The organism is Lelliottia sp. EB106-05-01-XG201, assembly GCF_058791735.1.
Window position 1 is genome coordinate 3,158,265 of the sequence record NZ_JBYTDV010000001.1, and the last position, 57,032, is coordinate 3,215,296.

Genomic DNA, 57,032 nt, shown 5'->3' on the forward strand with positions numbered 1-57,032 from the left:
ACGGTCGTGCGAAATGATGATCATGGTGCTGTCGCGATCGTTCAGCGTCTGCTCCAGCCAGCGGATGGTGTCGATGTCCAGGTTGTTCGTCGGTTCATCGAGCAGCAGAATGTCCGGGTTGGAGAACAGGGCCTGCGCCAGAAGGACACGCAGCTTCCAGCCAGGTGCGACTTCGCTCATCAGGCCGTAATGTTGTTCAACAGGTATGCCGACGCCGAGCAGCAGCTCACCGGCACGGGATTCGGCAGAGTAGCCGTCCATTTCGCCGTACAGCACTTCCAGATCGGCGACTTTATAGCCGTCCTCTTCGCTCATTTCAGCCAGCGCATAAATGCGATCGCGCTCTTGCTTCACTTCCCACAGTTCCCCGTGTCCCATGATCACGGTGTCGAGCACGGTAAACTCTTCGAAGGCGAACTGATCCTGACGCAGCTTACCGAGGCGCTCGTTCGGATCGAGCGACACGTTGCCGAGCGTCGGCTCTAAGTCGCCGCCGAGAATCTTCATAAAGGTGGATTTTCCGCTACCGTTGGCACCAATCAGGCCGTAACGGTTGCCGCCGCCAAATTTGACGGAAATGTTTTCGAACAGCGGCTTACTGCCAAACTGCATAGTGACGTTGCTGGTAACTAACACGGGGAGATTCCTGCGAAAAAGTGTGATAAACACGGCATTATGCCACAATTCCGAAATGAGATCCCGTGTGGCAACGAACCACTAAACTTTAACAAAATCGAAAAAAATGTGATTTCGTACACATCTGAATTCCATGCGCGAGGGAATGCACATATAATGCGCTCCCATCAATGATTCAGACTCATCAACTAATCGCCAGAGTGGCAAAGATACCTCGCATAACATGAATATGAAATTATCAACGCTTTTTGCGGCGGCGTTAGCCGTAGTAGGTTTTTGCAATACCGCTTCTGCGGTGACTTATCCGCTGCCGACAGACGGTAGCCGTCTGGTGGGTCAAAACCAGGTGGTTATTGTTCCGGAAGGCAACTCCCAGCCGCTGGAATATTATGCCGCTGAATACCAGTTGGGCCTGTCCAACATGCTGGAAGCGAACCCGGGCGTTGACCCGTATCTGCCAAAAGCCGGGACCGTGCTGAACATTCCTCAGCAGCTGATCCTGCCGGACACCGTCCATGAAGGTATCGTGATCAACAGCGCCGAAATGCGTCTGTATTACTACCCGAAAGGCACCAACACCGTCATCGTTCTGCCGATTGGTATCGGTCAGCTGGGTAAAGACACCCCGCTGAACTGGACCACCAAAGTAGAGCGTAAGAAAGCGGGTCCAACCTGGACGCCAACCGCCAAAATGCACGCAGAATACATCGCTGCCGGTGAACCGCTGCCAGCCGTTGTGCCAGCCGGCCCGGACAACCCTATGGGTCTGTACGCGCTGTACATCGGTCGTCTGTATGCGATCCACGGGACCAACGCCAACTTCGGTATCGGACTGCGCGTGAGCCACGGCTGTGTGCGTCTGCGTAACGACGATATCAAGTTCCTGTTCGAGAACGTGCCGGTCGGTACCCGCGTCCAGTTCATCAATGAGCCGGTCAAAGCGACCTCCGAGCCAGATGGCAGCCGCTACATCGAAGTACACAACCCGCTGTCCACCAGCGAAGACCAGATCAACAACAACGAGATCGTGCCGATCACCCTGAAGAGCAACATTCAGGCGGTCACCGGCCAGGCCGATGTTGAATCGACCGTTGTGGATCAGGCAGTGCAGAACCGTTCCGGTATGCCGGTACGTTTGAATTGATTTAAGTTGTCGCAAACAAAAAAGCGGGCTCATCAGCCCGCTTTTTTATTACCCGTTATTCACGATAACGATGCCGCCGTGATCGTAGCGATAGTGGCAGTGCGCGTACTCCAGCGGCGTGCCATCCTCAAGATAGATCACCTGCTCCACCTCCAGCACCGGGTCGGTTTGTTCGCAGACCAGATGCTGCATATCCAGCGCATTCGGTTTTAGCGCCCGCACCACGCGATACGATCCCATAATTTTCAGCCCCAGCGTCTCCTGCACATACTGGAACACCGAGCTTTCGAGATGGGTTTTATTGAGTCCCGGCACCAGATTCAGCGGCATGACCGTGGAATCCAGCGACATCGGCTCACCGTTGAGGGAGCGCAGGCGGATAAAATCATAGATCGGCGTATCGGCATTAATCATCAGGGACGACTGCTCTTTCTCATTCGGGAAGCGCAGCTCGAAATGAACGACTTTGCTGCTCACCGTCCCGAGATGTTCCCAGGTTTTGGTCGCACCGAAGTAGTCGCTGCCGGAGAGATCCCACTGGGAGAGCTGCAGGAAGTTCTTACGGATAAAGGTCCCCTGCCCCTGGCGCGTGTAGACCAGCCCTTCAACGATCAGCTGGCGCATCGCCTGCTGGATGGTCATCCTGCTGGTGCTGAACTCCGCCGCCAGCGCAAACTGGTCTGGCAGCGGTTCATTGGCGGCATACTGCTGGCTGATAATGCGTTTCTTAATTTCCCGCGCGATGGTGATGTACTTCGCCGCCATGCCTTTTCCTTTTGATTAATCCGCTATCACACTGTTTTTCAACGCCACCCTCTCAGCAATCTTGAGGAAAGGCAGGTAGAAGAATACACCAAATACGATGATTGCCAACTGAACCACCACCGCCCGCCAGTCCCCCGCCGTCGCCAGCCAGGCGCTGAGTATCGGCGGCGTGGTCCATGGGATCATCACCACGCAGCGCGACATCAGCCCGAGCGTGGTACAGAGCCAGGCGAAGTAAATCCCGATCGCCGGAAGCAACACAAACGGGATCATCAGCGGCAGGTTAAAAACAATCGGCAGACCGAAAATCACCGGCTCGTTGATGTTAAACAGCCCCGGCGCCAGCGACAGCCGCGCCACCTGTTTGGCCGATTTCTGGCGCGAGAAGATGAAGATAGCGATCAGCAGCGAGATGGTGCTGCCCGTCCCGCCAATCATCCCGAAGGTCGGGACAAAAATATTGTTGATGATATGCGGGATCGGCTGCCCGTTGGCGAAGGCCAGCATGTTCTCATTGGTGTTGATTAACAGGAAAGGTTCCAGAATCACGCTGTTCACCACCGACTGGTGAATACCGAGCGTAAACAGGAAATTCCCGAAGCTGTAGATAAAAATGGTGCCGGGCAGACTGGTGTTAATCAGTCGCAGCGGCTGCTGGATGAAATGGGTGATCAGGTGGATCAGATCCGTGTGCAGCGCGTTCGCCAGCAGCGCCGCCACAACGGCGAAGAGCGAAAGCGTGATGATGGTCGGGATCAGCGCCGTAAAGGATTTACTCACCGCAGGCGGGACGTTCTCACCGAGCGAAATGTGCAATGCTTTCAGGCGCGAAATCGCGATAAAGACTTCGGTAGAGATCAGGCCGATCAGCACCCCGGCAAAAATCCCCGTCGAGCCAATATTGCCGAAGGTCAGCACCTGGGTGACGTTCACCGCAGTCTGGCTGCCGACGGGCACTAATTGCAACTGCATCGGCATCATAATGATAAAACTGCTGACGGCGATAACCACTGCCGAAACCGGGTTGTCGAAATCTTTGTTGCGCGCCAGCGACCAGGCAATCATCGGGGCCAGCAACAGCGCCGCGATGTTCAGCGTGCCGTTGATGATCGCCTCGCCCCACACTTTGAACTGGGCGAGGGTTTCACCCTCCAGCACCCATGGAAACACCACGTTATTCACCAGTACCGCAAGACCGGCCAGGATGAAGATCGGCATCACCGTGGCGAAGGCATCGCGCAGGGAGCGTAAGTGAACCTGGTTGGCCAGGCGCGCGGAGAACTCAACAAATCTGTCGACAAACGACTGCATCGCAGGTGTAATTTTTGTATCAGACATAGCGGATATTTCCCATCAATCAGTCACAAAAACCGGTCCGGCAGCGTACGACTTACAGCTCGCTTCCGTTGCTATGAATAGCCTGTTTTAACCACGCGTAGCTCTTTTTCGGCACGCGTTTCATATCTTTAAGATCGTGGTTCTCGCGGTTGACGTACACCACGCCGTAGCGTTTACGCATGTCGCCCTGCGAGCTGAGAATGTCGATCAAACCCCAGCCGAGATAGCCGATCACCTGCGCACCGTCTTCGAAGATCGCCGCTTTCATCGCCTCGAAATGCTTGCGGTGATAGTCGATGCGGTAGTCATCTTCGACCGGATTCACCCCGTCCCAGGACTCAATCACCCCGATGCCGTTTTCAATCGGGAACACCGGCATCCGCCAGTCGTTGTAGTAGCGGGTGATGATGGTGCGGAAACCGAGCGGGTCGATCTGCCAGTTCCATTCGGTGGCTTTCAGGAACGGGTTGTTTTTCTCGCCGTGGGCCAGGTAGTAGTTCACCGGCGTGCCTTCCGGGATCGGGTCGCTGTCGAGGGTTTTACTCGCGTAGTAGCTGAACGCCATGAAATCATTTTTGGTACGCGCCAGCAGGGCCAAATCTTCCGCGCGATAGATATCGCCGAAGCCTTGCTGCTCAACCACCGCCATCACCGCCGGGCTGTAGCCTTGCCCCGCAAAGACGCGCAGCAGGTTCTGGTTGAGGAATTCGTCGTACTGCTGGGCGCAGAAGATATCGCGCGGTTTGCAGGTCGCCGGGTAGATCAGCTGATGCGCCAGCATGCCGCCCATCATCTGGCCCGGTTTGGCCTGATGCAGATACTCCGTCAGCGCCATGTGCGCCACCATCGTATGGTGCTGAATTTCGTACAGTTCACGCAGGGTTTGCTCGCCCTTCATGTAGCCTGACACCCGGAACGCTTCCGGCATGTGGAATATGTTCTGCTCGTTGAAGGTCAGCCAGTACTTCACGCGGTCGCCGTAGCAGTCGATCATCTTTTTGCCGTAACGCACAAACGCGTCCAGCACCCGACGGTCGTTAAAGCCGTTGTACTCCTGGGCCAGCGCCAGCGGCATGTCGAAGTGATACAGGCAGACCATCGGCTCGATACCGCGCGCGATGAGATCGTTGATGAAGCGATCGTAGAACGCGATGCCCTCTTCGTTGAATTCGCCATCGCCTTGCGGGCAGACGCGGCTCCAGGAGATCTGGAAGCGGTAGCAGTTCATGCCCAGATCCTGCATCAGGTCGAAATCTTCTTTGTAGCGATGATAGGAGTCGGTCGCGACTTTCCAGTCCGAGGCGTTTTCACCGGCTTCGCGGATGTCGTATACCGACATCCCTTTTCCGCCCTCGTTCCACGCCCCCTCGGTCTGCATGCTGGACACCGAGTTACCCCATAAAAAGTTAGCTGGCAGTGATTGCTTCATGGTCTCTCCCTATATGACTAGTCATTTAAATTTCATGACTAGTCATATAGCCAAAGATGAAAAATCAAGCAAAGGGGAGGATCGTTTTTTGTGAGCGGGATAGAAATAAAAAAGCCGGATGGCGCTTCGCTTATCCGGCCAACTGTCGCGGGTTTTGTAGGCCGGATAAGCGAAGCGCCATCCGGCAATGAAGGTTAACCCTTCAGCTGGTTCCGGCGATACTCGCCCTGACGCTCCAGCATCCAGCCCGGATATTCCCGCGGCAGCGCGCTGACGGCGTCGAGCTGTTGCAGTTCATCGTCGCTCAGGCGAATTGCGGTCGCGGCGATATTGTCATCCAGCTGGTCAACGCGTTTGGCCCCTATGATCACGCTGCTCACCACCTTCTGATGCAGCAGCCACGCCAGCGCGATCTGTGCCACCGACACGCCTTTGCTCTCAGCAATGGTGCGCATCACATCGACACAGTCGAACGCGCGATCTTTTTCCACCGGCGGGAAGTCAAACTCCTGACGACGACTGCCTGCTTCGCTCTGCCCGTCGCGGCTATACTTCCCGCTCAGCAGACCGCCAGCCAGCGGGCTCCAGACCATCAGCCCGACGCCTTCGCTTTGCATCATCGGTACCAGCTCACGCTCCAGATCGCGCCCGGCGATGGTGTAGTACGCCTGAAGCGAGGCAAACCGCGCCAGCCCGAGGCGCTCGGAGATCCCCAGCGCTTTGGTGATTTGCCACGCCGCCCAGTTCGACACGCCGATGTAGCGCACATGACCGTGCTGCACCAGATTATCCAGGGCGTAGAGCGTCTCTTCGATCGGCGTTGCCGGGTCGAAACCGTGCAGCTGATAGAGATCGATATGATCGAGCTGCATGCGGCGCAGGCTCTCTTTGACGCTATTGATGATGTGATAGCGCGAGCTGCCGCGCGAGTTGACGCCTGCCGTGCCGGTTTCGCCGAAGACTTTGGTGGCAACGACCACATTTTCACGCGGGATCTTGAGATTTTTCAGCGCCTGGCCGGTGATCTCCTCCGAACGCCCCTCCGAGTAGACGTTGGCGGTGTCGATAAAGTTAATTCCGGCATCCAGCGCGCGGCCTACCAGCTTTTCCGCCTCGCTCTGCTGGAGCTGACCAATTTTACCCCACATGCCGCCTTCGCCCCCGAAGGTCATGGTGCCGAGGCAGAGTTCAGAAACAAACAGACCGGTATTGCCCAGTTTTTGATAACGCATATGACGTTCCTCACAGTGTTCGTTTGATGGGTGCCGAATAGTTATACTCCGCCCCTGCAAAACGCGAATGTGGCGTTCCTGTCTGTTTCTTGCCCAATCCTCTGAACGTTATCCGCGCGGGGCGTCGCCAAACACCGAATAATCCGGCAAATTCACCTGCTGATACGGCTCCCAGCCCCCGCCGAGGGCCTTGTAGAGCGCCACCAGATCCAGCGCACTTTGCACCTGGGCCTGTGCGCGCTGCTGTTGCGCCTGAGCCAGCTGGCGCTGGGCATCCAGCACGTCGATAAAGCTGGCGATCCCCTGGCGATAGCTGTCGCTCGCCAGATCGAAGGCGTTTTGCAGCGCATCGATGGTTTTGCCTAAACCCGCTTCACGCTGCTGATCCGTGCGATAGCTGACCAGCGCGTTTTCCACATCGCCCAGCGCGGTGAGTACCGTCTGGCGATAGTCCAGCACCGCGGCCCCCTGCTGCGCGCGCGCCACTTTGACGCTGGAGACCAGCCGTCCGCCCTGGAAAATCGGGATCGAAACCTGCGGGCCGACGCTGTAAAAATGGCTACTCCAGTCCGTAAGCCAGTTGGTTTCGCTGTTGCGCAGGCCAAACTGCCCGGAGAGCGACACGCTCGGGAACAGCTCGGCGACGGAAACGCCGATTTGCGCCGTCGCCGCGTGAAGATTGGCTTCCGCCTCGCGCACGTCCGGGCGTCGGCGGGCCAGGGTTGACGGGATGCCCGTCGGCACAATCTCAGGCAACGCCGGGAGCGGTTGAACGGAACGCAGCTCGCCATCCAGCGCACCCGGCGGTTTGCCGAGTAAAATTGCCAGGCCGTTCATCGCCTGACGCTCCTGCGCCTGATATTGCGGGAGCTGGGCTTCCAGATTGCCCAGCTGCGCGCGGGCGTTTTCCACGTCCATCTGCGGCGAGAGCCCGCCGCGCTGGCGGCTCTCGGTCAGATCGAGGGTTTGCTGCGCGCTCTCAATTTGCGTATTGAGCGTCGCCATTACGCTTTGCGCGCCGCGCAGCTGCAGCCAGGCGCGCGCCACTTCGGCTTCCAGGGAGACCAGCGCGTCATTACGCTGCTCAATCGCCGCCCGCTGCTGCGCCTCTGCGCCTTCCACCTGACGGCGCACTTTGCCCCACAGGTCGAGCTCCCACTGGGCGTCAAAGCTGCCCTGATAGAGGTTCACCGGCTGAGTGAGCGGGCCCAGCGCGCCTTTCAGATCCGGGTCGACGTTATCTATCTGGTCGTAAACCCCGTGGGATTTCAGCTCGCCTTCCAGACCCAGCTGCTGGCGCGTGGCCTGCAAATTGCCGTTCACCGAGGGATAAAAGGCCCCACCCGCCTGGGTAATCTGCTCGCGCGCCCCGGCGATACGCAGAACCGTCTGTTGCAGCGAGAGGTTTCCGGCAATCGCCCGGTCAATCAGACTGTCGAGCTGTGGGGAGCCAAAGGTCTTCCACCAGCGCGGATTCACCGCCGTGCTCTCGGCTTTCGATTTCACCTCCGCATCGCCCGGATCGTTCCACTTCGCAGGCGTATACGGCGCGGGCGGCTGGTAGTCCGGCCCCACGGCGCATCCGGCTAACAGCAACACTAAAAATAGGGGGGACAAACGTGTGTAGATCATCAATGTGCTCCTGCACTGCCTTCGCTTTTCACCGGCGAGAGCAACAAACAAAACGGGATAAGCAGTAATGCGACCGCGCTCAGGATCGTGAAAACGTCCACGTAGGCCAGAAAGCGCGACTGTTCGATCATGGTCTGGTACATGCGCCCGGTGGCGATATCCAGCGGATTGCCGACCTGGGTGGTGAAGTTCTGGATCGCCTGCGCCGACTCCCGCAGCGCCAGCTGGAACTGCTCGTTAAACGGCGAGGCGTGATAGGCCAGATGCGCGCTGTGCGTCTGGGCGCGTTCCGTGATGGCGGCGGTCGAAAGCGAAATCCCGATCGACCCGGCGACGTTACGGAACATGGTGAAGAGCGCGGCGGCGTCGCCGTTGAGCTGTCTGGGTATCGAAATAAAGGCGATAGTGGTGAGCGGAACAAACAGGAACCCCAGCCCGAACGACTGAGCGCTACGAAATAGCACCAGCGTCTCGAAATCGATATCCGGCGTCAGAGTTCGCGACCAGAAGAACGACACCGCCAGACAGGCGAAACCAAAGGCGATGATCCACCGCGTTTGCACGATGGGCATCAGTTTCAGCACCAGCGGGATGGTCAGGACAATCAGCACCGCGCCGGGCGAGAGCACCATCCCGGACCAGGTGGCGGTGTAGCCCAAATCCTGCTGGGCCAGCTGCGGGATCACCACCGAACTGCCGTACAAAATCATCGCCATGCCGCCCATCAGCAGACAGGCCACGGCAAAGTTTTTGTCCTTCATGCAGCGCAAATCCACCACCGGTTTTTTGGCGTAAAGGAGCCAGTAAATCGCGCCGATGATGCCAATAAGCGTCAGTACCGCGAAGGTGCGGATAAAGTTCGAGTAGAACCAGTCGTCATCTTCGCCGCGATCGAGCATCACCTGCAGACAGCCGAGCCCAAGGGCGATCAGGCCAATCCCCGTCCAGTCGATGGAGAGTTTCTCTTCGGATTTGCGCTCCCACGGCGGATCTTCCAGCAGCTGATAAATCGCCAGCACCGTCATGATGCCAACCGGGATATTGATAAAGAAGACCCAGCGCCAGGAGTAGTTATCGGTGATCCAGCCGCCGAGCGTTGGCCCCAGCACCGGGGCAACGATGATCGCGATCGACGACAGGCCAAAGGCTTTGCCGCGATCTTCGGGCTTGAAGTAGTCAAGCAGCACCGACTGCTGCGTTGGCTGAAGCCCGCCGCCAAAAAAGCCCTGCATGATGCGAAACAGAATGATTTGCCACAGCTCCGTGGCTATCCCGCACAGGAAGGAGCAGATAGTGAACATCACGATGCAGATCAGGAAGAACTGCTTGCGGCCAAACACCCGGCTGAGAAACGCCGAGATGGGCAGCACGATGCCGTTGGCGACCAGATAGCTGGTGAGCACCCAGGTCGATTCATCGTAGCTGGCCGAGAGCGAACCGGCCACGTGCGGGAGCGCCACGTTGACGATGGTGGTGTCGAGGATCTCCATAAACACCGCCAGCGTGACGACAATCGCCACCGCCCAGGGATTACTGGCGGGCCGCCAGTTTTCGTGGCTGTGGTCCGTCATTCCAGTGTGACCTTCGGCGCAACGGAGAGCCCCAGCGGCAGCGGCATGTTCGGGTCCAGTCCTTTGTCGATGACGATTTTGACCGGAACGCGCTGCACGATTTTGACAAAGTTGCCGGTGGCGTTTTCCGCCGGGAAGGCCGAGAAGCGCGAGCCGCTGCCCTGCTGGATACTGTCGATGTGGCCTTCGAGTTTCATGTCCGGCCAGGCATCGACGGTGATCGCCACTTTATTGCCGGGGCGCATGCGCTCAAGCTGCGACTCTTTGAAGTTGGCCACCACCCAGATGTCCGGCGAGACCAGCGAAAACAGCGCCGTTCCGGCCTGCACCAGGGTGCCCGTCTGAACGTTACGCTTGGTGACAAACCCGTCGAACGGGGCGCGCACTTCGGTATAGGAGAGATTCAGGTTGGCGGTTTCGAGCTGGGCTTTCGCCTGATCGACCTGACGTTCACGCGCTTCGACGTTGGTCTCCTGCTGGCGGATCTGGAGCTGAACCTGCTCCGCCACTTCCAGCTGAGCCTGCGCACTGGCAAGCCCGGCCTGGGCGCTGCGCAGCTGAGCATTAGCGGAATCAATACTTTGTTGGGTGGTGGCGCGGGGATCGACACCGCGCTGGCGGCGGTACTCGGCCTGCGCATTCGCCATATCCGCCTGCGCTTTCAGGACCTGAGCTTTGGCTTCATCGCGCTGCGCGGGATATTGCACCTTCGACAGCGCCAGCTGGGCCTGCGCCTGATGCAGCTGCGCTACGGCCAGGCCCAACTGCGCCTGAGCCTGATCGCGCTGAGCGGTGGTATCACGCGGATCGATGACAACCAGCAGATCGCCCTTCTTGACCCGCTGGTTATCGCGCACCCGCAGATCCGTGACGTAGCCTGCCGCTTTCGGGGCAATGGTCACCACGTTGGCATCGGTAAAGGCGTCATCTGTCGTCTCTTCGTTGCGGGTGAGAAACCACCACACCAGCGCCGCGACGACCATCACCACCACCACGATCCCAAGAATGATTAACGGTTTTTTTCCGGGACCTTTGCGCTCTGGTTTTTCGTTTTGTTCTGAGGTTTCGTTTTCGTCTGCCATATGCCAACAACGTTCCTGTCAGTGAACGGCATCACATTTATGCCGTTCACTAAAGTTAGGACGTTGCTATACATTTGCCAGGAAAAGCTGACAATTAGCGCACTATATGAGAAGGAATAATCCGAAACCGACGGCGGCCGCCCAGACCAGCATTGGCAGGGACCAGAGGTGGAATCGCCACCAGATCCGACGGTTGTTTGCCATGCGCAGAGCGATCAGATTGGCGAGCGATCCCGGCAGTAAGCCGAATCCGCCCACGTTCACAGCCCAGGCCAGCAGCGCCGTTGGCGGGACGTAGTTGATCAGCAGGATAGTCGACGGGACGTTGCTGATAAATTGCGACAGGCCAATTGCCGTCAGCCACAGGCCGAGCGGTGACAGTCCGCTGACGCTGTGCAGGGAATTCTGCAGGGCGGGAAGTTGAATCAGCAGATGCACGTCGATAAACATCGCCATGAATACCAGCAGCAGCGTCCAGTCAACGCTGATCAGCACCCGCCGCGCCAGAATTAAAAAACCACCCGCCACCAACAGAGCGCCCCACAGCGCCAGCTTCAGTTCCAGCGCCGTCAGGAAAACGATATACAGGGCCAGACAGCCCCACACCAGCCGCGGATTCCATGACGAGGCCTGGGTTCCGCTGTGGTAGTTGAGCGCTTTATTCGGAAAGGCGAACCAGCACACCGCCAGCAGGGAGAGCATCATCACCAGCGCCAGAGGCGCCATTTGCCAGGTGAACGCCGTGAACGACAGCCCGGAGCGCCCCCAGAGGAGTATGTTTTGCGGGTTGCCGATCGGCGTCAGCAGCGATCCGGCGTTAACCGCCAGCGCTTCGAAGATAATCAGTCGGTTGACCGGGATCTCACAAAGTTTGCGCAGCGTCAGAGTCAAAGGCACGACGATAAACAGCGCCACGTCGTTGGTCAGAAAGGTGGAGAGCAGCGCGGCGGCCAGCACCATAAACAGCGACAGCTTTCGCTCGGTGGCAAAGCGGCGCACCATTTTGCGCCCGATGACGTCGAAATAGCCGCTCTGCTCCACCCCTTTGGTAAGCATCATCAGCCCGCTGAGGGTAATGATGGTGTGCCAGTCGATAGCCGCCGGCCAGGCGGCGGGCGCAAAGGGCACGAAAAAGCTCAGCCCGACGCCAATCAGTAACAGAAGATGGAAAAAGCGATCGCGGGCGAGCGCCCGCAGGCCCGGTATGTTCATTCAGCAGCCGATCCGAATTTGAGCGTGAACTCGCGGAATTTCTCCAGCGTCTCTTCGCTGACGTGGTGTTCAATTCCTTCCGAATCGCGGCGAGCGATGTCTTCGCTCACGCCCAGCACCAGCAGAAAGTTTTCGACGATCTGATGGCGCTCGCGACTCTCCTGCGCCAGTTTTTCGCCTTCCGGCGTCAGGAACACCCCCCGCCACGGGATCATTTCAATCAGCCCGACCGAGGCCAGGCGTTTTAACATTTTGGCAACCGTGGGCTGCGACACACCCAGGCGGGCAGCCATGTCCACCTGACGCGCTTCCCCGACCTCGCGAAAGAGATCGGAAATCAGCTCAACGTAGTCATCAATCAGCTCGCGACGGTGCGCCTCACGCACCTGACGAAACCCTTCAACATGCTCTTCAACATTCACCAGTTGCGTCTTTTTTTTTGTAGTTGGCTTACCTGCGCGACGGTTCATTGCACTTCCTCAGTGGGTTGACGCCCCTGGCGTCCTGTAACGAGAGCGCACAGTGTAAACCATCCCTCTACAAGCACAAAAAATTAACGAATTAGCCATAGCTATACAATATAGCCTGTGCTATATCTGTATGTAATGCAGTCACCCTTCACGGATCGAAGGGATCCGAAATCAGGAGGTCACATGAACGAATTCAAGAGGTGTATGAAAGTGTTTAGCCACTCCCCCTTTAAAGTACGCTTAATGCTGCTGAACATGCTGTGCGATATGATCAACGGCAAACCACAGCAGAACGACAAGCCATCCCACTAAGCGGCGTCGCGGTACGCCGCTTTCATTTTTTCGTCACAATTCCCGCGCAAACTGCTCTGTTAGCCCCCAATTCCCGATCTTTTTTACGGATTTGTAATCCCTCTCGCAAAACATCTTCTTAGCAACTGTTGACCTGAATGCCGACTGGCTCTATCTTCTTGCAGCCCTGCACCATTTGCGGCTCGCTGAAGCGGACCCTCATTCCCTCTCCACGCACTGTCAGGCAGGCTTTGACCCTCGACGCCAGGGTGAGCACATGGCGTTTTCACGATAGTGACCTATGAATTTAACCCTGAAAGAAACATTAATTACCCGCAGTCGGGCCTTAAGCCCGTGGACGGGATTCTACTTTCTGCAATCGCTGCTCATTAACTTTGCGCTGGGCTATCCCTTTAGTCTGCTCTACGCCGTGGCCTTTACCTGTCTGCTGCATTTGATGTGGCGCAGCGCGCCGCGTGCACAAAAAGTGGTGGTCGGGGTCTGCTCTGTCGTGGCGGCGATGTACTACCCCTTTGGTCAGGCCTATGGCGCGCCCAACTTCAACACCCTGCTGGCGCTGCACTCCACCAATATGGAAGAGTCCACGGAGATCCTGACGATCTTCCCGTGGTACAGCTATGTCATCGGCCTGTTTATTTTTGCGCTCGGCGTAATTGCCGTGCGTCGTAAGCCGCAAGAGAAAAAGCCGTGGGGCATGATTGAAAACCTGTGCCTGGTCATCGGTGTGGCGACATTCTTTGTCGCGCCAGTGCAAAACCTGGCGTGGGGCGGCGTGTTCAAGCTGAAAGATACCGGCTATCCGGTGTTCCGCTTCGTCAAAGATATTGTGGTCAACAATAAAGAAGTGCTCGACGAGCAGACGCGTATGGCTGAGCTTTCGAATATGAAAGACACCTGGAACGTGCTGGCCGTGAAACCGAAATATCACACCTACGTGGTGGTGATTGGCGAGAGCGCGCGTCGCGATGCGCTGGGCGCATTTGGCGGTCACTGGAATAACACGCCGTTTGCCAGCTCGGTGAATGGCACCCTGTTTACGGATTACGTGGCGGCAAGCGGCTCGACGCAGAAATCGCTCGGCCTGACCCTCAGCCGCGTCGTGGACGGTAAACCGCAGTATCAGGATAACTTTGTCACTCTGGCTAACCGCGCCGGTTTTCAGACCTGGTGGTTCTCGAACCAGGGACAAATCGGCGAGTACGATACGGCCATCGCCAGTATCGCCAAGCGTGCGGACGAAGCGCAGTTCCTGAAAAACGGGGATTTTGAGGCGGATAAAAATACCAAAGACGAAGCGTTACTGAAGATGACGTCGCAGGTATTTGCCAGCCAGCGCACCCAGCCGCAGCTGATTGTCCTGCATCTGATGGGTTCTCACCCGCAGGCCTGCGATCGGACTCAGGGGAAATACGCGGAGTTTGTGCAGTCGAAAGAGACCTCCTGCTATCTCTATACCATGACCCAGACCGACGATCTGCTGAACAAGCTCTATACCCAGCTGCGTAATACCGGCGATAGCTTCTCGATGGTCTACTTCTCGGATCACGGTCTGGCATTCAAAGAGCGCGGCAAAGAGGTGCAGTACCTGGCCCACGACGATAAGTTCCAGCAGAACTTCCAGGTGCCGTTTATGGTGCTGTCGAGCGATGATAAAACCCATCGCATCATCAAAGCGCGCCGTTCCGCGAATGATTTCCTGAGCTTCTTCTCCCAGTGGACGGGGATTTCTGCCAAAGAGATCGCTAACAGCTACCCGTTCATGTCCAACAAGAAAGCGCCGCCGGTCTACATTACTAACTTCAAGCTACAGAAAGTGGAGTATACCCATTTGGGTACAGATCTTTTTGAGGTGAAAAGCAGATAGGTAAGGTGCGGCCTGATGCCCTCTCCCACGGGGAGAGGGTAAAAACATAAAAAAAAATCCGCCACATTGGGCGGATTTTTTACTGGCTCACCGAAGTGATTAGAAGCGGTAACCCACGCCTGCGATCCAGGTGCCAACGTCAACGTTGCGGATACGGCTCTGCTCATAGGAGAAGTCCAGAGCAACGTTTTCGATTGGGTTGAACTGCATACCTGCGCCGTAAGAGAAACCGTAGTCGCTGGTAGATGCAGTGCGGTTCAGACCCTGGTTTTCAGTCTGCTGGAATTTACCGTAGCCAACACCTACAACACCGTAGATGCTTGCCCAGTCGTTCAGGCGGTAAGCAGGACCAGCGGTCACACCGTAGTACTGAGCTTTGTTATAAGCGCCATCTTCAGTACGATCTTTCTCGGTGTAAGTGAAAGAACCGATCACGCCCAGCGGGTTGTTGTCCTGCTCGTAGCGGTACTTCAGGTTGAAACCGTTAGCTTTGTTCACTACGCCCTGCATATCGCTCTGAGCGTAACCACCGGTAACAGTGGAAGTAGCAGCTACAGCGGTACCTGCGGAAACAGCCAGAACAGCGGCCAGTGCTGAAAGACATGCAATTTTTTTCATAACCACCTCAAATGTGCTTCAAGTAAATCCGTAAGTTTTAAATATATCAAAAAATCTTGTGAAACTCTTTGTGATTCGTATTGTCTAACCCAGCCTTTGATGTAACAGAACATTTCAAAGCGCAGCTATCTCATTCAAAAAACGCGGAATTTCTACATTAATACGCTGATTCTGCGCGCCAATGGCGTTACATTCATCCAGATTAATCCTAATCTGTTAGCTGAATAAACCATCAATAAAGAGTCATTTTACGGATTTTCTGGCTTTTTTTTTCAACAAAGTCTCAACCGCTCGTCGTTTATTTCAATTACACTGCGAACCTTACGCCATTTGACAAAAATTGACAGGAGAAAGGATGCCGGGGATGTCTCGCAAGGCGCCAGTCTGGTTGCCCATCGTCGTAATACTCATCGCTATGTTGTCCATTCAGAGTGGCGCATCACTGGCTAAATCCCTCTTTCCGCTGGTCGGCGCGCCCGGTGTGACTGCCCTGCGTATCGCGCTGGGCACCCTGATTCTGGTGGTCATCTTTAAACCGTGGCGTCTGAGATTCAAAAATGAGCAACGCCTGCCGCTGCTTTTTTACGGGCTGTCACTGGGTGGGATGAACTATCTCTTTTATCTGTCGATTCAGACTGTGCCGCTGGGCATTGCCGTCGCGCTGGAGTTCACCGGCCCGCTGGCCGTGGCCCTTTTCTCTTCTCGTCGTCCCGTGGATTTTGTCTGGGTGGTGCTGGCCGTTCTCGGTCTGTGGTTCCTGCTGCCGCTGGGGCAGAACATCTCTCACGTCGATTTAACCGGTGCCGCGCTGGCGCTGGGCGCTGGAGCCTGCTGGGCAGTATACATCCTCACCGGGCAGCGTGCGGGAGAAGAGCACGGCCCGGCCACCGTGGCGCTCGGCTCGCTGATTGCAGCCATCATCTTTGTGCCAATCGGCATGGCACAAGCCACTGAATCCATCTGGCAGTGGTCCATTTTGCCGATTGGTCTGGCGGTTGCGGTACTCTCCACCGCGCTGCCCTACTCCCTCGAAATGATCGCCCTGACGCGATTGCCGACCCGTATCTTCGGCACCCTGATGAGTATGGAACCGGCGCTCGCCGCCATGTCCGGCATGGTTTTCCTCGGCGAAAGCCTGACCTTAACTCAGACGCTGGCGCTGTGCTCCATTATTGCCGCGTCGATGGGATCGACCCTCACCATGCGGCCTGAAACCAAAATCAAGAAAGTCGACGTCAATTAATGCTCTCTATTCTGCATGGTTTATTCAGCCATGCAGAATAGAGGCCAACTTGTCCATATTGTTATTTTCTTACATTTTTTGTCATCGATGTGAAATATCCCCTCACGCTGATAAAAAGATGAAGTAATTAAGACTCATCCGCATAAAATAAATGACAAACCTTTAATATCAGTCAGTTACTCAAACCCACTCCATTGCACTATTAAACCGATAGGCACAGCCATTCCGGCAGATTATAAAAGCGGTGCTATACTTATTTCCGGTAATTACCTGGAACATAAAACATCAAGAGGATATGAGATTATGAGTACCGCTAAACTGGTTAAAACGAAAGCGTCTAATCTGCTTTATACCCGTAACGATGTCTCGGATAGCGATAAGAAAGCAACGATTGAGCTGCTGAATCGCCAGGTGATCCAGTTCATTGACCTGTCATTGATCACTAAACAGGCCCACTGGAATATGCGCGGCGCAAACTTTATTGCCGTTCATGAAATGCTGGATGGATTCCGAACCGCGTTAGTGACTCACCTGGACACCATGGCAGAACGTGCCGTGCAGCTGGGCGGCGTTGCACTGGGTACCACGCAGGTGATTAACAGCAAAACCCCGCTGAAAAGCTACCCGCTGGACATTCATACCGTGCAGGATCACCTGAAAGAGCTGGCGGATCGTTATGCGGTTGTCGCCAACGACGTTCGTAAAGCGATCGGTGAAACCAAAGACGAAGACACCGCAGATATCTTAACCGCGGCTTCCCGCGACCTGGATCAATTCCTGTGGTTTATCGAATCTAACATCGAATAATCCATACGAATTATCTATAAAACCCTCGCCACCCGGCGGGGGTTTTGCACGTTTATGGTGCACGCTTTTGCTCTCCCCTCCCGCAAAAGTAAATTAGTTGTAATAATCACCTCACAAAATCGTTAACGAAAGATTGTTTTATCGCCGTTATTTGCGCTTAATAGCCACCCGTCGGCTGTGCAAACCCGACTGCACCAAAACAGCGCTCCATTATGGTGCATTAAAAGGGGTTTGCATCGTTTATTGTGCAACACATGACATCATCCTCTTTGCAAAACAATGAGTTGCAATGTTGGCACGATTTTTTCATGTAGCCGTTTGTTCTCGCAGGGGATCGCCCCGTGGATATAAAAGGAAATGCTATGAAGTCTGTATTAAAAGTTTCACTGGCTGCACTTACCCTGGCTTTTGCCATGTCCTCTCACGCTGCAGATAAAAAACTGATTGTCGCGACCGACACCGCGTTCGTCCCGTTTGAATTCAAACAGGGCGACCAGTACGTTGGTTTTGACGTGGATCTGTGGGCGGCTATCGCGAAGGAACTGAAACTGGACTACACCCTGAAGCCTATGGACTTCAGCGGCATTGTCCCGGCACTGCAAACCAAAAACGTTGACGTGGCGCTGGCGGGTATCACTATCACTGACGCACGTAAAAAAGCGATCGACTTCTCCGATGGCTACTACAAAAGCGGCCTGCTGGTGATGGTGAAAGCGGACAACAACGACGTAAAAAGCGTGAAAGATCTCGACGGTAAAGTGGTTGCAGTGAAAAGCGGCACCGGCTCTGTTGATTACGCCAAAGCAAACATCAAAACCAAAGACCTGCGTCAGTTCCCGAACATCGACAACGCTTACATGGAACTGGGCACCAACCGCGCTGACGCGGTACTGCACGACACACCAAACATCCTGTACTTCATCAAAACTGCGGGCAACGGCAAGTTCAAAGCCGTGGGCGACTCTTTAGAAGCGCAGCAGTACGGTATCGCCTTCCCGAAAGGCAGCGACGATCTGCGTACCAAAGTGAACGGCGCGCTGAAAACCCTGCGTGAGAACGGCACGTACAACGAAATCTACAAAAAATGGTTCGGCACTGAGCCAAAATAATTATTCTTAAAACAAGAAGTACGCTCAGGGGCGACCTTTCGCCCCTGCACTTTTAGAACCACGGTAACAGGAAATTATCATGCAGTTTGACTGGAGCGCCATCTGGCCTGCCATTCCTCTCTTGCTTGAAGGCGCCAAAATGACCCTGTGGATTTCGGTCCTCGGTCTGGTTGGCGGGTTGTTTATCGGCCTCGTGGCTGGTTTCGCTCGCACCTACGGCGGCTGGATTGCTAACCACATCGCACTGGTTTTCATCGAAGTGATCCGCGGGACGCCTATCGTCGTGCAGGTCATGTTCATCTACTTTGCCCTGCCAATGGCCTTCACCGATCTGCGCATTGACCCGTTCAGTGCCGCCGTGGTGACCATTATGATCAACTCCGGCGCCTACATTGCGGAAATCACGCGCGGCGCGGTGCTGTCGATTCATAAAGGCTTTAGCGAAGCGGGTCTGGCGCTGGGTCTGTCTCGTCGTGAGACCATCCGCCACGTGATCCTGCCGCTGGCGCTGCGCCGCATGCTGCCACCGCTCGGTAACCAGTGGATTATCAGTATCAAGGATACCTCGCTGTTTATCGTTATCGGCGTGGCCGAATTGACCCGTCAGGGCCAGGAGATCATTGCCGGTAACTTCCGCGCACTGGAAATCTGGAGTGCCGTGGCGGTGGTTTATCTGATTATTACGCTGCTGCTGAGCTTTGTTCTGCGTCGCCTTGAAAGAAGGATGAAAATCCTGTGATTGAATTTAAAAACGTCTCCAAGCACTTTGGTCCAACCCAGGTGCTGCACAATATCGATCTGGATATCAAACAGGGCGAAGTGGTTGTGATTATCGGGCCGTCAGGCTCGGGTAAATCAACCCTGCTGCGCTGCATCAACAAGCTCGAAGAGATCACCAGCGGCGATCTGATCGTCGATGGCCTGAAGGTCAATGACCCGAAAGTGGACGAGCGCCTGATTCGTCAGGAAGCGGGCATGGTGTTCCAGCAGTTTTATCTCTTCCCGCACCTGACGGCGCTGGAAAACGTGATGTTCGGTCCTCTGCGCGTGCGCGGAGCCAACAAAGCGGCGGCTGAGAAGCTGGCGAAAGAGCTGCTGGCGAAAGTCGGCCTTGCCGAGCGTTCTCACCACTACCCGTCTGAGCTGTCCGGCGGCCAGCAGCAGCGCGTGGCTATCGCCCGCGCGCTGGCAGTGAAACCGAAAATGATGCTGTTCGATGAGCCTACCTCCGCGCTCGACCCGGAACTGCGCCACGAAGTATTAAAGGTTATGCAGGACCTGGCGGAAGAAGGGATGACGATGGTCATCGTGACCCACGAAATCGGCTTTGCCGAGAAAGTGGCCTCCCGACTGATCTTCATCGACAAAGGGCGTATTGCGGAAGATGGTAATCCGCAGGAGCTGATTGCGAACCCACCAAGCCAGCGCTTGCAGGAGTTCTTGCAGCACGTCTCCTGATCATCGCTTTGCTTGCTACCTGCCGGGCCTCTCAATGGCCCGGCTTTTTTATGCCGGATTGTTCCCAAAAACTTCCCTCCCCCGCCTGCCATCTATACTTATCATTTTGCTGAACATTTTCTTCACCGGAGGAAGCCGTGCCGTGGATCCTGCTGCTTTTGCTTTGCCTGTTCGGTGCGCCCGCCCAGGCAGTCACCATCCCTGGCGTCACCACCAACGCGTCCTCCTCTCAGCCGCCAGCCACCGCGCCGGAACCTGACGTTGAGCAAAAGAAAGCGGCCTATGGCGCGCTGGCGGATGTGCTGGAGAATGATACCTCGCGCAAAGAGCTGATCGATCAGCTACGAACCGTAGCCAAAACACCGCCGCAGGAGCCGGTCCCGAGTATTACGCCGCCGGAAGTGACCAGCGACAAAACCGTGCTGGAGAACGTCACGGACGTCAGCCGTCACTACGGCGAAGCCCTCTCCGCCCGCTTCGCGCAGCTCTACCGCAATCTGATTGGCTCCCCGCACAAAGCCTTTAATCCGCAAACCTTTGGCAATGCCGCCAGCCACTTCCTGATGCTGGCGGGGGCGATCTTCGCTTTTTACTGGCTGGCGCGGCTGTGTGCCTGGCCGCTGTATCGCAAGATGGGGGAGTGGGGGCGCAGAAAAAATCGGGAAAAAAGCAGCTGGCTGCATCTGCCGCTGATGATTGCAGGCGCCTTTGTGATTGATTTACTCCTGCTGGCGCTGACGCTGTTTGTCGGTCAGCTCCTGAGTGACAACCTGAATGCCGGAAGTAAAACTATCGCCTTCCAGCAAAGCCTGTTCCTCAACGCCTTCGCGCTGATCGAGTTTTTCAAAGCCCTTTTACGTCTGATCTTTAGCCCACGCGTGCCGGATTTGCGTCCGTTTTCGGTCAATGATCAGAGCGCAAAATACTGGGCGCTGCGCCTCAGCATTCTGAGCGGGTTGATTGGCTACGGCCTGCTGGTCGCGGTACCGATTATCTCGAATCAGGTCAACGTGCAGATCGGCGCACTCGCCAACGTGCTGATTATGCTCTGTATTACCGTCTGGGCGCTGTATCTGATTTTCCACAATAAGAAAGCCATCACCGCCGGGCTGCTGCATCTGGCCGACCGCTCCCTCTCCTTCTTTAGTTTGTTTATCCGCGCCTTCGCGCTGGTGTGGCACTGGCTCGCCAGCGCCTATTTTATCGTGCTGTGCTTCTTCTCCCTGTTCGATCCGGGTAACAGCCTGAAGTTTATGATGGGCGCCACTTTTCACAGTCTGGCGATCATTGGGATCGCGGCTTTTATCTCCGGCCTGCTCTCGCGCTGGATTTCAAAAACCATCACCCTCTCGCCGCAGGTGCAACGCAATTATCCTGAGCTGCAAAAACGGGTGAACGGCTGGATCTCCGCCTCGCTGAAAGTGGCGCGCATCCTGACCGTCTGTATCGCCATCATGCTGCTCCTCAGCGCCTGGAGCCTGTTTGATTTCTGGAACTGGATGCACAACGGCGCTGGCGAGAAGACGGTAGATATTCTGATCCGCATCGCGCTGATCCTGTTCTTCTCGGCCATCGGCTGGACGCTACTCGCCAGCCTCATCGAAAACCGCCTGGTCTCCGATATTCACGGACGCCCGCTTCCCAGCGCTCGCGCCCGCACGCTGTTAACCCTGTTTCGCAACGCGCTGGCAGTCATTATCAGTACCATCACCATCATGATTGTGCTCTCGGAAATCGGCGTGAATATCGCCCCGCTGCTGGCGGGTGCCGGTGCCCTGGGTCTGGCCATCTCCTTCGGGTCGCAAACCCTGGTGAAAGATATTATTACCGGGATCTTTATTCAGTTTGAGAACGGGATGAATACGGGCGATCTGGTGACGATTGGGCCGTTAACCGGCACGGTCGAACGGATGTCGATTCGGTCGGTCGGCGTGCGCCAGGATACGGGCGCGTATCACATCATCCCGTGGTCATCGATTACGACCTTTGCGAACTTCGTGCGCGGGATTGGTTCAGTAGTGGCGAATTATGACGTGGATCGTCATGAGGATGCGGATAAAGCGAAACAGGCGCTGAGAGCGGCGGTTGAGGAGCTGATGGAGATGGAGGATATTCGCGGGCTGGTGATCGGTGAACCGTCGTTTGCCGGGATTGTCGGGCTGACGAATACCGCCTTTACCCTGCGCGTGTCGTTCACCACGCAGCCGCTCAAGCAGTGGACGGTGCGATTTGCGCTCGACAGCATGGTGAAAAAACATTTCGATCTCGCCGATGTACGGCCGCCGGTGCAAACCTACCAGGTGCTGCCTGCGCCGGGGTCACCACCGCCGCTGCAAGAACCTACGCTGTAAGCCCGGTAAGCGCAGCGCCACCGGGCAAAACGTATCAGAACGGACGGCGGCGTTTCGCATCATCCATAAAGGACCACGCGATAAAGCGGCTCTGTTTCTGCCCCTGAGCCATCTCTTTTTTCACCACTTTCACTGCGCCGACGTTCGTCAGTGCGCGGTAAAGTGGCGGCAAATTATCACCGCGAGAGACCAGGGTCGTAAACCACTTCACCTGACGGCCAAACTGCTGGCTTTCCGCGATCATCTTCTCGATGAAAGCCACTTCGCCGCCTTCGCACCACAGTTCGTGCTGCTGACCGCCAAAATTGAGCGCGCCATCTTCTGCCTGACCCAGGTTACGGCGCTTGCGCTCGCTCCCCGCGCGGGCAGTGGCTGCCGAATCATGGAACGGCGGATTACACATCGTGGCATCGTAGTTTTCATTCTTATGAATGATGCCGTTGAAAATCAGGGAGGCATCTTTCTGACGACGCAGACGGATGGCGCGGGTTAGCCCCTCGTTGCCGTTGATAATCGCCTGCGCGCTGGCGAAAGCTTCCGGGCCCGTTTCGCTGCCGGTAAAGCGCCAGCCATATTCATGTGCGCCAATCAGGGGATAAATCAGGTTCGCGCCGGTGCCGATATCCAGCACCGTGGCCTGTTTCGGGATCTCTCCGCCATTGCTTTCCGCCAGCAAATCAGCCAGATGGTGGATATAATCCGCACGCCCCGGCACCGGTGGACAGAGAAAACCTTCCGGAATGTCCCAGTGCGCCACGCCATAAAAATGGGCCAAAAGCGCCTTGTTCAGCGCTTTTACCGCCAGCGGATCGGCAAAATTAACTGAGGGTTCACCCGCGGGGGTCTGCACGATAAATTCCTGCAGTTGCGGGCAGCTTTGACACAGGGCATTCATGTCGTAGCGGCTACGGTGGCGGTTACGCGGGTGTAATCCCGGCTTTTGGGCAGTCATGGCATTCTCCTTTTCACAGCGGCGTAAGATACCCTCTGGGGGCCCAACGGTAAATAACTCTCTTACCGCCACAACAAATCACTAAAAATCAGCAACCTGTATGTCTATGATCTGTCAATCATTTGTCAGTTTATATCGTTCAAAAAATAAGCAGATCACCATCAAATTTTTGCGCTAAATCACACTCTCTAACCTTCTAAACTTAATCTGAATCACCCATTGTCATTCAGACTCAGAGGATGTGATTATGAAAAAATACCTGACTCTCATCGTTGTCGCTGGTGCCCTTGCCGCTGCATCGTTTCCCGCATGGTCCGTTCAGTCCCTGACGGCCGAAAACGACACCAGCCAGCTTCGCCCTGCCGGAACCGTCTCCGCCACCGGGGCCGCTAATCTGGACGACCTCCAGCATAAGCTGGCAGAAAAAGCCCGTGAACAAGGGGCAAAAGGGTTCGTTGTTGAATCCGCGAGCGGCGACAATCATATGTTTGGCACAGCCACCATCTACAAATAGTTCCCCGCACACCCGCTGCATCTGCCCAACAGGTGCAGTGCTTTATCCCCCCCCCCCCTCTTCTTGACTGTGCGTTTTTTAACCCCATATTCATACTATGTGCTTCTACTTATCAGGAGACGGATATGGCATCCGGTTGGGCGAATGACGATGCAGTGAACAAACAGATCAACAGTACGATTGAAGATGCTGTTGCGCGCGTTCGCAGCGATTTACCGCAGGGTGAAAGTTTGGTCGAGTGCGAAGAGTGTGGCGAGCCTATCCCTGAGGCGCGACGTAAAGCCATGCCAGGCGTGCGGCTTTGCATCGCCTGTCAGCAGAATAAAGATTCAAAAAATACTTCACACTCAGGATATAATCGCAGAGGTTCTAAAGACAGCCAGCTACGTTGACTCTTCTTTACCTAAACCGAAGCGGCAAGCAGTTAGCTTTACGCTCACGCTTTTTTCAACATCGCGTGGCAAAACGTGCCCTCTTCACCTCGTCTGTAAAGCGAAGCGACAAGAACTGTAAAACGGCTCTCTGAATTTATTAATAATCAATAAGTTATTTGTCATTCAATTTTTTTGAGCAATGCTGTCAATTCTCTTCGATTTTATCTTTCGCGAAAAACCGTGATACTTATCACATCGACGGAACATCGTCCCCTTAACAGAATAACCTGCGAGAGATTAACTATGAAAACCATCAAATATGCTGTTGCCGCTGTTGCCCTGTCTGCTCTGTCATTTGGCGCATTCGCTGCGGAATCTGTGACTTCTGCTCAGGCGCAGAACATGAATAAAATCGGTGTGGTGAGTGCAGAAGGCGCGACCACGCTGGACGGTCTGGAAGCAAAACTGGCTGAGAAAGCGTCAGCTGCGGGTGCAAGCGGATACACCATCACCTCTGCTAACACCAACAACAAACTTAGCGGTACTGCGGTTATCTACAAATAACCCAACGGTTTATGCTCCATCGCTCGCTACACCCTCTGGCGAGTTGCTCCAACTCTCATTGACCCTGTTGTTGTTACCCTTTGTTTGCCCGTCCTCACCGGACGGGCTTTTTTTATCTAAAAATACTGCGCCACGCGCGCCAGCCCCGCCTCAACGGAATCCGTCTCCCCTGTCGCCATCAGGCAGCACGCCATCTGTAGCTTCAGTGAATGCGGTACCGGCTCGACACCAGCCAGACAGCGCTCGGTCCAGCGGGCCGTGGTTTCAGCATCTTTCGCCGTCGGGAGCACCACTTCGCCCTGCGGATCTTCACCGCGCTCGAGCACCACACGTGTGCCCTGCTTGTCGATCAGCGTCATCTGCGGGCAGCGCTGCGGATTGGCGTAGGCTTCGCCTTCGGTGCCGTGCATCAGCAGCCCTTTACCGCCAATATCGGCGAAGAAGCCCGCCACACGGGTGACATACTCCGGGTGCGAAACGCTGGATAGTCGCAGAGCAGCATCTTCCGCAAACGGCGTCGCCAGTTTTGCCAGAGTATGCGCACTGTTACGCACGCCCATCCGCCAGCGCATATCCAGCTGTTTTTCGAGCGGCGGACAGAGTGCGCTGACCGGAATATAGACCGGGTGATGACCTTCGAGTTTGGCCTGTGCCTGACCGGCATGGAGAGTGGGCGCAATGCCCATTAATTCAAATATGGTTTCTGTCAGTACGCGCGTCGGATCGGCGCTGACGCCGTGCACCACCACCGGAAAGCCCAGCTTGTTGAGCAGTACCGCCAGCAGCGGCGTGAGGTTCGCCTGTTTGCGCGCTCCGTTATAGGTCGGGATCACAATCGGCATCGGCTTCGCGACGGGCGGCGTCAGTTGCAGGGTTTGCGCCTGCATCGCCTCGTAAAACCCGCGCATCTCCGCTTCGCCTTCGCCTTTAATGCGCAGGGCAATTAAGATGCCACCCATCTCCAGCTCCGGCACATCGCCGTTCAGCATGTGGGTGTACAGCGCGCGGGCGGTTTCCTGATCCAGATCGCGGGCGTGATTTTTCCCGCGGCCTACCTCTTTGATAATTTTGCGATAATCCACGACATTTCTCCTGACAACATCATAGACACACTATAGCCCTGATAAAGCCATCAACGATAGTGTTGCTTATTTTCTGCCGGGACTACGGCGTCTCGCGCCGGGCGCTTTTTTCCGCGCCGCCACCACTTTCGTCGGGCGCTTTGTCACTTCCGGCACGTCGGGCTGCTCGATCGGGAATACCGGCAGCGCGTTGAGCAGCCGTTGGCCGTAGTTTTTGGTCAGCAGACGTCGATCATAAATGACGATTTCGCCCCAGCAACCGTGGCTACGGATCAGTCGCCCCACCTGCTGAATCAGGTTGAAGGACGCCGCGGGCAGGCTTTGTACTTCGAACGGATAGCGGTTGAGGCTTTTGAGCCACTCGCCTTCGGTGATCACCACCGGGCTGTCGATCGGCGGGAAGGCGATTTTATGGATGTGCACCTGTGTCAGATAATCGCCCTTCAGATCCAGACCTTCTGCAAAAGACTGCAAGCCGATTAGCACGCTGCGCTCGCCACCGTCGATGCGCTTGCGATGGGTTTCCACCAGTCGGTAGCGCGGCTGATCGCCCTGCACCAGCAGTAACAGACGAAGGTCAGTGACATAGGTTAAAAACAGCTGCATCGCGCGGTTGCTGGCGAACAGCACCAGCATGCCGGGATATTTTTTGCTCTCGACCTGCTCGCGGAAATAGGCAGCCATTTCGGCAATGTGCTGCTCTTCGTGCTCCATCAGCGGCTCGTGCTGCATTTTTGGGATCACCAGTTTGCCCTGCTCGCAGTGGTTAAACGGCGAATCCAGTGAGACAAAGCGATCGCCCGCTTTCTCTTTCAGGCCGCTCATCTCCTGCAAACGCGAGAAGCTGTTCAGGGAACGCAACGTCGCGGAGGTGACGACCACGTGCGGCACGCTGCGCCAGATGAGCTTCTCCAGCTGATCGCTGACGCGAATGCCCACGCAGTGGAAGTAGAGATGAATTTGTCCGTCTTTGGCGTCCCGCGTCGCCCATTTGGTGACCGGCGCGCCAGAGGCCTGAGCCATCGACGCCAGCCGCCACAGCTTGCTTTGGCTCTCAAACATGCTCAGGGCGCGGTTCATCTGCAGCAGCACGCGATGCACGCGCACCACGTCATGGGTGCCGGTTTTTTCGCTGAGATCGTTGAGGAACATCTCCGCCAGCCCGCGCAGTTTTTCCAGATGCTTCGCCAGCTGTTTGCAGATCTCCATGATCTCCTCCGGCAGTTCGCCCATCGCAAAACGATGTTCGGCCTCCTGAGTCGCAGGCAGATAGAGATCGAGAATGGTGTTCAGCGAGGCGATTAACGCGTAAATCTCTTCGCAATGGGCACTCAGCCGCTCAGGCACCGCCAGCGGCGGCGTGGTTTTGGGGCGGAACTGTTCCATGCAGGTGGCAATCAGCTTGCAGAAGAGATCGAGCTGCAGACGAAACCACGGGGCGGTGATCTCTGCGCTCATTTCTAAGGCATCGCGCGCCACGTCCGGCAGGTGGTGTCCTTCATCGAGGACCAGCAGCAGGTTTTTCGGATCCGGCAGGACCGATTCGCTCTCGAGCGCCGCCATCACCAGCGCGTGGTTAGCCACCACCACTTCCGCTTCCTGAATTTCACGACGCGCAGCGAAGAACGGACATTCGCGGTAGTAATGGCAGTTGCGGTTCAGACAGCTGGCTTTATCGGTGCTCAGACGTCGCCACAGGTCATCGCTGACGGCTTTATCCGTGTGATCGCGCAGGCCGTCCCACTTATAGCCGTCGAGATCGACTTTGAGCTTCGCGCACAGCTCCTGCTCGGCTTTGTTGTTTGGCGTGAGGTCATCGTCGAGGAACGCCAGCAGATCCTGCTGGGTCGCTTCGGTGCTGGCAAGCCCCGCCAGATTGCGCGGGCAGACGTAACGTCCGCGTCCAAACGCGGCGGTGAAGCGCAACTCAGGGATGATTTTGCGCAGTAGCGGCAGGTCTTTGCTGTAGATCTGATCCTGCAATGCTACGTTGGCGGTGCTGACCACCAGCGTTTTTTGCTCTTCACGAGCAATCGCAATGCCGGGAATTAAATAGGAGAGGGTTTTCCCGACGCCGGTCGGGGCTTCAATCGCCAGATGCCGTCCGTCGTCCCCGGCGAGCGTCTTCGCCACATCGGCAATCATCTGCCGCTGCGGGGCTCGGGGAATAAAGTCGGGGATCTGCTGTTGCAACGCCTTATACCAGGCGGCAATTTGCGCTTTGAGCGCAGCGGTTAAAGCCATCGGGGAACCTGAAATACTGTATAAACAGCCACTATTGTGGCACGTTCGCGGGGTTGTCGCAAAAAAATCGGCAACTTTACGCTAACTTGAGAATCCAGAGCATTCAAATAACCCACATTCTATATTCTGCACTAATTCATTCGCTGTACATCATCATGCAAGTGAATATTTTCCCTTTTAAATCAGACCATTAAATAATATCTGCATGTGACGTAAATCACGGTGGATCTCAAAACCTTCAGCGTAGAATTCGTGCTTCAATGCGGAAGGATTGCCGTCGTTCTGGGCAATCCGCAACACGGATTTTATCAAAAGGAATTGACCATGAGCGGAAAACCCGCCGCCCGTCAGGGCGATATGACCGCCATCGGCGGCCCGATTGTGCAGGGCAGCCTTGGGGTGATGATTGGCGCACCGACAGGCGTAGCCTGTTCGGTGTGTCCGGGCGGCGTGGTGTCCGGCAGCCCGGTGAACCCGCTGCTCGGGGCCAAAGTCCTGCCCGGTGAAACGGACCTCGCACTCCCCGGCCCGCTGTCCTTTGTTCTGTCCCGCACCTACAGCAGCTACCGCACCAGAACCCCGGCACCAGAGGGCGTTTTCGGTCCCGGCTGGAAAGCGCCCTCTGATATCCACCTGCAACTTCGCGACAAGGAACTCATCCTCAACGACAACGGCGGGCGCAGCATTCACTTTGACCTGCTTCTGCCGGGCGAGGTGGCGTTCAGCCGCACCGAGTCCTTCTGGCTGGCACGCGGCGGCGTGCTGAACCTGAATGAGGTCCATCCCCTGCATCGTCTCTGGCAGGCCCTGCCGGAGGATGTCCGCCTCAGCCCCAACATTTACCTGGCCACCAACAGCCTGCAGGGCCCGTGGTGGCTGCTCGGGTGGGCGGAGCGCGTGCCGTCTGTGGATGAACTCCTTCCCGCGCCGCTGCCGCCGTACCGGGTGCTGACCGGGCTGGTGGATAATTTTGGTCGCACGCTGACGTTTCACCGCGCCCCTTCAGGTGAGTTTGCCGGGAGCATCACCGGAGTGACCGACGGCGCAGGCCGCCGCTTCCGGCTGGTGCTGACCACCACAGCCAGCGGTGTCCGTCTTTCCGAAGTCTGGCTCACGCACGACCCGGGGTACCCGGAGAACCTGCCCGATATGCCACTCGCGCGCTATGACTACTCCCCGCGCGGCGAGCTGACTGCAGTGTCTGACCGCAGCGGCACGCAGGTTCGTCAGTTTACGTATGACGACAGGCATCCGGGCCGGATGGTGGCCCATCAGTATACGGGCAGGCCGCAGACGACCTATCGCTACGATGCCACCGGGCGGGTGACGGAGCAGCACAACCCGGCCGGCCAGAGCTACCGATACCAGTATGAAAAACACCACACGGTGATTACCGACAGCCTGAACCGTCGCGAGGTGCTGCACACCGAAGGCGAAGGCGGTCTGAAGCGGGTGGTGAAAAAGGAGTTCGCCGACGGCAGCATCACACAGAGTGAATTCGACAACGCGGGCCGCCTGGTGGCACAGACCGACGCGGCAGGCCGCAGGACAGAATACCGGCTCAGTCCCGGCTCGGGTCTGCTGGCAGCAACGGTCACGCCGGAAGGCAGGCTGACGGAGTTTTACTATAACAGCCAGCGTCAGCTGACCGCCACGGTGTATCCGGACGGGCTGAAAAGCCGGCAGGAGTACGACGACGCCGGACGGCTGACCGCCGACACCTCACGCCAGGGCGACGTGACGCGCTATGAGTATGATGACCCGTGCAGCGAATACCCGTCGGCCACTGAAGACCCCACCGGCAGCCGGAAGCAGATGACCTGGAGCCGCTACGGGCAGCTGCTTTCTTATACTGACTGTTCGGGATATGAAACCCGCTATGAATATGACCGCTTCGGCCGGCTGACCGCCGTTCACCGTGAGGAAGGATTAAGCCAGTACCGGGCATACGATGCGCGCGGCAGACTGGTCAGCCAGACAGATGCCACAGGCCGGCAGACCCGCTACGAATACAACGTCGCAGGCGACCTGACGGCGGTGATATCCCCTGATGGTCAGCGCAGCGAAACCGGCTTCGACAACCGGGGAAATATCGTCCTCGCAGCGCAGGGCACCCTCACCCGGCGGATGGCGTACGACGCCGCGGGTCGCGTGACCACCCTGACCAATGAGAACGGCAGCCACACTGAATTCGCTTACGATGCGCTGGACCGCCTGACGCAGGAGACCGGTTTTGACGGACGCATCAGACGCTACCGGTACAACGCCAGCGGACAGTTGATTCAAAGCGAAGACGAAAGCCTGACTATCGTCTGGCAGTACGACGACGCCGGACGCCTGCTCAGCCGAACGGTGAACGGCGAACCCGCAGAAAAGTGGCAGTATGACGCGCGCGGCTGGCTGACGGATACCAGCCATCTCAGCGGCGGCCACCGCGTTGCGGTGCATTACACCCATGACAACACGGGGCGCGTCACCGGTGAGCGCCAGACGGTGCACAGCGCGGAAACGCACGCCCTGCTGTGGCAGCATGAAACAAAACACGACTACCGCACCGGACTGGTGAACCGGGTGCAGCACGACCGGTTGCCGCCGGTGGAGTGGCTGACGTATGGCTCCGGTTACCTGGCGGGGATGAAGCTCGGCGACATGCCGCTCATCGAGTACACCCGCGACCGCCTGCACCGTGAAACGCAGCGCCGCTTCGGTGGCTACGCACTGGAAACGGCCTACGCCGCAGGCGGTCAGCTACAGAGCCACCATCTGAACATCCCGCAGCTCAGCCGGGACTACACCTGGAATGCGGACGGACAGCTCACCCACATCCACGGCCCGCATGACCAGCGCGACTACGGGTATGAGAACGGGCGTCTGTTCAGCACACACATACAGTCCGCGCACCACGACCTGTCGCAACAGACCCCGACTGACCCGGCGGGGAACCGCACAGCGGCACAGGAAACTCTGCCGGACGTGTGGCGGGATAACCGCATCACTCAGGACGCAGAGCATTTTTATCATTACGACGTCCACGGGAGCCTGACAGAAAAAGACGAGCGCCGTATCCATCAGGACGGGAGCATCACTCATCACTACGGGTACGATAACCAGCACCGGCTGACACACTACCAAAAGAGGCAGAACGGTCACCTGCTGACCGAGAGCCGCTACGCGTATGACCCGCTCGGGCGCCGTATCTGCAAACAGGTCTGGCACGGCCAGATATACGACGGTATCTGGTATCTCCCGACCGACCCCGCTGAATCCGTGTGGTACGGCTGGGACGGCGACCGGCTGACCACCACCCAGACCGACACCACCCGCATCCAGACTGTGTATCAACCGGGCACCTTCGCGCCGTTAATCCGCATCGAAACGGCCACCGGTGAGCTGACCAGAGCCATTCGCCGCACTCTGGCAGAAAAACTGCAGCAGGACGCGGACATGGTGTTTGTGCCGGAACTGGTCACGATGCTGGATAATCTGGAATGCGAACTGCAGACCGGCCAACTCAGCGACCACAGCCGCCAGTGGCTGACCCGGTGCGGCCTGACGCCGGAGCAGATGAAAAATCAGATGGAGCCGGAATACACCCCGGCCCGGAAAATCCACCTGTACCACTGCGATCATCGGGGGCTGCCGCTGGCCTTAGTGAGCGAAGACGGGAGTCTCGCGTGGCAGGCCGATTTTGATGAATGGGGAAACCTGCTGCACGAAGAGAACCCGGAAAGTCTGCAACAGCTTATTCGCCTGCCGGGGCAGCAGTACGATGTTGAGACGGGGCTGTATTATAACCGGCACCGGTATTATGACCCGAGGCAGGGAAGGTATAATACTCAGGACCCTATTGGGCTTGCAGGGGACTGGAATGCATATGTTTATCCATTAGATCCTACAATTTACATAGATCCTCTAGGATTAAAAGAATGTACGGGCAGTGCGCGAGTATTACAAGGAAATTCAAGACTAGTTGGGAAAGGTGGTGGGTATAATACCAACCCATCAGATCTAGATAAATACGGAGTAACTACAGATTCTTCAGCAATTATACCATCCCAATGGGGATTTAAAGACAAACCCACTGCCAGAGATAAAATAAACAGTATTAGCGGTAGATTAAAAGACGACGAAACTCAATTATTTAGCTGCATCAGAGATATCCTTGATGATTATGCATTACGCAAGAAAAAAGTAGACCCCCAGAAAAAACTGATGGATAAAAATCCCGGGAAATTAATCCTTGAAATACCAGGCCTGGACAAGGACATGGGAGTTCAGGATGTAATAATTACTATACCCGATAGTATGGATTGTCCAAGTGGTACCCAATAATGAAATACTTATTATTTATTTTATGCCTGATTTTTTTGCCTCAGTATGTTTTAGCTTCAAACGCTGAAGTACAGGGCGTACATAGAGTTTTTTCTGTGTCAGAACACAATCCTTATATTATACAGAGGATTATGACAATAACTGGAAGACAGGAATATGTTTTCGTATGTATGGATTATAATAAATCAGAAATCTATACGGGAGAATATGGTGCATTTTCAGGTTTTTATCAATGCAAACTATTGAGCATGGAGGATGGGGTTGATGTTTTTCAACCTGTTATGGATTGGGGAGTAACCGAAACACGAGCAAGGTTTTCTTTGTCTCAAATAATCGGTGGATGTAAAGATCATCCGCTGTATGGACACAGAAGAGAGTTCCTTGTCAGAGGTATGAAAATAAGGATTAATATTTATGACTTCTCCCCTATGAAATCGCCAGAATCATTTTGGAAGGTTTATAATTTTAAACTACAACTAGATATTACAAATTATCCTCACGCGACTTCTGCTTTTTCAGGATATGCGTCAGAAATGTGTTTATCTGATAGTGAAAAAACAGACCAATTCGGAAATTTGATAGATGATGCACGAATAATAACGGAGAATACATACTAATTAACGTGTTAATGAAACTCGTACCAAGTCTAGAAAAAATCCGGATTCAGAAAACTGAATCCGGATTTATAGCACTCCGCGCAAAACTCTAACACTCAGTATCAGGCCGGGCTTCCAGATTACTGCGCTGAAGCAGGTTTACGCGGGCGGCGTCGGCGTTGGCCTTCACCTGCGGGTTTCGCTTCCCCGCTGCGCCATGGGTTTTCCCCGGCGGGTTTGGCATCACCGGTGCGACGCGGCGGTTTGCCTGCGGCTTTCGGTGCGCCACCTTCTGAACGGCGCGGCTGTTGGCTACGACCGCCAGCGCCCTGTCCACGACCACCGCCGCCGCCACGCTGCTGGCGACCGTTCTGGATCGGCTCCGCTTTGATGGAAGCATCCACTTCATAGCCTTCGAGGGCGATGCGCGGGATCTCTTTTTTCAGCAGACGTTCGATGTCGTGCAGCAGTTTGTGTTCATCGACGCAAACCAGAGAGAGCGCTTCACCGGTGGCCGCCGCACGGCCAGTACGACCGATACGGTGAACGTAATCTTCCGGGACGTTCGGCAGCTCGTAGTTCACCACGTGCGGCAGCTCTTCAATGTCGAGACCGCGCGCGGCGATATCCGTCGCCACCAGCACGCGAATGTCGCCCGATTTGAAATCAGCCAGCGCACGGGTACGTGCACCCTGGCTCTTGTTGCCGTGGATGGCTGCACTGCGGATGCCATCTTTGTTCAGCTGTTCTGCCAGGTGGTTAGCACCGTGTTTGGTGCGGGTAAAGACCAGCACCTGCTGCCAGTTGCCTTCGCCAATCATCTGGGAGAGCAGTTCCCGCTTACGCTTCTTATCAACGAAGTGAACGTGCTGGGTAATTTGCTCAGAGGCGGTGTTGCGACGCGCCACTTCGATTTCCAGCGGGTTACGCAGCAGTTTTTCCGCCAGGCCTTTGATCTCATCAGAGAAGGTGGCGGAGAACAGCAGATTCTGACGACGCGCAGGCAGTTTTGCCAGCACGCGGCGAATATCATGGATAAAGCCCATGTCCAGCATACGGTCCGCTTCATCCAGCACCAGGATTTCAACCTGATCCAGTTTGACCGCATTCTGATGTTCCAGATCCAGCAGACGGCCCGGCGTGGCGACTAAAACGTCAACGCCGCTGCGCAGTTTCATCATCTGTGGGTTAATGCTCACGCCGCCGAAAACCACCAGCGAGCGGATGTCGAGATAACGGCTGTATTCACGCACGTTCTCGCCGATCTGCGCGGCAAGTTCACGGGTGGGGGTCAGGATCAGCGCGCGTACCGGGCGACGGCCTTTGGCGTGCGGCTCTTTCTGAACCAGACGCTGCAGCAGCGGCAGCGTGAAGCCTGCGGTTTTACCGGTGCCGGTCTGGGCACTGGCCATCAGGTCACGGCCTTCCAGCACCGCAGGGATCGCCTGCTGCTGGATTGGGGTTGGCTCAACGTAGCCCTGCTCTGCAACAGCGCGCAGAATTTCAGGGTTCAGGCCAAGGGTATCAAAAGACATAAAAACTCCGAACCGCCCCGACCGTCACAGGTGTAGTTTTCAGGGAGATAAGACGAAACGAGTAGGACAAAAACCACAATGTCGCGAAGCAGCGGAGTGTAGCAGGTTTTGTGACATGGCGCATAAAATATCCCTCTGCGATTCATCAGCGAAATATTGCTCCACCCCGACTGGACAAGGTGAAAATTTAAACATAATCTTAATCAATCGATTGATTAATTTTTAATGACGCCATGAATCCAACTCCGACGACCACTAAAGGTGAACAGGCGAAAAGCCAGCTGATTGCCGCCGCACTGGCCCAGTTCGGCGAGTATGGCCTGCACGCCACCACCCGGGATATCGCCGCGCAGGCCGGGCAGAACATCGCCGCCATCACCTACTATTTTGGCTCTAAGGAAGATTTGTATCTCGCCTGCGCCCAGTGGATCGCCGATTTCATCGGCAATCGTTTTCACGATCAGGTAGCCGCCGCCACCGCGCTGCTGAGCGAGCCGTCACCGGATCGCGCCGCCATCCGCCAGCTTATCCTGAACGCCTGCAACAACATGATCGCCCTGCTCACCCACGACGATACGCTGAACCTGAGTAAGTTTATCTCACGCGAGCAACTCTCGCCGACCGCCGCCTATCAGCGGGTCCACGATCAGGTGATTGCCCCGATGCACACCCATCTGACGCACCTGATTGCGGCCTACACCGGGCGCGACGCGAACGACACACAGACCATTTTGCATACCCATGCGCTGCTCGGCGAAGTGCTTGCTTTTCGCCTGGGCCGGGAGACCATCCTGCTGCGCACGGGCTGGACACAATTCGATGAGGAAAAATCCGCGCAGATTAGTCAGGTCATCACCTGTCATCTTGACCTGATCCTGCAAGGTTTAACGCAAAGGAGCCTGGAGTCATGAAAAAACCTGTCGTCGCCATCCTGGCGGTGGTTGTTGTGCTGGCAGCCGGGATCGGCGGCTGGCTGTGGTATCAGAGCCAGCAGGATCGCGGCCTGACGCTCTACGGTAACGTGGATATCCGCACGCTGAATATGAGCTTCCGCGTCGGCGGGCGGCTGGAGTCCCTTACCGTGGACGAAGGCGATACGATCAACGCCGGTCAGACCTTAGGCCAGTTGGATCAAGCCCCGTATAAAAATGCGCTGATGCAGGCCAAAGCCAGCGTGTCGGTTGCTCAGGCGCAGTATGACCTGATGCTGGCGGGCTATCGCGATGAGGAAGTGGCGCAGGCCGCCGCCGCGGTGAAACAGGCGCAGGCTGCATTTGATTACGCGCAGAACTTCTACAACCGCCAGCAGGGGCTGTGGAAAAGTCGCACCATCTCGGCGAACGACCTGGAAAACGCCCGCTCCTCGCGCGATCAGGCTCAGGCAACGCTGAAATCAGCCCAGGATAAGTTAAGCCAGTACCGCACCGGGAACCGTCCGCAGGATATCGCCCAGGCGAAAGCGAATCTTGAACAGGCTCAGGCGCAGCTGGCGCAGGCCGAACTGGATCTGCACGACACCACGCTGGTCGCCCCGTCCAATGGCACGCTGATGACCCGCGCCGTCGAGCCCGGCAGCATGTTGAGCGCAGGCAGCACCGTGCTGACGCTCTCCCTCACCCGTCCGGTGTGGGTGCGCGCTTACATTGATGAACCGAATCTGAATCAGGCCCAGCCGGGACGCGAACTGCTGCTCTACACCGACGGGCGGCCAGATAAGCCGTACCACGGGAAAGTCGGGTTTGTCTCCCCGACCGCCGAGTTCACGCCAAAAACCGTTGAAACGCCGGATCTGCGCACCGACCTCGTCTATCGCCTGCGCATTATCGTCACCGACGCCGACGACGCGCTGCGTCAGGGGATGCCGATTACCGTGAAATTCAACGATGGGGACCGACATGAATGATGCGGTTATCCAGCTCAACAATCTGGTGAAACGCTTTGCGGGCATGGATAAACCCGCCGTCGCACCGCTGAACTGTACATTGCAAAAAGGCTACGTCACCGGCCTGGTCGGCCCGGATGGCGCGGGTAAAACCACGCTGATGCGCATGCTCGCCGGGTTGCTGAAACCTGATGAAGGCACGGCCAGCGTGCTGGGGCTTGATCCCATCAAAAACGACAGCGAGCTGCACGCCATGCTCGGCTACATGCCGCAGAAGTTTGGCCTGTACGATGATTTGACGGTGATGGAAAATCTGACGCTTTACGCCGATCTGCGCAGCGTCACCGGTGAAGTCCGCGAGAAAACCTTTGCCCGGCTGCTGGAATTTACCTCGCTCGGGCCGTTCACCGACCGGCTGGCGGGTAAGCTCTCCGGCGGGATGAAGCAAAAGCTGGGCCTGGCCTGCACGCTGGTCGGCGAGCCGAAAGTGCTGCTGCTCGATGAGCCCGGCGTCGGCGTCGACCCGATCTCTCGCCGCGAACTGTGGCAGATGGTCCACGAGCTGGCCGGGGACGGAATGCTGATCCTCTGGAGCACCTCCTATCTCGACGAGGCCGAACAGTGTCGGGATGTGCTGCTGATGAACGAAGGTGAGCTGCTCTATCAGGGCGAACCGACGGCGCTGACGCAGCAGATGGCCGGGCGCTGTTTCCTGCTGCACAGCCCGGACGAGACCAACCGCAAGCTGTTGCAGCGGGTGCTGAAACTCCCGCAGGTCAGCGACGGGATGATTCAGGGGCGCTCGGTGCGCGTGATCCTCAAAAAAGAGGCCACCGCGGAAGACATTCGCCAGGCGCAGGGCATGCCGCAGATTGAGATCGACGAGACCGCCCCGCGCTTCGAAGATGCCTTTATCGACCTGCTCGGCGGGGCGAGTACCTCCGAATCGCCGCTGGGCGCGATTTTGCATACCGTAGAAGGCACGCCCGGTGAAACAGTAATCGAGGCCAAATCCTTAACCAAAAAGTTCGGGGATTTTGCGGCGACGGATAACGTCAATTTTGCGGTGAAGCGCGGAGAGATTTTCGGTCTGCTGGGGCCGAACGGCGCCGGGAAATCGACCACCTTTAAAATGATGTGCGGCCTGCTGGTGCCGACATCTGGCAAAGCGCTGGTACTGGATATGGATCTGAAAGTCAGCTCCGGCAAGGCGCGCCAGCATCTGGGCTACATGGCGCAGAAGTTTTCCCTCTACAGCAACCTGACCGTCGAGCAGAATCTGCGCTTTTTCTCCGGCGTCTACGGCCTGCGCGGGCGGGCACAAAGCGAGAAAATCGCCCGCATGAGCGATGCTTTTGGCCTGACGCATATCGCCTCGCACGCCACCGACGAACTGCCGCTCGGTTTTAAACAGCGCCTGGCCCTGGCCTGCTCACTGATGCACGAGCCAGATATTCTGTTTCTCGATGAACCGACTTCCGGCGTCGATCCCCTCACCCGCCGGGAGTTTTGGCTGCACATCAATAGCATGGTCGAGAAAGGCGTCACGGTGATGGTCACCACCCACTTTATGGATGAAGCGGAGTATTGCGACCGCATCGGGCTGGTCTATCGCGGGAAGCTCATCGCCCACGGCACGCCGGACGATTTAAAAGCCCAGGCCGCCGACGAGGAGCAGCCCGATCCGACCATGGAGCAGGCGTTTATCACCCTGATTAACGACTGGGATAAGGAGCACGCCCATGAGCATTAAGGCGATTTCCTGGCGGCGAGTGCGCGCCCTGTGCATCAAAGAGACGCGGCAGATCGTGCGCGACCCGAGCAGCTGGCTGATTGCGGTAGTCATTCCCCTGCTGCTGCTGTTTATCTTCGGCTATGGGATTAACCTCGACTCCAGCAAGCTGCGGGTGGGGATTTTACTGGAGCAGCAGAGCGAGGAAGCGCTCGATTTCACCCACGCCATGACCGGCTCGCCCTACATTGACGCCACGATCAGCGATAACCGCCAGGAGCTGATTCAGAAGATGCAGGCCGGGAAGATTCGCGGCCTGGTGGTGATCCCCGTTGATTTCGCCGCCAATATGGCGCGCGCCAGTACCGATGCGCCGATTCAGGTGATCACCGACGGCAGCGAGCCGAACACCGCGAACTTTGTGCAGGGCTACGTCGAGGGGATCTGGCAGCTGTGGCAGATGCAGCGGGCGGAAGACAGAGGCGAAGAATTTGAGCCGCTGATCGACGTGCAAACCCGCTACTGGTTTAACCCCGCCGCCATCAGCCAGCACTTTATCATTCCCGGCGCGATAACCATTATCATGACCGTAATTGGGGCGATCCTCACCTCGCTGGTGATCGCCCGCGAATGGGAGCGCGGCACCATGGAAGCGCTGCTCTCCACGGAAGTGACGCGCGTCGAGCTGCTGCTGTGCAAACTCATCCCCTACTACTTCCTCGGGATGCTGGCGATGCTGCTCTGCATGCTGGTGTCGGTGTTTATTCTTGGTGTGCCCTATCGCGGCTCGCTGATTTTGCTGTTTTTCATCACCAGTCTGTTTTTACTCAGCACCCTGGGGATGGGCCTGCTGATTTCGACCATCACCCGCAACCAGTTTAACGCCGCGCAGGTGGCGCTGAACGCCGCGTTTCTGCCGTCGATTATGCTGTCCGGGTTTATTTTCCAGATCGACAGTATGCCCGCAATTATCCGCGCGGTGACCTACATCATCCCGGCGCGCTACTTTGTGAACACGCTGCAAAGCCTGTTTCTGGCGGGGAATATTCCGTCGGTGTTGATGATCAATATTCTGTTTTTGATGGCGTCGGCGGTGATGTTTATCGGCCTGACGTGGATGAAAACGAAACGGCGTTTAGATTAATTCCGTTTTTTGTAGGTCGGGTAAGCGAAGCGCCACCCGACGCGAGGACGACACCATGTTTCACCGTTTATGGACATTAATTCGCAAAGAGCTGCAATCCCTGCTGCGTGAGCCGCAAACCCGCGCGATCCTGATCCTGCCGGTGCTCATCCAGGTTCTGCTGTTTCCGTTTGCCGCCACGCTGGAAGTGACCAACGCCACCATCGCCGTCTACAACGAGGACAACGGCAAACACTCCGTGGAGCTGACCCAGCGCTTCGCTCGCGCCAAAGCCTTTACCCACGTGCTGCTGCTGAAAAGCCCGCAGGAGATCCAGCCGACCATCGATCAACAAAAGGCGCTGCTGCTGGTGCGCTTCCCGGCGGATTTCTCGCGGAATCTGGATACCTTCCAGACCGCGCCGATGCAGCTGATCCTCGACGGACGCAACTCCAACAGCGCACAAATCGCCGCCAACTATCTGCAGCAGGTGGTGAAAAATTATCAGCAGGAGCTGATGGAAGGGAAACCTAAACCGAACAACAGCGAGCTGGTGGTGCGCAACTGGTACAACCCGAATCTGGATTACAAATGGTTCGTGGTGCCGTCGCTGATCGCCATGATCACCACCATCGGCGTGATGATTGTGACGTCGCTCTCCGTCGCCCGCGAGCGCGAGCAAGGGACGCTGGATCAGCTGCTGGTTTCCCCGCTCGCCACCTGGCAGATTTTCGTCGGCAAAGCGGTACCTGCGCTGATCGTCGCCACCTTCCAGGCCAGCATCGTGCTGGGGATCGGCATCTGGGCGTATCAAATTCCGTTTGCCGGATCGCTGGGGCTGTTTTACTTCACGATGCTGATTTACGGGCTGTCGCTGGTGGGATTCGGGCTGTTGATTTCGGCGCTGTGCTCAACGCAGCAGCAGGCGTTTATCGGCGTGTTTGTCTTTATGATGCCGGCGATTTTGCTCTCGGGGTATGTGTCGCCCGTAGAAAACATGCCGGTCTGGCTTCAGGATTTAACCTGGGTGAACCCGATTCGGCACTTCACCGATATCACCAAGCAAATCTATCTGAAGGATGCGAGTCTGGATATTGTGTGGGGAAGTTTGTGGCCGCTACTGGTCATAGCGGCCACGACGGGCTCAGTGGCGTACGCGATGTTTAGACGCAATATCGCCTGAGTTTTTCTCTTTGGTCAGCAACGAGACCACCGCGGGTCCTGCCAGAATCACCAGGCCCGCCAGGGCCAGCAGCAGGTTGTTTTGCAGCACGCGTGACAACAGCCACAGGACGATTAACGCTGCACCAAAATACCAGGTGGTGGTGAGCTCTTCGAGCACATCACCCACTTCACGCCAGCGCGCCTCGTGGTGACGCTGTAAAAACAGCATCGACAGCACGGTCACGCCATACATTGCGCATAATCCTAAGCCGACGTGCACCAGTGTGCCGCTCTTCCAGCCCATTACCAGTACCGCCACGACCAGTAAATGCAACATTATCTGCCAGCAACTGAGGCCAGTTGCGACACGAACGCGTTGTTGCCACTTCATGGCTTCTCTCCTGAAGGATATTTCTCTGCTAGTTCAGAGTACCGCACTTTACGGAAAATTCCGTAACGCCGCATCTTTTTGTGACGCCGACTACACTTTATTTTCATCAGGATAGTGACGCTGGCAGGAGCATATGACGCAAAAAACCCGGCATTTTTCGCTAAAAATTTTGACGATTAACACACACAAAGGCTTCACGGCATTTAACCGCCGCTTCATTTTACCCGAGCTGCGCGACGCGGTACGCACCGTCGGCGCGGATATTGTCTGCCTGCAGGAAGTAATGGGCGCACATGATATTCACCCACTGCACGTCGAGAACTGGCCGGACACGTCACACTATGAATTTCTGGCCGATACCATGTGGAGCGACTACGCCTACGGGCGCAACGCGGTTTACCCGGAAGGCCACCACGGCAACGCGGTGCTGTCGCGTTTTCCCATCGAACATTATGAGAATCACGACGTCTCGGTGGGCGAAAGCGAAAAACGCGGGCTGTTGTACTGTCGGATCACCCCGCCCGACCTGGCCTTTCCGGTTCACGTAGGGTGCGTGCATCTGGGGCTGCGGGAGGCACACCGCCAGGCGCAATTAGCGATGATGGCGCGCTGGGTCAACTCCCTGCCGGAAAACGACCCGGTGGTGATCGCGGGGGATTTCAACGACTGGCAACAGCGCGCCAGTCGTTCGCTGAAAGCCGACGCCGGGCTGGATGAGATTTTCACCCGCGCCCACGGCCGCCCGGCGCGCACCTTCCCGGTGAGTTTCCCCCTGCTGCGCCTTGACCGGATTTACGTCAAGAACGCCCACGCCAGTCAACCGAGCGCGCTGGCGCTGAAGAGCTGGCGTCACCTGTCTGACCATGCCCCGTTAAGTGCGGAGATCCACTTATGAAATGTTCATGGCGAGAAGGTAATCAAATCACGCTGCTGGAAAATGGCGATGAGTACTATCCGGCGGTGTTTGCCGCGCTCGATGCGGCAGAGCAAAAAGTGATCCTCGAAACCTTTATCTGGTTTGAGGACGGCGTCGGCCGTCAGCTGCACGAGGCGGTGCTGCGCGCGGCTCAGCGCGGGGTCAAAGTGGAAGTGCTGCTCGACGGCTACGGCTCGCCGGACCTCAGCGATAACTTTGTCAACGAGCTGACCGCAGCGGGCGTGGTGTTCCGCTATTATGACCCGCGCCCGCCGCTGCTCGGGATGCGGACCAACGTTTTTCGCCGGATGCACCGCAAAATTGTGGTGGTGGATGGCACCGTCGCCTTCGTCGGCGGGATTAACTACTCCGACGAGCACATGTCCGACTACGGCCCGGAGGCGAAGCAGGATTATGCGGTGAAAGTCGAAGGCCCGGTGGTGCAGGACATTTTGCTGTTTGAGCTGGAAAACCTGCCGGGGCAATCAGCCGTTCGCCGCTGGTGGAAACGCCATCATCGCCCGGAAGAGAACCACCAGCCCGGCGAGGCGCAGGCGCTGTTTATCTGGCGCGACAACGGCGAGCACCGGGACGACATCGAGCGGCACTACCTGAAGATGCTCGCCAATGCGAAACGCGAGGTGATCATCGCCAACGCCTATTTCTTCCCCGGCTACCGTCTTCTGCACGCCATGCGCAATGCGGCGCGCCGCGGGGTGCGCGTCAAACTGATCGTGCAGGGCGAGCCGGATATGCCGATCGTCACCGTCGGCGCTCGACTGCTCTACAACTACCTGGTCAAAGGCGGCGTGCAGATTTACGAATACCGCCGTCGACCGCTGCACGGCAAAGTGGCGCTGATGGACGATCACTGGGCGACGGTTGGATCGAGCAATCTCGATCCTTTAAGTCTGTCGCTCAATCTGGAAGCCAATCTGATTATTCACGATCGGACCTTCAATCAGACCCTGCGCGACAACCTGACCGGCATTATCGACCGTGACTGCGTGCGGGTGGATGATTCGATGGTGCCGAAACGCACCTGGTGGAACCTGAGCAAAAGCGTGGTGGTGTTCCACTTCCTGCGCCACTTCCCGGCGCTGGTCGGCTGGCTCCCGGCCCACACGCCGAAACTCGCGCAGGTGCCCGCTCCGGTTCAGCCGGAAATGGAAACTCAGGATCGCGTTGAAACCGAAAACTCAGGGGTGAAACCATAATGAGCAAATCACATCCCCGCTGGCGACTGGCGAAGCGCATCCTTACCTGGCTGTTTTTCATTGCCGTCGCCGTGCTGCTGGTGGTTTACGCGCAAAAAATTGACTGGGAAGAGGTGTGGAAAGTTATCCGCAACTACAACCGGATGGTGCTGCTCAGCGCGCTGGGTTTAGTGGTCGTCAGCTATCTGATCTACGGCTGTTACGACCTGCTGGGTCGCGCGTACTGCGGGCATAAGCTGGCAAAGCGCCAGGTGATGCTGGTGTCGTTTATCTGCTACGCCTTTAACCTGACCCTCAGCACCTGGGTAGGCGGCATCGGGATGCGCTATCGCCTGTACTCGCGCCTGGGGCTGCCGGGGAGCACCATTACGCGCATTTTCTCACTCAGCATTACCACCAACTGGCTGGGGTATATTCTGCTCGGCGGGGTGATTTTCAGTTTCGGCGTGGTTCAGTTGCCTGCCCACTGGTACATAGATGAATCGACGCTGCAGATGTTGGGCATCGTCCTGCTGCTGATTATTGCGGTATATCTGTGGGGCTGTGCGTTCGCCAAACGCCGTCACATGACCGTCAAAGGGCAAAAGCTGGTGCTGCCGTCATGGAAATTTGCGCTGGTGCAGATGGTGGTCTCCAGCGCTAACTGGATGGTGATGGGGGCGATCATCTGGCTGCTGATTGGCGAAGAGGTGAACTACTTCTTCGTGCTCGGCGTACTGCTGGTGAGCAGTATTGCGGGGGTGATTGTCCACATTCCGGCGGGGATTGGGGTGCTGGAGGCGGTGTTTATCGCCCTGCTGGCGGGGGAACATGTCTCTCACGGCAAGATTATCGCGGCGCTGCTGGCCTATCGCATGCTCTATTACTTCCTGCCGCTGGCACTGGCGACGGTGGGGTATTTGGTTCTGGAGAGTCGGGCGAAAAAGCTGCGGGCGAAGAACGAGAAGGCGATGGCGAAGTGACGAAAGTCGGGTGTCGCTAACGCTTACCCGACCTACGGATTGTAGGCCCGGTAAGCGCTAGCGCCACCGGGCAACGAGGTTAGCGACGGTTGCCGAAAATCCGCAGCAGCATCAGGAACAGGTTGATGAAGTCCAGATACAGCGTCAGTGCGCCAAGAATGGCGTATTTGCGCAGGTTCGAGCTGTCACGCACGTCAATCTGCTCGCCGATGTTTTTCAGCTTCTGCGTGTCATAGGCCGTCAGGCCGACAAACACGATCACCCCGATATAGGTCACCGCCCACATCAGCGCCTCGCTTTTCAGCCAGAAGTTCACCAGCGACGCCAGCACAATCCCGATCAGCGCCATAAACAGCATATTACCGAAGCCGCTCAGATCGCGTTTGGTGGTGTAGCCGTACAGGCTCATGGCACCAAACATCCCACCCGCGACCACAAAGGTGCTGGCGATGGACGAATAGGTGTAGACGATAAAAATGCTGGAGAGCGTCAGGCCGGTGAGCGCCGAATAGAGCATAAACAGCGTCGTCGCCATCCCTGCGCTGAGCTTTTGCACCAGACCGGAGAGCACGAAGACCAGCGCCAACTGGGCGATAATCAGCCCGAAGAAGGTGATTTTGCTGGAGAAGATAAACATCATCAAGGCGGGGGTATTTGCTGCGTACCACGCGATAAACGCGGTGAGCAGCAGGCCGCAGGTCATCCAGCCGTACACCTGCGCCATGTAGGTTTGCAGGCCGCTGCGCGTCTGCTGAACGATTGAATCCGAACGTGGAAATCGGTCCATGATAACTCCTGATTAAGTGGGCACACTTGTTAAGATTAACACATCTGCGCCAACCGGTTACCAGCGGCTGGCAGCCTGTTTGTCGCTGTCGCGCGACTCCACCCAGCGCTCCCCTTCGGGCGTGGCTTCACGCTTCCAGAATGGCGCGCGGGTTTTGAGATAATCCATAATAAATTCACCGGCTTCGAACGCACTGCTGCGATGGGAGCTGGTGACGCCGACAAAGACAATCTCTTCGCCTGGCCACATTTCGCCGACGCGGTGGATCACCGTGACACGGCCGAGCGGCCAGCGCTGACGGGCCTCTTCCACGATAGTGGCAAGCGACTTCTCCGTCATGCCCGGATAATACTCGAGCGTCAGCGCTTTCACACTATCACCAAGATTATGGTTACGGACTTTGCCGGTAAAGGTCACCACCGCACCGTCTTCGTCACGCTCGGCGAGCCAGCTGTATTCTGTGCCGACGTTAAAGCGCTCCGGCCCGACAACAATACGCGTATCAGACATGATTAACCCCCTGTGACCGGCGGGAAAAACGCCACTTCATCACCGGCGTTGAGCGGATGGGAAAATTCCACCAGCGTCTGATTCACCGCCGCCAGCAGCTTGCCCTCTTCCAGCGCCAGCGCCCAGCGGTCGCCTTGCGCTGCCAGATGGGCGCGCAGAGCTTCGACGTTTTCGAAAGGGGTATCGAGCGTCAGGCTGTCGGTATTGACCAGCTCGCGAACCTGAGCAAAAAAGAGCACGTTAATCATGAGTGTCCACCCTGAAATCGCCGGATTTGCCGCCGCTTTTCGCCAGCAGACGAACCGGGCCAATCACCATATCTTTCTGTACCGCTTTGCACATATCGTAAATGGTCAGCGCCGCCACGGAGGCCGCCGTTAAGGCTTCCATTTCGACGCCCGTTTTGCCGGTCAGACGGCACAGCGTCTCGATGCGCACACGGTTGTGCTCCGGCTCGGCCTGCAGGTTCACTTCCACCTTGCTGAGCATCAGCGGATGGCAGAGAGGAATTAGATCCCAGGTGCGTTTTGCGGCCTGGATTCCGGCGATACGGGCGGTGGCGAAGACGTCGCCCTTGTGGTGGCTGCCGTCGATAATCATCGCCAGGGTTTCTGGCAACATGGTCACGAAGGCTTCGGCGCGCGCTTCGCGCACCGTTTCGGCCTTGGCGGAGACATCCACCATATGGGCTTCGCCCGCGGCGTTAATGTGGGTCAGTTGCGACATAGCTTACTTCTTCAAATGAGGATGAAAATTACACGGACGGGTGCGGGCATCGAGCTGCGGAGCAATGATGTTTTCCCACGCCGTGCGGCAGGCTTTGGTCGAGCCCGGCATGGCAAAAATCAGCGTTTTGTTGGCAATCCCGGCCACCGCACGCGACTGCAATGTCGAGGTGCCGATCTCTTCAAAGGAGAGCATGCGGAACACTTCGCCAAAGCCTTCGACTTCACGGTCAAACAGCGGGAGCAGCGCTTCTGGCGCCTGATCGCCTGCGGTAAAACCGGTGCCGCCGGTGATTAACACCACCTGCACCTCGTCGCTGGCAATCCACTGAGAGACCTGGGCGCGAATGGCGTAGCGGTTCTCTTTCACAATCGCTTTATCAACAATGCTGTGCCCCGCTTCGTGGGCAGCATCGCGCAGCCAGTGGCCGGAGGTGTCGTCCTCTTCGCCACGGCGCTCAGAAACGGTAAGAATAGCAATACGCGTCGGAATAAATTCAGCGCTGACCTGACTCATTTTCTGGTTCCTTTTAAGCCGATTACCCGCCGATGTAGGACAGGTTTTGTGTAATCCCGGTGTCGCCCTGATGCAGGAAATGGGTCTGTTTTTTATGCGTCAGAGCCGCAGAAATGCGCGCTTCGAGAGCGTCCTGTTGGGCATCGTCTGCCAGCAAATCGCGAAGATCCACGCCGCCGTCGCCGAACAGGCACAGATGCAGTTTGCCGACAGAGGAGACGCGCAGACGGTTGCAGGTGGCGCAGAAATCTTTCTCATAGGGCATGATAAGCCCAATTTCCCCTTCGTAATCCGGGTGACAAAAGACCTGCGCCGGGCCGTCGCTGCGCTGGCGAATCTGGTGGATCCAGCCGCGTTTGAGCAGTTCATCGCGCAGCACCATGCCGGAGATATGATGACGGCGGAACAGATCGCTGCCCTCGCCCGTTTCCATCAGCTCAATAAAACGCAGTTGAATGCGGCGGGGTTTGACCCACGCGAGGAAGGTGTCGAGCTGGTGATGATTCACATCGCGCATCAACACCGTGTTGACTTTGACCTTGTCGAAACCGGCTTCAAACGCCGCGTCGATGCCTTCCATCACCTGGCGGAATTTATCCTGCCCGGTAATGGCGTGAAACTGGCGCGCGTCGAGGCTGTCGACGCTGACGTTGATGGCCGTGAGACCGGCATCACGCCACTGGGTGACATCGCGGGCTAAGCGATAGCCATTGGTGGTGACGGCGATTTGACGAATGCTGGCGTTTTCGCGAACGGCGGCGATGATGTCGGGGAAATCACGACGCAGGGAGGGCTCGCCACCCGTGAGACGCACTTTTTCCGTGCCGAGCTCAGAGAAGGCGCGCGTCACGCGGCGCACTTCGTCGACGGTGAGAAATCCGTTATTGGTGACGCTGCCCGGCTTGTAGCCGTTCGGCAGGCAATAGGTGCAACGAAAATTGCACACATCGGTAATCGACAGACGTAAATAGAAAAACTTACGCGCGAAAGCATCTGTGAGTTGAGAAGCCATGTACACCTTTCCAGTACGGGAGGCACAGTCATTTCTTTCTGTACCCTGGTAGCGTTGCCGCTACGGCCAGGGCGCCATATCAAGTGACACAGGCGCCAGGGCTAGAGTGTATGTTTTCATTTTCGAAAACGTGGGTTATGCCGATAGTAGCGCGGAAATGGCACTTTCGCCATTCGCCGCTTTCGCTATATAATTATATATATAGCGACCAGATCGCGCACTTTCACTACAGAATACGTAAAAATCACAGTTTCGCATTGATATACGTCATTTTGCCGGGGGTCGGGCATCGTCTTTTAGGGGTAGTTGGGTTACTGTTACGCGGATCGAATGTGATAAGGAATGTGTATGCGCAATCGCACTTTTGCGGATCTTGACCGTGTGGTCGCTCTCGGCGGAGGGCATGGGCTGGGGCGGGTGATGTCGTCATTATCCTCGCTGGGCTCCAGGCTCACCGGGATCGTGACCACCACCGATAACGGGGGCTCTACAGGTCGTATCCGTCGTTCCGAAGGCGGCATCGCCTGGGGCGATATGCGTAACTGTCTTAACCAGTTAATTACCGAACAAAGCGTCGCTTCGGCGATGTTTGAGTATCGTTTTAGCGGGAATGGTGAGCTTTCCGGGCATAACCTCGGAAATCTGATGTTAAAGGCGCTGGATCACCTGAGCGTGCGCCCGCTGGAGGCGATTAATTTAATCCGAAACCTGCTGAAAGTGGATGCATTCCTGATCCCTATGTCAGAACAACCGGTCGATTTGATGGCGATCGACACCGAAGGCCATGAAGTCTATGGCGAGGTGAATATTGACCAGCTGATTTTGCCGCCTCAGGAGCTGATGACCTACCCTTCCGTTCCGGCCACTCGCGAAGCGGTGGAAGCGATCGGCGAAGCGGATTTGATTCTTATCGGGCCGGGCAGTTTTTACACCAGCCTGATGCCGCTGCTGCTGGTGAAAGAGCTGGCGCAGGCGCTGCGCAGGACGCCAGCCCCGATGGTCTACATCGGCAATCTGGGGAAAGAGCTCAGCCCTGCCGCTGCCAGCCTGTCGCTTGCGGATAAACTGAATCTGATGGAGCAGTACGTCGGTAAGAAAATTATCGACGGTGTGGTCGTTGGGCCGAAGGTGGATGTTTCAGGGATGGAAGGACGGGTAGTGGTGCAGGAAGAGCTGGAAGCGAGCGATATTAAGTATCGCCACGACCGGCATTTGCTGCGCCTGGCGCTGGAGAAAGCGATTCAGGCGCTGGGGTAAGCTGACTTCGCCCGATGGCGCTACGCTTATCGGGCCTACAAGGGACGTATAACGGCTCGAATCGTAGGCCGGGTAAGGCGAAGCCGCCACCCGGCAAAAGCCGCTACGACGCCGCAATAAACAAATCCCGCAACTTATGCAGCTGGTCGCGGATCTGCGCCGCCTCTTCAAACTCCAGATTCTGCGCATGCTGCATCATCTGCCCTTCCAGCTCATGGATTTTCTGCTGCAGCGCCTTCGGCGTCAGCAGCAGTTCAACCGGATCGGCTTCCACCGGATGACGCGCTTTGCCGCGCCCTTTGGTTTTCGCGATCCCCTGACCCAGCGCCAGAATATCCACCACTTTCTTGTTCAGACCCTGCGGCGTAATGCCGTTCTCTTCGTTGTACTGCTGCTGTTTCTCACGACGACGCTCCGTTTCGCCAATCGCTTTCGCCATCGACGCCGTAATCTTATCGCCGTACAGAATCGCTTTGCCGTTGATGTTACGCGCCGCGCGGCCAATGGTCTGAATCAGCGATCGCTCTGAACGCAGGAAGCCCTCTTTATCGGCGTCCAGAATCGCCACCAGCGACACTTCCGGCATGTCGAGACCTTCTCGCAACAGGTTGATCCCCACCAGCACATCGAACTCCCCGAGACGCAAATCGCGGATGATCTCCATACGCTCAACGGTATCGATATCCGAGTGCAGATAGCGCACGCGCTCCCCGTGCTCTTCGAGGTACTCGGTTAAATCTTCCGCCATGCGTTTGGTCAGCGTTGTGACCAGCACGCGTTCGTTGACCGATGCGCGAGCACGGATCTCTGAGAGCAGATCGTCCACCTGAGTTCCCACCGGACGCACTTCGATTATCGGATCCAGCAGGCCGGTTGGACGCACCACCTGATCGATCACCTCGTCACCGGATTTCTCCAGCTCGTAGGCCCCAGGCGTGGCCGAGACGTAGATCGTTTGCGGTGCCAGCGCTTCAAACTCTTCAAATTTCATCGGGCGGTTATCGAGAGCCGATGGCAGACGGAAACCGTACTCCACCAGCGTCTCTTTACGCGCGCGGTCACCGCGATACATCCCGCCGATTTGCGGAATGGTGACGTGGGATTCGTCCACCACCAGCAGCCCGTCAGCCGGAAGATAATCGAACAGCGTCGGCGGCGCCTCGCCAGGGCCGCGCCCCGAGAGATAGCGCGAGTAGTTTTCGATCCCCGAGCAGTAGCCCAGCTCGTTCATCATTTCGAGATCGAACTGCGTACGCTGGCTCAGGCGCTGCTCTTCGAGCAGTTTGTTATTCGCCAGCAGCACTTTCCGGCGGTCCGCCAGCTCGACTTTGATCTCCTCCATCGCCTGCACGATACGCTCGCGCGGGGTGACGTAGTGGGTTTTCGGGTAGATGGTGAAGCGCTGGATCACCGACTCGACGTGCCCGGTCAGCGGGTCAAAAAGGGACAGACGCTCCACCTCTTCATCGAACAGCTCAACGCGCAGAGCCAGATCGTCGGATTCCGCCGGGAAGATGTCGATCACTTCGCCGCGCACACGGAAGGTGCCGCGCTGGAAGGCCTGATCGTTGCGCGCATATTGCAGCTCCGCCAGACGACGGACAATCGCGCGCTGATCGATGATCATTCCGTTGGTCAGATGCAGCATCATCTTGAGATAAAGGTCCGGATCGCCCAGACCGTAGATCGCAGAAACAGAAGCCACCACGATCACATCCCGACGCTCCAGCAGCGCTTTGGTCGCCGAGAGACGCATCTGCTCGATGTGTTCGTTCACCGAGGCGTCCTTCTCGATGAAGGTGTCAGAGCTCGGTACGTAGGCTTCTGGCTGGTAGTAATCGTAGTAGGAGACGAAATACTCGACGGCGTTATCCGGGAAGAACTCTTTCATCTCACCGTACAGCTGCGCCGCCAGGGTTTTGTTGGGGGCCAGTACCATCGTCGGGCGCTGCAAATCCGCAATCACGTTGGCGACGGTAAAGGTCTTGCCTGAGCCGGTCACGCCCAGCAGAGTCTGGTGCGCCAGCCCGTCCTCCAGCCCCTCTTTCAGGCGGCGGATCGCCTCCGGCTGATCGCCAGAAGGACGGAAGGCAGAATTCAGTTTGAATAGTTTACTCATGGGCGACAACCTGGTGACGGAAAAAGCGGCAGTGAGTAATTTTACTCGCGGCTGGTAAATTTGCCAGTAATAAATACTGGATGTAAAACCAGTGGCGTGTAAGGATATCTGGATTAGCATCCGACTCATGAGCACGAAACTGGTCAAAATTTAGGCTGTGACAAGATAAAACACCAGCGATGTGCGGTTATCCCCAGAACATTTCTATTTTTAACATTTGTCAAGCTACGTAATGATAGTTTTATGGCAGCAGGTGACACTTTCATGACGATGATTGCTTTTGTCTAACTCGTTAATTCATAGAAGATATTTCTTAAAGCCGCGTTTCGCATCAATTCAGGCGCAGGCCGCGTCTTCTCTCGCTTGCCTCAGGTTTTCTAACTCTAATGCACATGGTTATCCACAGGAATAGTGGATAACTGCTTCCAGCCCATATAGAGCGCCCCTCGGCAAATTCCCGGTTTTTCCCATGGGCATGTCCGTAAAAAATATTTATCACTCATTTTTGATGATAATCAGTCCCACGGCGCATAAGCCACTGGCGAGATCTTAATCACAATTCAGGCATTCTGTGCCCTGTAGCCACGCTTAACCTTTGTGAGCCTAATCTTAAAATTGCCGTTTATTTGACCGGATTGCCGTTTATGGCAGGGGTTTTGCACATTCCTGATGACGTCTTATCCCTCACGCGTTTACAGGAGAGCATTATGTTAAGTCTGCGCGCTGTTAATCAGTTCTATGGAAGCCAGCACACGCTGTGGAATGTGGATTTGGATTTGCCGCCGGGGATGTGCACGGGCGTTATCGGGCTGCCGGGAATGGGCAAAACGACGCTGATCAACTGCATCACCGGTCAGTTACCGATAGAAAGTGGCACCATTATCTGGCATGAAGCGGGCGCACCACCGTGCGATTTGCGCAACGCTGCACCGACGCAGTGCGCGATGCCGGGGATTGGCTATGTTTCGCAGGACAGGCGGATTTTCTCGCAGCTCACCGTCGAGGAGAACCTGCACGTGGCAATGCGCGCCAAAGGCGCACCGGATGCCGGTGCGAGCGGTGAAATTTACGCCCTGTTCCCCCAGCTCTGGCCGCTACGCCACGCGCGTGCGACGGGCATGTCGCCCGAGGAGCAGTACCAGCTCGCTCTCGCCAATGCACTCATCACTCGCCCTCGCCTGCTGATTCTGGATGAGCCGCTGCACGGCACGGGAACCACGTTTGCCCATAAGCTGGCGCAGCTGCTGATGCGTTTAAGTCGCGAGCTGGGGATGACGGTCCTGTTAGCGGAGCAGCAGCTGTCGTTTATCCGCCGGGTAGCGGATCGTTTTTGCGTGCTGTATCGCGGCCGTAACGTGGCCCAGGGCCACGTTAACGAGCTGGATGAGGCGCTTATTGCGCACTGGATGTCGCGGGATGCAAGGCGCTGAGATCCAGATACTGGCCGGTCTCGGCCTGTTCAGCGCCGTCAGCCAGCCACGGAATTTCCCCGAGGAACGGCGCAGGAAGCACGCGTTGCAGCGTGGCGAGATACTCCTGATGACGTTTTCCCGGCGCGACCACGTCGTTGGCAATCCAGCCTGCGAAGCGCAGTCCGGCCTGGGTGATCGCCTGCGCCGTGAGCATGGCGTGATTGATACAGCCCAGTTTGACGCCGACGACGAGGATCACCGGCAACTGTTCGTCCTGCACCCAGTCGGCGAAGGTCTGACGGTCTGAGAGCGGCGTAAACCAGCCGCCCGCCCCTTCGACCAGTACCCATTCCGCTTTCTGCTCCAGCGCGCGCAGGCCCGCAGAGAGCACCGGGAATTCAATCGGGCGCTGCACGTCGGCGCTAATGATGTGCGGCGACGTCGGCTCGGCGAAGGTGTATGGATTCACCTCCTCATAAGCCAGCGTAAGCGTGCTGTGGCGCTGCAGCGCCAGCGCGTCCGAGTTGCGCAGGCCTTCCGCCGTCATCTCGCTGCCGGACGCTACCGGTTTGTACCCGGCGGTGGTGAATCCCTGCAAACGCGCCGCCTGCAGCAGCGCCGAGCTGGCGACGGTTTTACCGACTTCGGTGTCGGTGCCGGTGACAAAATAACGTTCAGTCACGTTCGATAATCCCATGAAAAAGTTGATAAGAGAGCGGGAACTCGCCCCGCTCGCGCGGCCACGCCAGTTCGAGGCGCGTGAGTTCTCCGCGCGTCAGCGGTTTGCGCCCCCGTCCGCCGTGCAGATGGGTAGCACCAATGCCTTTCAGGGAGCGCATGGCGCTCAGGGCATCGCTGAAGGAAAGCGTGATGACCTCCGTGGTGGCCCGGTAGCGCCACCCCGCCAGAGCATCCTTCACCGCCTGCTCAGATAAAAAACGGTTGGCGTGCGGCTGTTCATCCACCGCGCGCCAGGCCTGATTCAGCTCCGGCAGCGAGTTGGCCAGCAGCGTCGTAAAGGCGACGGTTCCGCCGGGGCGCGTCACCCGACAGAGTTCGCGCAGCGCCTGCGGGAGACTGGCGCACCACTGCACCGCCAGATGACTCCAGACGAGGTCAAACTGCGCGTCCGGCAGTGGAATGGCTTCGATATCGCCCACCAGATAATCGTCCGCCGCCTGCTGATAGCGTGCCTGTTCCAGCATCTGCGGCGAGAGATCGAGGGCCGTCACATGGCTGCCCGCCTCGCGCCAGGCACGGCTGTTCGCGCCAGGGCCGCAGCCCGCATCCAGCACGGCGTTAAATCGTCCTTCGCCAAGAAACGTTTTCAGCCCTCGGGCGCTGCGGCGCTGCAACTCATCGTGCTGAGAGTAGCTCTGCGCCGCGCGCCCGAAGGCCGAGGCGATGGCCTGCTTATTCACCGGCGTCATGTAGCGCCTCCAGTAAGTCGTCGATGTCCTGGGTGTGATGCGCGGCGGTCAGAGTCAGACGCAGACGCGCGGTGCCCGCAGGAACCGTCGGCGGACGAATCGCCGTGACCCACATACCGCGATCGCGAAGCTGCTGCGCCAGGCGTAACGCGCGGCTGTTCTCGCCGACGATCAGCGGCTGAATGGCGCTTTGCGAGTCGGTCATCCGCCAGGGCAGCTCGCGAACGCCTGCCCGGAAGCGTTGGATATGCGCCGCCAGGGTTTGCCGACGATCTTCCCCCTCGTCGCTGCGAATAACTTGCAGCGCGGCCTGCAGCGCCACCGCCTGGGCGGGCGGCATGCTGGTGCTGTAGATCAGATGCCGGGCGAACTGCAGCAGGTAATCCGCGACGGATTCGCTGCACAGCACCGCCGCACCGCTGATGCCAAACCCTTTGCCAAAGGTCACAATCAGCAGCTCCGGTTTGACACCCTGGCTGGCGGCACTCCCGCGCCCTTCCTCGCCGAGCACGCCAATCCCGTGGGCGTCATCCACCAGCAGCCAGGCGTTGTGCTCCCGCGCGGCGGCGTGCAGCTCTGCCAGCGGCGCACTGTCGCCGTCCATGCTGAACACCCCTTCGGTCACCACCAGCTGTTGCCCGTCGCAGGATTTCGCCAGCAACGTATTGAGCTGAGTGGCGTCGTTGTGGGCAAACCGACGCAGCTGCGCCGGGCTAAGACTGGCGGCTTCGAGCAGCGAGGCGTGGCTCAAGCGGTCAGCCACAATCCGATCCTCTTTGCCCATCAGAGCGGCAATGAGCGCCTGATTGGCGGCAAAACCGGAGATAAAGAGCAGCGCGCGCGGGTAGCCGAGCCAGTCGGCAAGCTGCTCTTCCAGCGCCTGATGCGCGGTGGTATAGCCCGTCACATGCCCCGATCCGCCGCTGCCGACGCCCCAGCTTTCCGCTCCCTGCTGCCAGGCGCGGATAACCGCCGGATGCTGGCTTATGCCCAGATAATCGTTGCTCGAAAAATTGCAGAACCGACGCGTATCGCGGATCAGAAAGCGACCGCCGCCTTCAACCGCCGTGCGGGTGCGAAACGCGTCCGCCGCCCGGCGTTCTTCAAGGGCGGCGTCAATGCGCTGCTGCCAGGTCATACGGCTGCCGCGTTGTAATATTGTTCGGTGTCGGCGTTGAAAAGCTGCTCTTCCAGCTCGTTATCCCCCGACAGCACCTCGGTCTGATGCGGATTCAGCCCCAGCTTACGGAACAGCTGGACGTCTTTGTCCTCTTCCGGGTTTGGCGTGGTCAGCAGTTTGCAGCCGTAGAAAATCGAGTTGGCGCCCGCCATGAAGCACATCGCCTGGGTCTGCTCGCTCATCTGCTCGCGGCCAGCGGAGAGGCGCACGAACGAGGTCGGCATCATGATGCGCGCCACGGCGATGGTGCGGATAAAATCAAACGCATCCACATCGTCGTTATCCGCCATTGGCGTACCTTTGACCTTCACCAGCATGTTGATCGGCACGCTTTCCGGAGGGGTCGGCAAATTCGCCAGCTGCAACAGCAGGCCCGCGCGATCTTTCACCGTTTCGCCTAAGCCCACGATCCCGCCGGAACAGACTTTAATTCCCGCGTCGCGCACCTTATCGAGGGTGTCCAGGCGCTCCTGATAGGTTCGGGTGGTGATGATGTTGCCGTAGAATTCCGGCGAGGTGTCGAGGTTGTGGTTGTAGTAGTCCAGGCCTGCCGCCGACAGGCGCTGCGCCTGGGTTTCGTTCAGCGTGCCGAGGGTCATGCAGGCTTCAAGACCCATGGCTTTCACGCCCTGCACCATCTGCTCGAGATACGGCATGTCACGGTCATGCGGGTTTTTCCACGCTGCACCCATACAGAAGCGGGTCGAACCGGCGTTTTTTGCTTTCCGTGCCGAGTCGAGGACTTGATCAACTTCCATCAGACGCTCGGCTTCGAGCCCGGTTTTATAGCGCGCACTTTGTGGGCAATATTTGCAGTCTTCCGGGCAGGCACCGGTTTTGATCGACAGCAGCGTGCTGACCTGCACGTGGCGCGGATCGAAGTGCTGACGGTGGATTTGCTGGGCTTCGAACATCAGTTCGAGGAAAGGTTTGTTAAATAATTCGGTGACTTGCGACATTGTCCAGCGCGGGTGATTAGCCATCGGGCTTCTCCAAAAGGGGTTTAGTTCATTGTGGGTTCGGTTTATACTCGTAAACCTAAAACTTTTCAAAATGGTTTACAAGTCGATTATGACCCAGGACGATCTCGCCTTCGACAAGCAGCATATCTGGCACCCCTACACCTCCATGACCCAGCCGTTACCCGTCTATCCGGTCGCCTCGGCGCGCGGGTGCGAACTGCATCTGGCGACCGGCGAAACGCTGGTCGACGGGATGTCCTCCTGGTGGGCGACCATCCACGGGTACAACCATCCGCGCCTGAATGCGGCGATGAAAACGCAAATTGACCAGATGTCCCACGTGATGTTTGGCGGGATCACCCATCAGCCGGCGATTGACCTGTGTCGTCGTCTGGTCTCCATGACTCCGGCATCGCTGGAATGCGTTTTCCTCGCCGATTCGGGTTCGGTGGCGGTGGAAGTGGCGATGAAAATGGCGCTGCAGTACTGGCAGGCGAAAGGCGATCCGCGCCAGCGTTTCCTGACCTTCCGCAACGGCTACCACGGCGACACCTTCGGCGCGATGTCGGTCTGCGATCCGGATAACTCCATGCACAGCCTGTGGCAGGGCTATCTACCGGAAAACCTGTTTGCTCCGGCGCCGCAGAGCCGTTTTGACGGCGAATGGAACGAGATGGACATGGTCGGCTTTGCCCGACTGATGGCAGCCCATCGCCACGAGATCGCCGCCGTGATTCTGGAGCCGGTGGTTCAGGGCGCGGGCGGGATGCGCATATACCATCCGGAGTGGCTAAAACGCATTCGTAAGATGTGTGACCGCGAAGGTATCCTGCTGATCGCCGATGAAATCGCCACCGGGTTTGGTCGCACCGGTAAGCTGTTTGCCTGTGAACATGCGGGCATCGCGCCGGATATTTTGTGCCTCGGCAAAGCCCTGACGGGCGGCACCATGACCCTCTCCGCGACGCTGACCACGCGCCACGTGGCCGACACCATCAGCGACGGGGAAGCGGGTTGCTTTATGCACGGCCCGACCTTTATGGGGAATCCGCTGGCCTGCGCGGTCGCCAGCGAAAGTCTGGCGATTCTGGAGAGTGGCGAATGGCAGGCGCAGGTGGCGGCAATTGAATCACAGCTCACCCGCGAACTGGCGAGCGCGGCAAATTCTGAATTTGTCGCCGATGTGCGCGTGCTGGGGGCGATTGGCGTGGTCGAAACGACACACCCGGTCAACATGGCGGCATTGCAGCGTTTCTTTGTAGAGCGCG

At 57.1% G+C, this 57,032-nt stretch carries 52 protein-coding genes and 1 riboswitch (2 of these 53 cut by a window edge); of the genes, 25 read left to right on the forward strand and 27 right to left on the reverse strand.

Features of this window, described 5'->3' with window-relative positions; translation table 11 throughout:
* Positions 1-636, reverse strand: the 5' end (the start) of a protein-coding gene (locus AC3WS9_RS14835) for an ABC-F family ATPase (protein ID WP_492489076.1). Its footprint begins 960 nt before the window's first position; only the first 636 of its 1,596 coding nucleotides appear in the window; the start codon lies at positions 634-636; its stop codon lies off the left edge, out of view.
* Positions 637-859: 223 nt separating this feature from the next.
* On the opposite strand from AC3WS9_RS14835, the gene ldtB reads away from it, so the two are divergent.
* Positions 860-1,780, forward strand: coding sequence for a L,D-transpeptidase (gene ldtB, locus AC3WS9_RS14840; RefSeq protein WP_282492289.1), 921 nt, complete (start codon positions 860-862; stop codon positions 1,778-1,780).
* 48 nt (positions 1,781-1,828) lie between these two features.
* Here the strand turns inward: ldtB and AC3WS9_RS14845 are convergent, their stop codons facing one another.
* The 9 genes from AC3WS9_RS14845 to mntR all read right to left on the reverse strand — a co-directional run bounded on the left by AC3WS9_RS14845 (position 1,829) and on the right by mntR (position 12,511).
* A complete protein-coding gene (locus AC3WS9_RS14845; protein WP_103948755.1) occupies positions 1,829-2,545 on the reverse strand; it encodes a GntR family transcriptional regulator in 717 nt (238 codons plus the stop codon).
* Between the two features lie 15 nt (positions 2,546-2,560).
* A complete protein-coding gene (locus AC3WS9_RS14850) occupies positions 2,561-3,883 on the reverse strand; it encodes a PTS sugar transporter subunit IIC (RefSeq protein ID WP_492489079.1) in 1,323 nt (440 codons plus the stop codon).
* 52 nt (positions 3,884-3,935) lie between these two features.
* Positions 3,936-5,312 (reverse strand): glycoside hydrolase family 1 protein, encoded by a 1,377-nt coding sequence (locus AC3WS9_RS14855; protein WP_285145492.1) that lies wholly within the window; start codon positions 5,310-5,312, stop codon positions 3,936-3,938.
* 194 nt (positions 5,313-5,506) lie between these two features.
* Positions 5,507-6,544 carry an aldo/keto reductase gene (locus tag AC3WS9_RS14860; protein WP_492489081.1) on the reverse strand — a complete coding sequence of 346 codons (1,038 nt, stop codon included), beginning with the start codon at positions 6,542-6,544 and terminating at the stop codon, positions 5,507-5,509.
* Between the two features lie 108 nt (positions 6,545-6,652).
* Positions 6,653-8,176 carry an efflux transporter outer membrane subunit gene (locus AC3WS9_RS14865; RefSeq protein WP_492489083.1) on the reverse strand — a complete coding sequence of 508 codons (1,524 nt, stop codon included), beginning with the start codon at positions 8,174-8,176 and terminating at the stop codon, positions 6,653-6,655.
* Entirely contained in the window at positions 8,176-9,747 is a 1,572-nt protein-coding gene (locus tag AC3WS9_RS14870; protein ID WP_282492283.1) for a DHA2 family efflux MFS transporter permease subunit, read from the reverse strand. Before AC3WS9_RS14870 ends, AC3WS9_RS14865 begins: the two co-directional genes overlap by 1 nt.
* The gene (locus AC3WS9_RS14875) at positions 9,744-10,829 is read right to left on the reverse strand and encodes an HlyD family secretion protein (RefSeq protein WP_282492282.1); all 1,086 of its coding nucleotides are present in this window, start codon (positions 10,827-10,829) and stop codon (positions 9,744-9,746) included. Before AC3WS9_RS14875 ends, AC3WS9_RS14870 begins: the two co-directional genes overlap by 4 nt.
* Positions 10,830-10,931: 102 nt before the next feature.
* The gene (locus AC3WS9_RS14880; protein WP_492489086.1) at positions 10,932-12,041 is read right to left on the reverse strand and encodes an SLC13 family permease; all 1,110 of its coding nucleotides are present in this window, start codon (positions 12,039-12,041) and stop codon (positions 10,932-10,934) included.
* Positions 12,038-12,511 (reverse strand): manganese-binding transcriptional regulator MntR, encoded by a 474-nt coding sequence (gene mntR, locus AC3WS9_RS14885; protein ID WP_282492280.1) that lies wholly within the window; start codon positions 12,509-12,511, stop codon positions 12,038-12,040. The genes AC3WS9_RS14880 and mntR overlap by 4 nt, the downstream gene beginning before the upstream one ends.
* Positions 12,512-12,694: 183 nt before the next feature.
* Between mntR and mntS the strand changes: the two genes are divergently transcribed.
* Positions 12,695-12,823 (forward strand): manganase accumulation protein MntS, encoded by a 129-nt coding sequence (gene mntS, locus AC3WS9_RS14890; protein ID WP_282492279.1) that lies wholly within the window; start codon positions 12,695-12,697, stop codon positions 12,821-12,823.
* 280 nt (positions 12,824-13,103) lie between these two features.
* The gene (locus AC3WS9_RS14895; RefSeq protein WP_492489089.1) at positions 13,104-14,687 is read left to right on the forward strand and encodes a phosphoethanolamine transferase; all 1,584 of its coding nucleotides are present in this window, start codon (positions 13,104-13,106) and stop codon (positions 14,685-14,687) included.
* Positions 14,688-14,786: 99 nt separating this feature from the next.
* Here the strand turns inward: AC3WS9_RS14895 and ompX are convergent, their stop codons facing one another.
* Positions 14,787-15,305, reverse strand: coding sequence for an outer membrane protein OmpX (ompX, locus tag AC3WS9_RS14900; protein WP_282492277.1), 519 nt, complete (start codon positions 15,303-15,305; stop codon positions 14,787-14,789).
* A gap of 355 nt (positions 15,306-15,660) precedes the next feature.
* On the opposite strand from ompX, the gene rhtA reads away from it, so the two are divergent.
* The 6 genes from rhtA to ybiO all read left to right on the forward strand — a co-directional run bounded on the left by rhtA (position 15,661) and on the right by ybiO (position 22,273).
* Positions 15,661-16,548 (forward strand): threonine/homoserine exporter RhtA, encoded by an 888-nt coding sequence (gene rhtA / locus AC3WS9_RS14905; RefSeq protein WP_492489091.1) that lies wholly within the window; start codon positions 15,661-15,663, stop codon positions 16,546-16,548.
* Positions 16,549-16,851: 303 nt separating this feature from the next.
* Complete coding sequence (gene dps / locus AC3WS9_RS14910; RefSeq protein WP_095281343.1) at positions 16,852-17,355, forward strand: DNA starvation/stationary phase protection protein Dps; 504 nt, start codon at positions 16,852-16,854, stop codon at positions 17,353-17,355.
* A 362-nt stretch (positions 17,356-17,717) separates the two neighbouring features.
* Positions 17,718-18,464: a glutamine ABC transporter substrate-binding protein GlnH gene (gene glnH / locus AC3WS9_RS14915; RefSeq protein WP_095281342.1), complete on the forward strand. Its 747-nt coding sequence runs from the start codon at positions 17,718-17,720 to the stop codon at positions 18,462-18,464.
* Between the two features lie 79 nt (positions 18,465-18,543).
* The gene (glnP, locus tag AC3WS9_RS14920; RefSeq protein WP_095281341.1) at positions 18,544-19,203 is read left to right on the forward strand and encodes a glutamine ABC transporter permease GlnP; all 660 of its coding nucleotides are present in this window, start codon (positions 18,544-18,546) and stop codon (positions 19,201-19,203) included.
* Positions 19,200-19,922 (forward strand): glutamine ABC transporter ATP-binding protein GlnQ, encoded by a 723-nt coding sequence (gene glnQ, locus AC3WS9_RS14925; protein ID WP_095281340.1) that lies wholly within the window; start codon positions 19,200-19,202, stop codon positions 19,920-19,922. Before glnP ends, glnQ begins: the two co-directional genes overlap by 4 nt.
* Before the next feature lie 137 nt (positions 19,923-20,059).
* Positions 20,060-22,273 carry a mechanosensitive channel protein gene (gene ybiO, locus AC3WS9_RS14930; protein ID WP_492489094.1) on the forward strand — a complete coding sequence of 738 codons (2,214 nt, stop codon included), beginning with the start codon at positions 20,060-20,062 and terminating at the stop codon, positions 22,271-22,273.
* Positions 22,274-22,307: 34 nt separating this feature from the next.
* Here the strand turns inward: ybiO and rlmF are convergent, their stop codons facing one another.
* Positions 22,308-23,225 (reverse strand): 23S rRNA (adenine(1618)-N(6))-methyltransferase RlmF, encoded by a 918-nt coding sequence (rlmF, locus tag AC3WS9_RS14935; RefSeq protein WP_285149082.1) that lies wholly within the window; start codon positions 23,223-23,225, stop codon positions 22,308-22,310.
* Positions 23,226-23,472: 247 nt separating this feature from the next.
* Between rlmF and mcbA the strand changes: the two genes are divergently transcribed.
* The 3 genes from mcbA (at position 23,473) to ybiJ (ending at position 24,677) form a co-directional block, all read left to right on the forward strand.
* Complete coding sequence (gene mcbA / locus AC3WS9_RS14940) at positions 23,473-23,739, forward strand: DUF1471 family periplasmic protein McbA (protein WP_282492273.1); 267 nt, start codon at positions 23,473-23,475, stop codon at positions 23,737-23,739.
* Positions 23,740-23,864: 125 nt separating this feature from the next.
* Positions 23,865-24,131: a DksA/TraR family C4-type zinc finger protein gene (locus tag AC3WS9_RS14945; RefSeq protein WP_492489096.1), complete on the forward strand. Its 267-nt coding sequence runs from the start codon at positions 23,865-23,867 to the stop codon at positions 24,129-24,131.
* A 285-nt stretch (positions 24,132-24,416) separates the two neighbouring features.
* Complete coding sequence (gene ybiJ / locus AC3WS9_RS14950; RefSeq protein WP_100777112.1) at positions 24,417-24,677, forward strand: DUF1471 family protein YbiJ; 261 nt, start codon at positions 24,417-24,419, stop codon at positions 24,675-24,677.
* Between the two features lie 116 nt (positions 24,678-24,793).
* On the opposite strand, the gene ybiB is transcribed toward ybiJ, so the two are convergent.
* Both ybiB and dinG read right to left on the reverse strand, forming a co-directional pair.
* Entirely contained in the window at positions 24,794-25,759 is a 966-nt protein-coding gene (gene ybiB, locus AC3WS9_RS14955) for a DNA-binding protein YbiB (protein ID WP_492489098.1), read from the reverse strand.
* A gap of 66 nt (positions 25,760-25,825) precedes the next feature.
* Positions 25,826-28,003, reverse strand: coding sequence for an ATP-dependent DNA helicase DinG (dinG, locus tag AC3WS9_RS14960; RefSeq protein WP_492489100.1), 2,178 nt, complete (start codon positions 28,001-28,003; stop codon positions 25,826-25,828).
* A 324-nt stretch (positions 28,004-28,327) separates the two neighbouring features.
* Between dinG and AC3WS9_RS14965 the strand changes: the two genes are divergently transcribed.
* Positions 28,328-32,335 carry an RHS repeat-associated core domain-containing protein gene (locus AC3WS9_RS14965; protein ID WP_492489101.1) on the forward strand — a complete coding sequence of 1,336 codons (4,008 nt, stop codon included), beginning with the start codon at positions 28,328-28,330 and terminating at the stop codon, positions 32,333-32,335.
* A complete protein-coding gene (locus AC3WS9_RS14970) occupies positions 32,335-32,952 on the forward strand; it encodes a hypothetical protein (RefSeq protein ID WP_285149076.1) in 618 nt (205 codons plus the stop codon). The genes AC3WS9_RS14965 and AC3WS9_RS14970 overlap by 1 nt, the downstream gene beginning before the upstream one ends.
* Before the next feature lie 119 nt (positions 32,953-33,071).
* Here the strand turns inward: AC3WS9_RS14970 and rhlE are convergent, their stop codons facing one another.
* Entirely contained in the window at positions 33,072-34,466 is a 1,395-nt protein-coding gene (gene rhlE / locus AC3WS9_RS14975) for an ATP-dependent RNA helicase RhlE (protein WP_202674773.1), read from the reverse strand.
* Positions 34,467-34,699: 233 nt separating this feature from the next.
* On the opposite strand from rhlE, the gene cecR reads away from it, so the two are divergent.
* Genes cecR through AC3WS9_RS15000 form a run of 5 tightly spaced genes read left to right on the forward strand, consistent with a single transcriptional unit; the run spans position 34,700 to position 40,386 of the window.
* A complete protein-coding gene (gene cecR, locus AC3WS9_RS14980) occupies positions 34,700-35,377 on the forward strand; it encodes a transcriptional regulator CecR (protein ID WP_492489103.1) in 678 nt (225 codons plus the stop codon).
* On the forward strand, positions 35,374-36,369 hold the full coding sequence (hlyD, locus tag AC3WS9_RS14985; RefSeq protein WP_285155147.1) for a secretion protein HlyD: 996 nt from the start codon (positions 35,374-35,376) through the stop codon (positions 36,367-36,369). The genes cecR and hlyD overlap by 4 nt, the downstream gene beginning before the upstream one ends.
* The gene (locus tag AC3WS9_RS14990) at positions 36,362-38,101 is read left to right on the forward strand and encodes an ATP-binding cassette domain-containing protein (RefSeq protein ID WP_492489105.1); all 1,740 of its coding nucleotides are present in this window, start codon (positions 36,362-36,364) and stop codon (positions 38,099-38,101) included. Before hlyD ends, AC3WS9_RS14990 begins: the two co-directional genes overlap by 8 nt.
* Positions 38,091-39,224 (forward strand): ABC transporter permease, encoded by a 1,134-nt coding sequence (locus AC3WS9_RS14995; protein ID WP_282492263.1) that lies wholly within the window; start codon positions 38,091-38,093, stop codon positions 39,222-39,224. The genes AC3WS9_RS14990 and AC3WS9_RS14995 overlap by 11 nt, the downstream gene beginning before the upstream one ends.
* A gap of 55 nt (positions 39,225-39,279) precedes the next feature.
* On the forward strand, positions 39,280-40,386 hold the full coding sequence (locus tag AC3WS9_RS15000) for an ABC transporter permease (RefSeq protein WP_095281327.1): 1,107 nt from the start codon (positions 39,280-39,282) through the stop codon (positions 40,384-40,386).
* Here the strand turns inward: AC3WS9_RS15000 and AC3WS9_RS15005 are convergent.
* Complete coding sequence (locus AC3WS9_RS15005; protein ID WP_282492262.1) at positions 40,348-40,758, reverse strand: YbhQ family protein; 411 nt, start codon at positions 40,756-40,758, stop codon at positions 40,348-40,350. The two genes, AC3WS9_RS15000 and AC3WS9_RS15005, sit on opposite strands and share 39 nt — an antisense overlap.
* Positions 40,759-40,891: 133 nt before the next feature.
* Between AC3WS9_RS15005 and AC3WS9_RS15010 the strand changes: the two genes are divergently transcribed.
* Genes AC3WS9_RS15010 through AC3WS9_RS15020 form a run of 3 tightly spaced genes read left to right on the forward strand, consistent with a single transcriptional unit; the run spans position 40,892 to position 43,853 of the window.
* Positions 40,892-41,653 carry an endonuclease/exonuclease/phosphatase family protein gene (locus tag AC3WS9_RS15010; RefSeq protein WP_324723967.1) on the forward strand — a complete coding sequence of 254 codons (762 nt, stop codon included), beginning with the start codon at positions 40,892-40,894 and terminating at the stop codon, positions 41,651-41,653.
* Positions 41,650-42,891, forward strand: a complete 1,242-nt coding sequence (gene clsB, locus AC3WS9_RS15015) for a cardiolipin synthase ClsB (RefSeq protein WP_285157116.1) — start codon at positions 41,650-41,652, stop codon at positions 42,889-42,891. The genes AC3WS9_RS15010 and clsB overlap by 4 nt, the downstream gene beginning before the upstream one ends.
* Positions 42,891-43,853: a lysylphosphatidylglycerol synthase domain-containing protein gene (locus AC3WS9_RS15020; protein WP_282492259.1), complete on the forward strand. Its 963-nt coding sequence runs from the start codon at positions 42,891-42,893 to the stop codon at positions 43,851-43,853. The genes clsB and AC3WS9_RS15020 overlap by 1 nt, the downstream gene beginning before the upstream one ends.
* Before the next feature lie 79 nt (positions 43,854-43,932).
* On the opposite strand, the gene AC3WS9_RS15025 is transcribed toward AC3WS9_RS15020, so the two are convergent.
* The 6 genes from AC3WS9_RS15025 to moaA all read right to left on the reverse strand — a co-directional run bounded on the left by AC3WS9_RS15025 (position 43,933) and on the right by moaA (position 47,404).
* A complete protein-coding gene (locus AC3WS9_RS15025; protein ID WP_095281322.1) occupies positions 43,933-44,640 on the reverse strand; it encodes a Bax inhibitor-1/YccA family protein in 708 nt (235 codons plus the stop codon).
* Between the two features lie 57 nt (positions 44,641-44,697).
* Positions 44,698-45,150: a molybdopterin synthase catalytic subunit MoaE gene (gene moaE / locus AC3WS9_RS15030; RefSeq protein WP_285146559.1), complete on the reverse strand. Its 453-nt coding sequence runs from the start codon at positions 45,148-45,150 to the stop codon at positions 44,698-44,700.
* 2 nt (positions 45,151-45,152) lie between these two features.
* Positions 45,153-45,398: a molybdopterin synthase sulfur carrier subunit gene (gene moaD / locus AC3WS9_RS15035; protein WP_492489109.1), complete on the reverse strand. Its 246-nt coding sequence runs from the start codon at positions 45,396-45,398 to the stop codon at positions 45,153-45,155.
* A complete protein-coding gene (gene moaC / locus AC3WS9_RS15040; RefSeq protein ID WP_282492256.1) occupies positions 45,391-45,876 on the reverse strand; it encodes a cyclic pyranopterin monophosphate synthase MoaC in 486 nt (161 codons plus the stop codon). Before moaC ends, moaD begins: the two co-directional genes overlap by 8 nt.
* Before the next feature lie 3 nt (positions 45,877-45,879).
* Positions 45,880-46,392 (reverse strand): molybdenum cofactor biosynthesis protein B, encoded by a 513-nt coding sequence (gene moaB / locus AC3WS9_RS15045; protein ID WP_095281318.1) that lies wholly within the window; start codon positions 46,390-46,392, stop codon positions 45,880-45,882.
* 22 nt (positions 46,393-46,414) lie between these two features.
* Complete coding sequence (gene moaA / locus AC3WS9_RS15050) at positions 46,415-47,404, reverse strand: GTP 3',8-cyclase MoaA (protein ID WP_492489112.1); 990 nt, start codon at positions 47,402-47,404, stop codon at positions 46,415-46,417.
* Positions 47,392-47,525: riboswitch (molybdenum cofactor riboswitch) on the reverse strand. It overlaps the preceding gene by 13 nt.
* A 227-nt stretch (positions 47,526-47,752) precedes the next feature.
* Between moaA and yvcK the strand changes: the two genes are divergently transcribed.
* Positions 47,753-48,661, forward strand: coding sequence for a uridine diphosphate-N-acetylglucosamine-binding protein YvcK (gene yvcK, locus AC3WS9_RS15055; protein ID WP_282492254.1), 909 nt, complete (start codon positions 47,753-47,755; stop codon positions 48,659-48,661).
* Positions 48,662-48,764: 103 nt separating this feature from the next.
* Here yvcK and uvrB read toward each other — a convergent pair whose 3' ends face one another.
* A complete protein-coding gene (gene uvrB / locus AC3WS9_RS15060) occupies positions 48,765-50,780 on the reverse strand; it encodes an excinuclease ABC subunit UvrB (RefSeq protein WP_282492252.1) in 2,016 nt (671 codons plus the stop codon).
* A 707-nt stretch (positions 50,781-51,487) separates the two neighbouring features.
* On the opposite strand from uvrB, the gene AC3WS9_RS15065 reads away from it, so the two are divergent.
* Positions 51,488-52,210: an ABC transporter ATP-binding protein gene (locus AC3WS9_RS15065; RefSeq protein ID WP_492489115.1), complete on the forward strand. Its 723-nt coding sequence runs from the start codon at positions 51,488-51,490 to the stop codon at positions 52,208-52,210.
* Here AC3WS9_RS15065 and bioD read toward each other — a convergent pair.
* From bioD to bioB, 4 genes are read right to left on the reverse strand one after another with little or no spacing between them, the layout of a single operon-like run.
* The gene (bioD, locus tag AC3WS9_RS15070; protein WP_492489117.1) at positions 52,173-52,874 is read right to left on the reverse strand and encodes a dethiobiotin synthase; all 702 of its coding nucleotides are present in this window, start codon (positions 52,872-52,874) and stop codon (positions 52,173-52,175) included. The genes AC3WS9_RS15065 and bioD overlap by 38 nt on opposite strands.
* Positions 52,867-53,622 (reverse strand): malonyl-ACP O-methyltransferase BioC, encoded by a 756-nt coding sequence (gene bioC, locus AC3WS9_RS15075; protein WP_492489119.1) that lies wholly within the window; start codon positions 53,620-53,622, stop codon positions 52,867-52,869. The genes bioD and bioC overlap by 8 nt, the downstream gene beginning before the upstream one ends.
* Entirely contained in the window at positions 53,606-54,760 is a 1,155-nt protein-coding gene (gene bioF, locus AC3WS9_RS15080; protein WP_492489120.1) for an 8-amino-7-oxononanoate synthase, read from the reverse strand. Before bioF ends, bioC begins: the two co-directional genes overlap by 17 nt.
* Complete coding sequence (bioB, locus tag AC3WS9_RS15085; RefSeq protein WP_492489122.1) at positions 54,757-55,785, reverse strand: biotin synthase BioB; 1,029 nt, start codon at positions 55,783-55,785, stop codon at positions 54,757-54,759. Before bioB ends, bioF begins: the two co-directional genes overlap by 4 nt.
* 88 nt (positions 55,786-55,873) lie before the next feature.
* Between bioB and bioA the strand changes: the two genes are divergently transcribed.
* On the forward strand, positions 55,874-57,032 hold the 5' portion of the coding sequence (gene bioA, locus AC3WS9_RS15090) for an adenosylmethionine--8-amino-7-oxononanoate transaminase (protein ID WP_492489124.1). The gene runs 131 nt beyond the window's last position; 1,159 of the gene's 1,290 nt are visible here — the first part of the coding sequence; the start codon lies at positions 55,874-55,876; its stop codon lies beyond the right edge, outside the window.

Excerpts from the sequence above, each read along its gene's own strand:
- uvrB (WP_282492252.1), bottom strand. The coding sequence starts at position 50,780 with ATGAGTAAACTATTCAAACTGAATTCTGCCTTCCGTCCTTCTGGCGAT.
- rlmF (WP_285149082.1), bottom strand. The coding sequence starts at position 23,225 with ATGACTGCCCAAAAGCCGGGATTACACCCGCGTAACCGCCACCGTAGC.
- bioB (WP_492489122.1), bottom strand. The coding sequence starts at position 55,785 with ATGGCTAATCACCCGCGCTGGACAATGTCGCAAGTCACCGAATTATTT.
- AC3WS9_RS14965 (WP_492489101.1), top strand. The coding sequence starts at position 28,328 with ATGAGCGGAAAACCCGCCGCCCGTCAGGGCGATATGACCGCCATCGGC.
- AC3WS9_RS14875 (WP_282492282.1), bottom strand. The coding sequence starts at position 10,829 with ATGGCAGACGAAAACGAAACCTCAGAACAAAACGAAAAACCAGAGCGC.
- moaE (WP_285146559.1), bottom strand. The coding sequence starts at position 45,150 with ATGTCTGATACGCGTATTGTTGTCGGGCCGGAGCGCTTTAACGTCGGC.
- glnH (WP_095281342.1), top strand. The coding sequence starts at position 17,718 with ATGAAGTCTGTATTAAAAGTTTCACTGGCTGCACTTACCCTGGCTTTT.
- AC3WS9_RS15005 (WP_282492262.1), bottom strand. The coding sequence starts at position 40,758 with ATGAAGTGGCAACAACGCGTTCGTGTCGCAACTGGCCTCAGTTGCTGG.
- dinG (WP_492489100.1), bottom strand. The coding sequence starts at position 28,003 with ATGGCTTTAACCGCTGCGCTCAAAGCGCAAATTGCCGCCTGGTATAAG.
- AC3WS9_RS15065 (WP_492489115.1), top strand. The coding sequence starts at position 51,488 with ATGTTAAGTCTGCGCGCTGTTAATCAGTTCTATGGAAGCCAGCACACG.
- cecR (WP_492489103.1), top strand. The coding sequence starts at position 34,700 with ATGAATCCAACTCCGACGACCACTAAAGGTGAACAGGCGAAAAGCCAG.
- rhlE (WP_202674773.1), bottom strand. The coding sequence starts at position 34,466 with ATGTCTTTTGATACCCTTGGCCTGAACCCTGAAATTCTGCGCGCTGTT.
- ldtB (WP_282492289.1), top strand. The coding sequence starts at position 860 with ATGAATATGAAATTATCAACGCTTTTTGCGGCGGCGTTAGCCGTAGTA.
- yvcK (WP_282492254.1), top strand. The coding sequence starts at position 47,753 with ATGCGCAATCGCACTTTTGCGGATCTTGACCGTGTGGTCGCTCTCGGC.
- bioC (WP_492489119.1), bottom strand. The coding sequence starts at position 53,622 with ATGACGCCGGTGAATAAGCAGGCCATCGCCTCGGCCTTCGGGCGCGCG.
- clsB (WP_285157116.1), top strand. The coding sequence starts at position 41,650 with ATGAAATGTTCATGGCGAGAAGGTAATCAAATCACGCTGCTGGAAAAT.
- hlyD (WP_285155147.1), top strand. The coding sequence starts at position 35,374 with ATGAAAAAACCTGTCGTCGCCATCCTGGCGGTGGTTGTTGTGCTGGCA.
- AC3WS9_RS14995 (WP_282492263.1), top strand. The coding sequence starts at position 38,091 with ATGAGCATTAAGGCGATTTCCTGGCGGCGAGTGCGCGCCCTGTGCATC.
- AC3WS9_RS14970 (WP_285149076.1), top strand. The coding sequence starts at position 32,335 with ATGAAATACTTATTATTTATTTTATGCCTGATTTTTTTGCCTCAGTAT.
- mntR (WP_282492280.1), bottom strand. The coding sequence starts at position 12,511 with ATGAACCGTCGCGCAGGTAAGCCAACTACAAAAAAAAAGACGCAACTG.
- AC3WS9_RS14990 (WP_492489105.1), top strand. The coding sequence starts at position 36,362 with ATGAATGATGCGGTTATCCAGCTCAACAATCTGGTGAAACGCTTTGCG.
- AC3WS9_RS14895 (WP_492489089.1), top strand. The coding sequence starts at position 13,104 with ATGAATTTAACCCTGAAAGAAACATTAATTACCCGCAGTCGGGCCTTA.
- ompX (WP_282492277.1), bottom strand. The coding sequence starts at position 15,305 with ATGAAAAAAATTGCATGTCTTTCAGCACTGGCCGCTGTTCTGGCTGTT.
- AC3WS9_RS14945 (WP_492489096.1), top strand. The coding sequence starts at position 23,865 with ATGGCATCCGGTTGGGCGAATGACGATGCAGTGAACAAACAGATCAAC.
- AC3WS9_RS15020 (WP_282492259.1), top strand. The coding sequence starts at position 42,891 with ATGAGCAAATCACATCCCCGCTGGCGACTGGCGAAGCGCATCCTTACC.
- dps (WP_095281343.1), top strand. The coding sequence starts at position 16,852 with ATGAGTACCGCTAAACTGGTTAAAACGAAAGCGTCTAATCTGCTTTAT.
- AC3WS9_RS15025 (WP_095281322.1), bottom strand. The coding sequence starts at position 44,640 with ATGGACCGATTTCCACGTTCGGATTCAATCGTTCAGCAGACGCGCAGC.
- glnP (WP_095281341.1), top strand. The coding sequence starts at position 18,544 with ATGCAGTTTGACTGGAGCGCCATCTGGCCTGCCATTCCTCTCTTGCTT.
- AC3WS9_RS14865 (WP_492489083.1), bottom strand. The coding sequence starts at position 8,176 with ATGATCTACACACGTTTGTCCCCCCTATTTTTAGTGTTGCTGTTAGCC.
- AC3WS9_RS14855 (WP_285145492.1), bottom strand. The coding sequence starts at position 5,312 with ATGAAGCAATCACTGCCAGCTAACTTTTTATGGGGTAACTCGGTGTCC.
- AC3WS9_RS14870 (WP_282492283.1), bottom strand. The coding sequence starts at position 9,747 with ATGACGGACCACAGCCACGAAAACTGGCGGCCCGCCAGTAATCCCTGG.
- moaA (WP_492489112.1), bottom strand. The coding sequence starts at position 47,404 with ATGGCTTCTCAACTCACAGATGCTTTCGCGCGTAAGTTTTTCTATTTA.
- AC3WS9_RS14845 (WP_103948755.1), bottom strand. The coding sequence starts at position 2,545 with ATGGCGGCGAAGTACATCACCATCGCGCGGGAAATTAAGAAACGCATT.
- AC3WS9_RS15010 (WP_324723967.1), top strand. The coding sequence starts at position 40,892 with ATGACGCAAAAAACCCGGCATTTTTCGCTAAAAATTTTGACGATTAAC.
- AC3WS9_RS14850 (WP_492489079.1), bottom strand. The coding sequence starts at position 3,883 with ATGTCTGATACAAAAATTACACCTGCGATGCAGTCGTTTGTCGACAGA.
- AC3WS9_RS15000 (WP_095281327.1), top strand. The coding sequence starts at position 39,280 with ATGTTTCACCGTTTATGGACATTAATTCGCAAAGAGCTGCAATCCCTG.
- rhtA (WP_492489091.1), top strand. The coding sequence starts at position 15,661 with ATGCCGGGGATGTCTCGCAAGGCGCCAGTCTGGTTGCCCATCGTCGTA.
- ybiJ (WP_100777112.1), top strand. The coding sequence starts at position 24,417 with ATGAAAACCATCAAATATGCTGTTGCCGCTGTTGCCCTGTCTGCTCTG.
- AC3WS9_RS14860 (WP_492489081.1), bottom strand. The coding sequence starts at position 6,544 with ATGCGTTATCAAAAACTGGGCAATACCGGTCTGTTTGTTTCTGAACTC.
- mcbA (WP_282492273.1), top strand. The coding sequence starts at position 23,473 with ATGAAAAAATACCTGACTCTCATCGTTGTCGCTGGTGCCCTTGCCGCT.
- moaD (WP_492489109.1), bottom strand. The coding sequence starts at position 45,398 with ATGATTAACGTGCTCTTTTTTGCTCAGGTTCGCGAGCTGGTCAATACC.
- moaB (WP_095281318.1), bottom strand. The coding sequence starts at position 46,392 with ATGAGTCAGGTCAGCGCTGAATTTATTCCGACGCGTATTGCTATTCTT.
- moaC (WP_282492256.1), bottom strand. The coding sequence starts at position 45,876 with ATGTCGCAACTGACCCACATTAACGCCGCGGGCGAAGCCCATATGGTG.
- mntS (WP_282492279.1), top strand. The coding sequence starts at position 12,695 with ATGAACGAATTCAAGAGGTGTATGAAAGTGTTTAGCCACTCCCCCTTT.
- bioF (WP_492489120.1), bottom strand. The coding sequence starts at position 54,760 with ATGACCTGGCAGCAGCGCATTGACGCCGCCCTTGAAGAACGCCGGGCG.
- AC3WS9_RS14880 (WP_492489086.1), bottom strand. The coding sequence starts at position 12,041 with ATGAACATACCGGGCCTGCGGGCGCTCGCCCGCGATCGCTTTTTCCAT.